50 protein-coding genes and 1 pseudogene (1 of these 51 cut by a window edge) are annotated in these 56,578 nt (G+C 73.5%); 29 read left to right on the top strand and 22 right to left on the bottom strand.

From position 1 onward, the window contains the following. Positions 1-39 precede the first annotated feature (39 nt). Positions 40-477, bottom strand: a complete 438-nt coding sequence (locus ACZDWJ_RS08800) for a VOC family protein (protein WP_463520568.1) — start codon at positions 475-477, stop codon at positions 40-42. Between the two features lie 42 nt (positions 478-519). Between ACZDWJ_RS08800 and ACZDWJ_RS08805 the strand changes: the two genes are divergently transcribed. Beyond that, positions 520-1,305 carry a GNAT family N-acetyltransferase gene (locus tag ACZDWJ_RS08805; RefSeq protein ID WP_463520569.1) on the top strand — a complete coding sequence of 262 codons (786 nt, stop codon included), beginning with the start codon at positions 520-522 and terminating at the stop codon, positions 1,303-1,305. 12 nt (positions 1,306-1,317) lie between these two features. Here ACZDWJ_RS08805 and ACZDWJ_RS08810 read toward each other — a convergent pair whose 3' ends face one another. After that, the gene (locus tag ACZDWJ_RS08810; protein ID WP_463520570.1) at positions 1,318-3,075 is read right to left on the bottom strand and encodes a TIGR03767 family metallophosphoesterase; all 1,758 of its coding nucleotides are present in this window, start codon (positions 3,073-3,075) and stop codon (positions 1,318-1,320) included. Between the two features lie 113 nt (positions 3,076-3,188). On the opposite strand from ACZDWJ_RS08810, the gene ACZDWJ_RS08815 reads away from it, so the two are divergent. Continuing rightward, positions 3,189-4,358 carry a glycosyltransferase family 4 protein gene (locus tag ACZDWJ_RS08815; protein ID WP_463520571.1) on the top strand — a complete coding sequence of 390 codons (1,170 nt, stop codon included), beginning with the start codon at positions 3,189-3,191 and terminating at the stop codon, positions 4,356-4,358. A gap of 133 nt (positions 4,359-4,491) precedes the next feature. Here ACZDWJ_RS08815 and ACZDWJ_RS08820 read toward each other — a convergent pair whose 3' ends face one another. The 5 genes from ACZDWJ_RS08820 to ACZDWJ_RS08840 all read right to left on the bottom strand — a co-directional run bounded on the left by ACZDWJ_RS08820 (position 4,492) and on the right by ACZDWJ_RS08840 (position 9,954). Further along, the gene (locus tag ACZDWJ_RS08820; protein WP_463520572.1) at positions 4,492-5,442 is read right to left on the bottom strand and encodes an LOG family protein; all 951 of its coding nucleotides are present in this window, start codon (positions 5,440-5,442) and stop codon (positions 4,492-4,494) included. A gap of 44 nt (positions 5,443-5,486) precedes the next feature. Next, on the bottom strand, positions 5,487-6,389 hold the full coding sequence (locus tag ACZDWJ_RS08825; RefSeq protein WP_463520573.1) for a serine protein kinase RIO: 903 nt from the start codon (positions 6,387-6,389) through the stop codon (positions 5,487-5,489). Positions 6,390-6,602: 213 nt separating this feature from the next. Then, entirely contained in the window at positions 6,603-8,015 is a 1,413-nt protein-coding gene (locus ACZDWJ_RS08830) for a rhodanese-like domain-containing protein (RefSeq protein ID WP_463520574.1), read from the bottom strand. A gap of 95 nt (positions 8,016-8,110) precedes the next feature. Next, positions 8,111-9,496 carry an NAD(P)/FAD-dependent oxidoreductase gene (locus tag ACZDWJ_RS08835; protein ID WP_463520653.1) on the bottom strand — a complete coding sequence of 462 codons (1,386 nt, stop codon included), beginning with the start codon at positions 9,494-9,496 and terminating at the stop codon, positions 8,111-8,113. After that, positions 9,481-9,954 carry an Lrp/AsnC family transcriptional regulator gene (locus ACZDWJ_RS08840; protein ID WP_463520575.1) on the bottom strand — a complete coding sequence of 158 codons (474 nt, stop codon included), beginning with the start codon at positions 9,952-9,954 and terminating at the stop codon, positions 9,481-9,483. Before ACZDWJ_RS08840 ends, ACZDWJ_RS08835 begins: the two co-directional genes overlap by 16 nt. 151 nt (positions 9,955-10,105) lie before the next feature. On the opposite strand from ACZDWJ_RS08840, the gene ACZDWJ_RS08845 reads away from it, so the two are divergent. From ACZDWJ_RS08845 to ACZDWJ_RS08895, 11 genes and pseudogenes are all read left to right on the top strand, one after another. Continuing rightward, on the top strand, positions 10,106-11,308 hold the full coding sequence (locus tag ACZDWJ_RS08845) for a polyamine ABC transporter substrate-binding protein (RefSeq protein WP_463520576.1): 1,203 nt from the start codon (positions 10,106-10,108) through the stop codon (positions 11,306-11,308). Next, on the top strand, positions 11,292-12,440 hold the full coding sequence (locus ACZDWJ_RS08850) for an ABC transporter ATP-binding protein (protein ID WP_463520577.1): 1,149 nt from the start codon (positions 11,292-11,294) through the stop codon (positions 12,438-12,440). Before ACZDWJ_RS08845 ends, ACZDWJ_RS08850 begins: the two co-directional genes overlap by 17 nt. Positions 12,441-12,451: 11 nt before the next feature. Then, entirely contained in the window at positions 12,452-13,303 is an 852-nt protein-coding gene (locus ACZDWJ_RS08855; RefSeq protein ID WP_463520578.1) for an ABC transporter permease, read from the top strand. Beyond that, positions 13,300-14,100: an ABC transporter permease gene (locus ACZDWJ_RS08860; RefSeq protein WP_463520579.1), complete on the top strand. Its 801-nt coding sequence runs from the start codon at positions 13,300-13,302 to the stop codon at positions 14,098-14,100. The genes ACZDWJ_RS08855 and ACZDWJ_RS08860 overlap by 4 nt, the downstream gene beginning before the upstream one ends. A gap of 163 nt (positions 14,101-14,263) precedes the next feature. After that, positions 14,264-15,646 (top strand): serpin family protein, encoded by a 1,383-nt coding sequence (locus ACZDWJ_RS08865; RefSeq protein WP_463520580.1) that lies wholly within the window; start codon positions 14,264-14,266, stop codon positions 15,644-15,646. A 35-nt stretch (positions 15,647-15,681) separates the two neighbouring features. Beyond that, positions 15,682-16,341, top strand: a complete 660-nt coding sequence (tsaB, locus tag ACZDWJ_RS08870) for a tRNA (adenosine(37)-N6)-threonylcarbamoyltransferase complex dimerization subunit type 1 TsaB (protein WP_463520581.1) — start codon at positions 15,682-15,684, stop codon at positions 16,339-16,341. A gap of 131 nt (positions 16,342-16,472) precedes the next feature. After that, positions 16,473-16,691: pseudogene (locus ACZDWJ_RS08875) on the top strand (GNAT family N-acetyltransferase); the annotation flags it as partial. Between the two features lie 150 nt (positions 16,692-16,841). Beyond that, complete coding sequence (tsaD, locus tag ACZDWJ_RS08880) at positions 16,842-17,894, top strand: tRNA (adenosine(37)-N6)-threonylcarbamoyltransferase complex transferase subunit TsaD (RefSeq protein ID WP_463520654.1); 1,053 nt, start codon at positions 16,842-16,844, stop codon at positions 17,892-17,894. A gap of 120 nt (positions 17,895-18,014) precedes the next feature. Next, complete coding sequence (locus tag ACZDWJ_RS08885; RefSeq protein ID WP_463520582.1) at positions 18,015-19,100, top strand: S-(hydroxymethyl)mycothiol dehydrogenase; 1,086 nt, start codon at positions 18,015-18,017, stop codon at positions 19,098-19,100. Next, positions 19,100-19,741, top strand: a complete 642-nt coding sequence (locus ACZDWJ_RS08890; RefSeq protein WP_463520583.1) for an MBL fold metallo-hydrolase — start codon at positions 19,100-19,102, stop codon at positions 19,739-19,741. Before ACZDWJ_RS08885 ends, ACZDWJ_RS08890 begins: the two co-directional genes overlap by 1 nt. Before the next feature lie 155 nt (positions 19,742-19,896). Further along, positions 19,897-20,403 (top strand): SRPBCC family protein, encoded by a 507-nt coding sequence (locus ACZDWJ_RS08895; protein ID WP_463520584.1) that lies wholly within the window; start codon positions 19,897-19,899, stop codon positions 20,401-20,403. Positions 20,404-20,433: 30 nt separating this feature from the next. On the opposite strand, the gene ACZDWJ_RS08900 is transcribed toward ACZDWJ_RS08895, so the two are convergent. Continuing rightward, complete coding sequence (locus ACZDWJ_RS08900; protein ID WP_463520585.1) at positions 20,434-20,769, bottom strand: hypothetical protein; 336 nt, start codon at positions 20,767-20,769, stop codon at positions 20,434-20,436. A 113-nt stretch (positions 20,770-20,882) separates the two neighbouring features. After that, positions 20,883-22,043, bottom strand: coding sequence for a class I SAM-dependent methyltransferase (locus ACZDWJ_RS08905; RefSeq protein WP_463520586.1), 1,161 nt, complete (start codon positions 22,041-22,043; stop codon positions 20,883-20,885). Between the two features lie 236 nt (positions 22,044-22,279). Here ACZDWJ_RS08905 and groES point away from each other — a divergent pair, with 236 nt between their 5' ends. From groES to guaB, 5 genes are all read left to right on the top strand, one after another. Beyond that, the gene (gene groES, locus ACZDWJ_RS08910) at positions 22,280-22,573 is read left to right on the top strand and encodes a co-chaperone GroES (protein WP_463520587.1); all 294 of its coding nucleotides are present in this window, start codon (positions 22,280-22,282) and stop codon (positions 22,571-22,573) included. 107 nt (positions 22,574-22,680) lie between these two features. Beyond that, positions 22,681-24,300 (top strand): chaperonin GroEL, encoded by a 1,620-nt coding sequence (groL, locus tag ACZDWJ_RS08915; protein ID WP_463520588.1) that lies wholly within the window; start codon positions 22,681-22,683, stop codon positions 24,298-24,300. A 128-nt stretch (positions 24,301-24,428) separates the two neighbouring features. Continuing rightward, on the top strand, positions 24,429-25,850 hold the full coding sequence (locus ACZDWJ_RS08920) for an FAD-dependent oxidoreductase (protein WP_463520589.1): 1,422 nt from the start codon (positions 24,429-24,431) through the stop codon (positions 25,848-25,850). A 138-nt stretch (positions 25,851-25,988) separates the two neighbouring features. Continuing rightward, a complete protein-coding gene (locus ACZDWJ_RS08925; RefSeq protein ID WP_463520590.1) occupies positions 25,989-26,888 on the top strand; it encodes a GNAT family N-acetyltransferase in 900 nt (299 codons plus the stop codon). Positions 26,889-26,961: 73 nt separating this feature from the next. Beyond that, positions 26,962-28,464, top strand: coding sequence for an IMP dehydrogenase (guaB, locus tag ACZDWJ_RS08930; RefSeq protein ID WP_463520591.1), 1,503 nt, complete (start codon positions 26,962-26,964; stop codon positions 28,462-28,464). A 19-nt stretch (positions 28,465-28,483) separates the two neighbouring features. On the opposite strand, the gene ACZDWJ_RS08935 is transcribed toward guaB, so the two are convergent. The 3 genes from ACZDWJ_RS08935 to ACZDWJ_RS08945 form a co-directional block, all read right to left on the bottom strand. Continuing rightward, positions 28,484-29,170 carry a hypothetical protein gene (locus tag ACZDWJ_RS08935; protein ID WP_463520592.1) on the bottom strand — a complete coding sequence of 229 codons (687 nt, stop codon included), beginning with the start codon at positions 29,168-29,170 and terminating at the stop codon, positions 28,484-28,486. 102 nt (positions 29,171-29,272) lie between these two features. Then, on the bottom strand, positions 29,273-30,613 hold the full coding sequence (locus tag ACZDWJ_RS08940; protein ID WP_463520593.1) for a hypothetical protein: 1,341 nt from the start codon (positions 30,611-30,613) through the stop codon (positions 29,273-29,275). Next, positions 30,610-31,200 (bottom strand): SigE family RNA polymerase sigma factor, encoded by a 591-nt coding sequence (locus ACZDWJ_RS08945; RefSeq protein WP_463520594.1) that lies wholly within the window; start codon positions 31,198-31,200, stop codon positions 30,610-30,612. The genes ACZDWJ_RS08940 and ACZDWJ_RS08945 overlap by 4 nt, the downstream gene beginning before the upstream one ends. A 70-nt stretch (positions 31,201-31,270) precedes the next feature. Between ACZDWJ_RS08945 and ACZDWJ_RS08950 the strand changes: the two genes are divergently transcribed. Continuing rightward, the gene (locus tag ACZDWJ_RS08950) at positions 31,271-32,377 is read left to right on the top strand and encodes a GuaB3 family IMP dehydrogenase-related protein (RefSeq protein WP_463520595.1); all 1,107 of its coding nucleotides are present in this window, start codon (positions 31,271-31,273) and stop codon (positions 32,375-32,377) included. Beyond that, the gene (gene rnhA, locus ACZDWJ_RS08955) at positions 32,374-32,835 is read left to right on the top strand and encodes a ribonuclease HI (protein ID WP_463520596.1); all 462 of its coding nucleotides are present in this window, start codon (positions 32,374-32,376) and stop codon (positions 32,833-32,835) included. The genes ACZDWJ_RS08950 and rnhA overlap by 4 nt, the downstream gene beginning before the upstream one ends. 3 nt (positions 32,836-32,838) lie before the next feature. Here the strand turns inward: rnhA and ACZDWJ_RS08960 are convergent, their stop codons facing one another. Further along, a complete protein-coding gene (locus ACZDWJ_RS08960) occupies positions 32,839-34,092 on the bottom strand; it encodes an RNA polymerase sigma factor (RefSeq protein ID WP_463520597.1) in 1,254 nt (417 codons plus the stop codon). A gap of 7 nt (positions 34,093-34,099) precedes the next feature. Further along, positions 34,100-34,447, bottom strand: a complete 348-nt coding sequence (locus ACZDWJ_RS08965) for a YciI family protein (protein WP_463520598.1) — start codon at positions 34,445-34,447, stop codon at positions 34,100-34,102. A 224-nt stretch (positions 34,448-34,671) separates the two neighbouring features. Here ACZDWJ_RS08965 and ACZDWJ_RS08970 point away from each other — a divergent pair, with 224 nt between their 5' ends. From ACZDWJ_RS08970 to ACZDWJ_RS09000, 7 genes are all read left to right on the top strand, one after another. Then, positions 34,672-35,814 carry a phosphotransferase family protein gene (locus ACZDWJ_RS08970; RefSeq protein WP_463520599.1) on the top strand — a complete coding sequence of 381 codons (1,143 nt, stop codon included), beginning with the start codon at positions 34,672-34,674 and terminating at the stop codon, positions 35,812-35,814. Further along, positions 35,814-36,926: an Rv3169 family protein gene (locus tag ACZDWJ_RS08975; RefSeq protein WP_463520655.1), complete on the top strand. Its 1,113-nt coding sequence runs from the start codon at positions 35,814-35,816 to the stop codon at positions 36,924-36,926. The genes ACZDWJ_RS08970 and ACZDWJ_RS08975 overlap by 1 nt, the downstream gene beginning before the upstream one ends. A 20-nt stretch (positions 36,927-36,946) precedes the next feature. Further along, positions 36,947-38,410: an aldehyde dehydrogenase gene (locus ACZDWJ_RS08980; RefSeq protein WP_463520600.1), complete on the top strand. Its 1,464-nt coding sequence runs from the start codon at positions 36,947-36,949 to the stop codon at positions 38,408-38,410. 186 nt (positions 38,411-38,596) lie between these two features. Next, positions 38,597-40,219 carry a succinic semialdehyde dehydrogenase gene (locus ACZDWJ_RS08985; protein ID WP_463520601.1) on the top strand — a complete coding sequence of 541 codons (1,623 nt, stop codon included), beginning with the start codon at positions 38,597-38,599 and terminating at the stop codon, positions 40,217-40,219. Beyond that, entirely contained in the window at positions 40,219-41,934 is a 1,716-nt protein-coding gene (locus ACZDWJ_RS08990) for a GMC oxidoreductase (protein WP_463520602.1), read from the top strand. Before ACZDWJ_RS08985 ends, ACZDWJ_RS08990 begins: the two co-directional genes overlap by 1 nt. Positions 41,935-42,246: 312 nt before the next feature. Continuing rightward, a complete protein-coding gene (guaA, locus tag ACZDWJ_RS08995; protein WP_463520603.1) occupies positions 42,247-43,827 on the top strand; it encodes a glutamine-hydrolyzing GMP synthase in 1,581 nt (526 codons plus the stop codon). Between the two features lie 38 nt (positions 43,828-43,865). Further along, complete coding sequence (locus tag ACZDWJ_RS09000; RefSeq protein ID WP_463520604.1) at positions 43,866-44,402, top strand: 1-acyl-sn-glycerol-3-phosphate acyltransferase; 537 nt, start codon at positions 43,866-43,868, stop codon at positions 44,400-44,402. Between the two features lie 21 nt (positions 44,403-44,423). Here ACZDWJ_RS09000 and ACZDWJ_RS09005 read toward each other — a convergent pair whose 3' ends face one another. Next, entirely contained in the window at positions 44,424-45,467 is a 1,044-nt protein-coding gene (locus ACZDWJ_RS09005) for a zinc-dependent alcohol dehydrogenase family protein (protein WP_463520605.1), read from the bottom strand. A 54-nt stretch (positions 45,468-45,521) separates the two neighbouring features. Here ACZDWJ_RS09005 and ACZDWJ_RS09010 point away from each other — a divergent pair, with 54 nt between their 5' ends. Next, a complete protein-coding gene (locus ACZDWJ_RS09010) occupies positions 45,522-46,055 on the top strand; it encodes a GNAT family N-acetyltransferase (protein WP_463520606.1) in 534 nt (177 codons plus the stop codon). A gap of 253 nt (positions 46,056-46,308) precedes the next feature. Here ACZDWJ_RS09010 and ACZDWJ_RS09015 read toward each other — a convergent pair whose 3' ends face one another. From ACZDWJ_RS09015 to ACZDWJ_RS09045, 7 genes are all read right to left on the bottom strand, one after another. After that, complete coding sequence (locus ACZDWJ_RS09015; RefSeq protein ID WP_463520607.1) at positions 46,309-46,707, bottom strand: LapA family protein; 399 nt, start codon at positions 46,705-46,707, stop codon at positions 46,309-46,311. A 273-nt stretch (positions 46,708-46,980) separates the two neighbouring features. Next, positions 46,981-47,862, bottom strand: coding sequence for a TIGR03619 family F420-dependent LLM class oxidoreductase (locus ACZDWJ_RS09020; RefSeq protein WP_463520608.1), 882 nt, complete (start codon positions 47,860-47,862; stop codon positions 46,981-46,983). Positions 47,863-47,897: 35 nt separating this feature from the next. Beyond that, complete coding sequence (locus tag ACZDWJ_RS09025) at positions 47,898-48,323, bottom strand: DUF5709 domain-containing protein (protein ID WP_463520609.1); 426 nt, start codon at positions 48,321-48,323, stop codon at positions 47,898-47,900. 35 nt (positions 48,324-48,358) lie between these two features. Further along, a complete protein-coding gene (locus tag ACZDWJ_RS09030; protein WP_463520610.1) occupies positions 48,359-50,911 on the bottom strand; it encodes a bifunctional FO biosynthesis protein CofGH in 2,553 nt (850 codons plus the stop codon). After that, positions 50,908-53,040, bottom strand: a complete 2,133-nt coding sequence (locus tag ACZDWJ_RS09035; RefSeq protein ID WP_463520611.1) for an MMPL family transporter — start codon at positions 53,038-53,040, stop codon at positions 50,908-50,910. The genes ACZDWJ_RS09030 and ACZDWJ_RS09035 overlap by 4 nt, the downstream gene beginning before the upstream one ends. 135 nt (positions 53,041-53,175) lie before the next feature. Then, a complete protein-coding gene (locus ACZDWJ_RS09040) occupies positions 53,176-54,780 on the bottom strand; it encodes a succinic semialdehyde dehydrogenase (protein ID WP_463520612.1) in 1,605 nt (534 codons plus the stop codon). 135 nt (positions 54,781-54,915) lie between these two features. Then, positions 54,916-56,064, bottom strand: coding sequence for an acyl-CoA dehydrogenase family protein (locus ACZDWJ_RS09045; RefSeq protein WP_463520613.1), 1,149 nt, complete (start codon positions 56,062-56,064; stop codon positions 54,916-54,918). Between the two features lie 154 nt (positions 56,065-56,218). Here ACZDWJ_RS09045 and ACZDWJ_RS09050 point away from each other — a divergent pair, with 154 nt between their 5' ends. Then, on the top strand, positions 56,219-56,578 hold the 5' portion of the coding sequence (locus ACZDWJ_RS09050; RefSeq protein ID WP_463520614.1) for a MerR family transcriptional regulator. The gene runs 393 nt beyond the window's last position; the window shows 360 of its 753 coding nt (coding positions 1-360); its start codon is at positions 56,219-56,221; the stop codon falls past the right edge of the window.

Below are 56,578 nucleotides of genomic sequence, written 5' to 3' on the forward strand. Positions count from 1 at the left end.
GGTGGCTCGCTCCTGAGTCTCAGGGGAGGGGGACGCCGTTCAGCCGATCCGCTCGGCCAGCGCCACGATGAGCCCCTCGGGGCCGCGCACGTAGGCCATCAGCCAGGCGCCCTCGTGCTCGCCGACCCCGCCGACGAGTCCGTATCCCTGCTCGGCGAGGCGGGCGACGATGCCGCGGAGGTCCTCGACCTCGAGGGCCAGGCTGCGCAGGCCGAGCTCGTGGGCGGGGGCGTCGGGGGAGCCGGGCAGCGGGGCGGGGCGCACGAAGCTGCTCAGCTCGATGCCCGTGCCGCCGCCGGGGGCTCGGAGCATGACGATCTCGGTGGCCGCTCCCTCGGAGCCGATGACGGTGTCGAGGAACGCGCCCTCGATGGGCGTGCGTCCCTCGACCTCCAGGCCGAGGGAGAGGAAGAAGTCGGTGACCGCGTCGAGGTCCCTGACGGTGACGCCGACGTGGTCGAAGCGGATCGCGGTCATGGGGCCAGCCTGCCCCTCGGAGCGCTGGATACGCTCCCTCGCATGGTGTCCTCGACCCTCGATCCCGCGCGCGTGCACGCCGCCAGCGCCGCCTGGGTCTTCGTGCCCGACGACGCCGTCGAGGTCAGCACCCCGGAGTATCGGCTGGTGTCCTACCCCTCCTGGCTCGGCGCCGGGGTCGAGCTGGTCTGGCTGGGTCCGCTGCGCCGCACCGTGCGGGTGGTCCTCGACGAGGTCCGTGAGATCGCGCTGGGCTGGGGCGTCGACGCGATGACCTGGTGGGTGCGCGGCGACCATCCACCGGAGTTCGAGCGGGAGGTGCTCCTGCGCGGCGGCACGCTCGTGAAGGAGGTGCAGGTGCTCGCGGCGCCGATCGCCGACGTGCTCGCGCGCCTCGACGCGCCCTCGGACGTCGAGGTGAGCGACGCGCTCGACCTCGCCGCGCTGCGGGAGGCCACCGACGTCGGCGCCCGCGCGTTCGGCACCCCGCGCCTGGACGAGGAGCAGCTGCGCGGCGTCCTGCAGGCCTCCGTCGACCTCCCCGAGGCCGTGTGGTGCCTGGCGCGGCGCGCGGGCCGGCCGGTGGGGTCGGCGGGCGCGACGATGGCCGGCGACGTCGTCCGGCTGTGGGGCGGCGGGGTCGACCCCGACGCCCGCGGGCTCGGCGTCTACCGCGCGCTGATCGACCACCGGCTGCGCTCCGGAGCGGCCGCCGGCGCCGACCTCGCCCTGGTCAAGGGGCGGGTCGACACCAGCGCGCCGATCCTGCGGCGCTGCGGCTTCGCCTCCTACGGCACCGAGCGCGGTCTGCGCCTTCCGCTGCGCTGAGCCAGCGGGAGGTCAGGCCCGCGCGGGCAGGGCCCGGGTGCGCGCGGACGTCGCGGCCCGGTACCCGGCGGGTGCGCGGACGAGCAGCTCGAGGTTGCGGGCGTCGACCTCACCGCGGAGGTCCTCGTCCTGCTCCTGCCAGTCGTTGGCCGCGAGGTCGCGGGAGAGACCGGCGAGCGCGAGCACGGTGTCGGTGCGGTTCGCCCCGTCGATGACGCCGGCGTGGTCGAGCATCGTGGTGAAGATCGAGAGCGTGCCGTCGGCGTTGTCGGCGACCTCGATGATGCGCGACTGCTGGGGCCAGTCGATGTGGGAGGCGGTGTTGATCTCCCACAGCCCGCCGCCGTCGGCGCGGGTGCGGGCCCACACCTGGTTCTTGTGGGTATGGCCGTTGACCCAGGCGATGACGCAGTCGTGTGCCAGCAGGGTGGCCAGCACCTCGGGCCCGAGCACGCGCGGCCCGAAGGTGCCGCCCGTGCCGATGAGCGGGTTGCCCATGGTGTCGGAGGTGTGGTGGCTGAAGACCATGACGAGGCGGTCGGCGGAGTCGGCGAGCACCTGCGTGAGCCACTGGTGCTGCGCGGGGTCGAGCGATCCGTCGGCGTAGCCGTTGGGGTTGACCGAGTCGAGCACGACGCAGCGGATGCCGTCGCGATCGAAGGTGTAGTAGGCGGTGCCGGTGCGACGGTTCTCGTCGGTGAACCCGTGGCCCACGGGCAGGCCGGCGGTGTGGAAGTGCTGCTCGACGACGGCGCCGCGGGTGAGCAGGCGGCGGTCGCGGTCGGGCGTCACGAGCCGGACGCCGGGCGTGAGCGCGATCAGCCCGAGCAGCGAGGAGATGTCGCCGCGGAGCAGCTGGAGCAGGTCGGCCTGGGAGACCCCGGGCGGCAGCGTCGTCAGCTTCAGCGGGCCGGTGGCCAGGGCGGTGAGGTGCAGCGTCTGGTCGGGGAAGTTGCCCTGCATGAGGCCGTCGTGGTTGCCGAAGGCGGCGTACCAGGGCATCGCGAGGCCCTGGGCCTTGAAGGGGCGACGGCAGGCGTCGAGGAGCCCGCGCACCAGCGGGAAGCCGTAGCGGCTGCGGGCGATGTCGCGCGGGGCCAGCAGGGGAGCGCCCTCGGGGTGCCAGTAGCGGGTGTCGTAGTAGAGCGGGTGGGAGTCCGAGACGCCCTCGTAGCGGGTGCGGCTGCCGGAGTCGGGGGTGACCGTCTGGCCGTCGAGGAGGTCGATGTTCCAGCGGATCTCGTTGTACTGGGAGTTGTCGGAGTTGTCGCCGGTCTGGATGGCGAAGGCCAGCGGCCGGCCGGTGACCGGTCCGACGGCCTGGGCGTTGACGGCCTGCACCATCGCCTCGGCGACGTGGGCGCTGAGCATCTCCTGCGGGCGGTAGCAGGAGGTGAGCAGCCCGGGCACCGGGTCGCCCGGACGCGACTGGTCCTCGAAGCGGTCGAGGAACTCCAGGCGGGCCGGCGACTGGGTGTCGATGATGTGGATGTCGGTGAGCTGGACGAACGCCGAGACGCTGCGGCGCACGTCGGCGCGGCCGGGAGCGGCGCTCGCGCCGAGGCCGGTGCGGACGGCGTGGACCTCGCCCGGCGCCGCGATGACCTTCCGCCAGCCGGTGGTGCCGGCGGGGGCGCGCACCAGCGTGCGGCCCAGCGTCGCGGGGGCGGAGGCGGCGCGTGCGGCGACGGTGCCGAGCCACTGGGGGAGGGCGGTGAGGGCCGTGAGCGCTGCGCCGGAGCCCAGCATCCGGCGACGGGAGAGAGCCATGGGCGGACTCTAGCCGTGACGGGCGTCACGCCACGAGCCATTCACAAGGCAGGCACGCGACGGCCACATCGGTGCCCTCGTCCGTTGACGCGGCGCTCCTAGCGTGACGGCACGTGACGAACCTGCACACGCTGCCCCGCAGCGGCGACCGCCTCCGGGTCCTCGTCGTCGCCGAGTCCTTCCTCCCCCAGGTCAACGGCGTCACCAACTCGGTGCGTCGGGTGCTCGAGCACCTGGCCGCCCAGGGCCACGACGCCGTCCTCGTGGCGCCCACCGGCCCCGACTCCTACGCCGGGTTCCCCGTGGTGCGCGCCCGTGGGGCGAACCTCCCCTTCTACCGCGACTTCCGCATCGGCCTGGAGACGCGTCGACGGCTGCGCACGGTGATGCTCGGCTTCGCCCCCGACGTCGTGCACGTGGCCTCGCCGGCGACCCTCGGCCACCAGGCCGTCCGCGCCGCCGAGGAGCTCGGCATCCCGACGGTGGCGATCTACCAGACCGACCTCGTCGGCTTCGCCGAGCGCTACGGCATCGCCGGCGGCGTCCGCGCGATGGCCGCGCTCACCCGCCGCATCCACGCCCGCGTCGACCGCACCCTCGCCCCCTCCACCGCCTCGCTGACGCAGCTGGAGGACCTCGGCATCGCGAACGTCGCGCTCTGGCCGCGCGGCGTCGACCTGGCCGGCTTCCACCCCGAGCGGCGCGACGACGTCCTGCGCGCCGAGCTCCTCGGCCGCCGGCCCGACCGTCTCCTCGTCGGCTACGTCGGCCGTCTCGCGCCGGAGAAGGAGCTGGAGCTCCTCGAGGTCATCGACCGCGACCCGCGCTACCGCCTGGTCATCGTCGGCGGCGGCCCCGAGGAGGAGCGCCTGCGCCGGATCCTCCCCGACGCCGCGTTCCTCGGCGTGCGCCACGGCGACGAGCTCGGCGCCGCCTACGCCAGCCTGGACGTCTTCGTGCACACCGGCCGCCACGAGACCTACTGCCAGTCGGCCCAGGAGGCGCTCGCCTCCGGCGTCCCGGTGGTCGCGCCGCGCAGCGGCGGGCCGATCGACGTCGTCGCCGAGGGCGCCGCGGGTCTCCTCTACCAGCCCGGTGACGCCGACGCCCTGGCCGCCCACGTCGACCGCCTCGCCCGCGACCCGCTCCTGCGCCGTCGCATGGGCCTGGCCGCCCGTCGCAGCGTCGAGCAGCGCTCCTGGGAGGCCGTCAACCGCGCGCTCGTCGCGCACTACCGCGACGTCGTCGGCACCCCGGCGCGGGCGGTGCGGGCCGCGGGCTGACCATCCACAGGAGTTCCCCGGCTGACCGGGGAACTTCTGGTTGGTCAGGGGAACTTGGGGGCCTCCACGCCCAAGTTCCCCTGACCAATCCCTGTGGACGACGCCGTCATCCCCAGGCGAGGCGGGGCGAACCTCAGGGCTCCAACAGGCGGGCGGCCTCGTCGACGTCGTCGACGAGATGCACCGAGCCGGCCATCGTGCGGTCGGCGGCCAGGGCCTGCAGCAGCGGCCAGACCGGGAGCTCCTCGGTCCAGTGCCGGCGGCCGACGAGCACCATCGGCGCCACGGCGTCGCCGGTGGCGTAGTAGTTCTCGCAGGCGTCCTGGAAGACCTCCTGGACGGTGCCGGCCGCGCCGGGGAGGAAGACGATGCCGCCGTCGCAGACCTCGAGCAGGATCGCCTCGCGGATGGCGTTGCGCAGGTACTTCGCGATCGCGGTGGGGAACGGCGACGGCGGCTCGTGGCCGTAGTGCCAGGTCGGGATCCCGAGGCTCGGGGCGCCGTCGGGCCAGCGCTGCAGGACCTCGCGGGCGCCCGCGAGCCAGGCGTCGATCGAGGGACGGAACGTCGGCACCGGGGCGAGCAGCGCCACGGCGGCGTGCAGGTCGGCGTCATCGTGCTCGGCCAGCCGGGCGCCCAGGCTCGCGGCCTCCATCGCGCCCGGCCCGCCGCCGGTCGCGACGACGTGGTGCCGCCCGAGGAGGTGCCCCAGGCGGGCGGCGTCGAGGTACGCGGGGTCGTCGCGGTCGACGGCGTGCCCGCCCATGACGCCGACGACGCGCCGGCCACCGGTGCGCTCCTCGGCGATCCACGCCTCCAGAGCCTGGTCGATCGCGTGGTCGTGCAGCGCGCCGGCGAGGGCGGCGGCCGGGGTGCGCGGCGCGCGCGCCCAGGCGTAGGCGCGGGCGTCGAGGGTGTCGGCGTAGGCGGGGGCGTCGTAGAGCTCGGCGGCGGTGTAGAGCCGGGTGCGGACGACGTCGAGCGGGGCCTCGGCGAGCGCGCCGTCGAGCAGGGCCGCGGCGTCGGTGCGGCCCAGGCCGCCCGCCGGCTCGACGTGCGCGACGCGTCCACGGGTGCGGGTCATGCCCCCACTGTGCCGCGTGCCGTCGAGCCGACGGTGGCCGGGCGTCACCAGGCCTGCGCGAGCAGCTCCCCGAGCAGCGCCTCCCCGTCGACCTCGAGGCCGCGGGAGGCGAACCAGCGCGCCATGTTCAGGCAGTCGCGCTGCAGCAGCTCGACGCCGTGCGGGTTCGCGAGGAGGTCGACGATCTGCGGCAGGTCGATGATCACCAGCCGCTCGCCGGCGGCGAGGGTGTTGTACGGCGAGAGGTCGCCGTGGACGAGCCCGGCGCGCGCCATCGTCCCCATCGCCTCGACGAGCTGCTCCCACCAGGTGGCCAGCAGGTGCTGGTCGGGGCGGCTCTGGGCCAGCCGGGGCGCGGTGATCGGCTCGCCGGTCGCCGGGTCGGCCACGCTGATCCACTCCATGAGGATCTCGGTGCCGTCGATCTGCACGGGGTAGGGGACGGGCACGCCGAGCGACCACAGCCGTCCCAGCGCCTCCCACTCCGCCCACGCCCACTGGCCGGCCGCCACCGAGCGGCCGTAGGCGCTCTTGCGGTCGAGGGCACGGGCGTCGCGGCTGCGGCGCTGGCGGCGGCCGTCGGTGTAGACCGCGGAGCGGTGGAAGTCGCGGTGCTCGGCGCCGCGGTAGCGCTTGGCGACCAGCATCGTCGACTCGCCCCGGGCCTCGGAGCCGGGGACGCCGCGGTGCACGAGGTGGGCCTCGGCCTCCTTGCCGGTCTTGAGGACGCCGAGCTCGGTGTCGACGGCGGCCTGGGAGGTGACGACCCAGTCGGGGCGGGGCTCAGGGCCGCGGCACAGCGGCTGGACCGCGAGCCAGGTCGACCAGCGCTGGTCGGGCTCGAGGTCGTCGAGGGCGGTGAACTCCAGCGCTGCGAAGGGATCGGCGCTGGAGGTGGGGCCGGAGGTGGGGGTGGGGCTAGAGGTGGAGCGGTGCTCCTGCTGCATGGTGGTGTCGCTCTCCGATGAAGGTGATGGGCAGGCCGAGGCCGAGGACCGTCATGGCTTCCTCCTCTTCACCGGCGCATCCCCTCCGGACGCGCGAACGCCGCCCAGTCTGCGTGAGACCGGACGGCGTGCGCACCTGGTTTTCGTCTCGCCTCGCGCGGGACCGAGACGCCCCGAGCCCAGAGGCCTGCAGCAGGGTTCAGGCAGCAGAGGTCAGGCGGCGACCTCGCTCTCGCGCACCACCGGCAGCGCGAGGTCGTGGACGCTCTCCCACCGGTCGTCGACGTGGACGACGTGGCGTCCGTGCCGCTCCAGCAGGCTGCTGACGAGCCCGGCGCGGTGACCGCTGCGGCAGTGCACCCACAGGACGCCCGGCGGCAGCTCGTGCACCCTCGACTCGACCTCGTGCAGCGCGAGCGGGATGGCGCCGGGCAGGTGGCCGGCCTCCCAGTCCTCGCGGGGGCGGACGTCGATGAGGACGGGCGCGGCGCTGGTGGCGTCGGCGAGGTCGAGCTCGGCGACGAAGGTGGCCCAGTCGGCGCGGCGGTTGCGGGCCGCGAGCAGCGGCTGCTCGGTGCGGGCGTCGGAGGCGGCGTCGACGACGTGGGTGCCGACGGCGTCGATGCCGAGGTCGGCGAGCGTGGCGACGGCCTCGGGCAGGAGGGAGGAGGAGTCGCTGAGCAGGACGATGTCGTCCTCCCAGGGCACCAGCCAGCCGACGTGCTCGGCGAGGCTCCCGGCGGCGCCGAGGCTCAGCGAGCCGGGCACGTGGCCGGCGGCGTGGGCGCGGGGGCCGCGCAGGTCGATGACCCAGGCGCCGCGGACGACGGCGTCGGTGACCTGGGCGGCGGTGGCCAGACGGGCGGTGCGCAGGCTGGCACGGCCGGCGCCGGCGCGGTTGAGCGGGGCGAGGTGCTGCAGGTGCGGGGAGGCGGGCGGCAGGGCCGCGAGGAGCTCGGTCACGAAGGTCTCCCGGTCGAGGAGGAGGGCGGGGTGGGCGCGCAGCTCGTCGGCGAGGGTCCCGGCGTCGCGGGCGGGCTCGCCGACGCCGGTACACAGCAGCGGCCCGGCGCAGCGGCTGCGGGGCGTGTGGGTGGGCAGGAGCCGGGTGGCGGGGTCGAGCTCGGCGAGGGCGCGGGCGGTCGTCCACTGCCGGGCCGCGAGGTCGCGGGTCAGGGCGGGGTCGACGAGGTCGGGACGGCCGACCGTGCCGGCCAGCAGGCTGCCGCCGCTGAGCAGGGCCGGCGCGATGCCGGGCTCGGGGGAGCGGACGAGGAAGGCCTGGTGGTGTCGGGTGTGGCCGGGGGCGGCGAGCACCTCGACCTCGAGACGACCCACGCGCACGACGTCGCCGTGACGCACGCCGACCCGCTCGAAGGAGACGGTCTCGTCGGCGGAGAGCAGGTGGTCCGCGCCGTGCCGCCGGGCGAGGATCAGCGCGCCGGAGAGGTGGTCCTGGTGCACGTGGGTGTCGGCGACGACGGTGATCTCGACGCCGGCCCGTGCGGCGGCGCGCTCGACCGGGCGCGGATCGCGCGGCGGGTCGACGACGAGCGCGTGCCGACCGTCGTGCACCAGGTGACAGCGGTTCCCCAGCTGGGGCAGGTCGATGACGACGATCTCCACTGGCTCTCCTGTAAGTCAACCAAGTTAGTGCAGTTATAGCACGGGTCGACGCCTCCCGCCCAGAGGTCGGCCGGACCGGGTGGGAGCGGGTGGGATCAGCCCAGCAGCGGCGCGACCGCGCGGGCCAGGACGGAGCGGCTGCGGGTCAGGCGCTCCTCCTCGTCGGCCCACGTCATCGCCCGCAGGCTGAGGTTGATGCCCAGCCAGCGCAGCGGCTCGGGCTCCCAGGCCGGGGAGCGGTGGTTCACCCACGGCAGCCGGGTGAGCTCGGTGTCGCGCTGCAGGACAAGGTCGCGCAGCGTGCGACCCGCCAGGTTCGTGGTGCTGACGCCGTCGCCGACGTAGCCGCCGGCCCACGCCAGTCCGGTGGCGCGATCGAGCCCGACGGAGGCCGTCCAGTCGCGCGGGATGCCGAGCGGGCCGCCCCAGGCGTGGGTGACGCGCGCGCCCGCGACGGGCGGGAGCATCTCGACCAGCGCGGCGTAGAGGCCGGCGAAGACGCGCTCGTCGCGGTCGAACTCCGGGCGCACCCGCGAGCGGAGGTGGTAAGGCGCGCCGCGTCCGCCGAAGACCAGCCGGTCGTCGGCGGTGCGCTGGCCGTAGACGATGAGGTGCCGGTGGTCGCTGAAGGTCTCGCGTCGCCGCAGCCCGATGCGCTCCCAGGTCTCGGGTGCCAGCGGCTCGGTGGCGATCATCAGCGAGTAGACCGGCACGAGGGTGCGCGCCTGGCCGCGCAGCGAGGGCGTGAACCCCTCGGTGGCGCGGACGACGACCTCGGCCCGCACGGTGCCGTGCGGGGTGCGGGCCCGGCCGGGCTCGATCGAGCGCACCCGGGTGCGCTCGAGGATGCGCACGCCGCGCCGCTCGACCGCCCGCGCGAGGCCGCGCACCAGGCGTGTGGGATGGATCGCGGCGCAGTCGGGGGTGTAGGTGGCCCCGCGGACGTCGGTGGCGGCCAGCACGCCGCGCGCCTCGGCGGCGTCGAGCAGACGCAGGTCGTCCTCGCCGCGGCCCCAGGCGCGGGCGGCGGCGACCTCGTCGCGGGCCCGGCGCCACTGCGGCCGGGTGCGGGCGAGCACGATCGTGCCGCCCAGTGCGGCGTGGGCGTCGATGCCCTCGGCCTCGGCGACGCGCACGACCTCGCGGACGCTGGCCCGCATCGCCTCGTGCTGGGCCAGGGCGCCGATGCGCCCGGCGGGGGAGAGCCCGGCGAGGGTGTCGAGGGAGGCCGGGAAGAGCGCGGAGCACCAGCCGCCGTTGCGGCCGCTGGCGCCGAAGCCGGCGGTCTCGGCCTCGAGCACGGCGATGCGCAGCGTCGGGTCGGCCTCGGCGAGGTAGTAGGCGGTCCACAGGCCGGTGTAGCCGCCGCCGACGATCGCGACGTCGACGTCGGGGTCGCCGGACAGCGGCGGGCGCGGCGCCGGCGGCAGCGCGGCGTCGTCGGCGGTCTCCTGCCAGAGGCTGGTCAGCGCACGCCCCAGGAGTAGGTCTGCTTGCGCAGCTGGAGGTACATGAAGGTCTCGGTGCCGACGACGCCGGGGATCGCGCGGATGCGGTTGCTCAGCAGCTCGAGGAGGTGGTCGTCGCTCTCGCAGACCACCTCGACGAGGATGTCGAAGGAGCCTGCGGTGACCACGACGTAGTCGACCTCGGGGAGCGCGGCCACGGCGTCGGCCACCGGCTCGAGGGCGCCGCTGACCCGCAGGCCGATCATCGCCTGGCGGTCGAAGCCGAGCTGGAGGGGATCGGTGACGGCCACGACCTGCATGACGCCGGACTCGATGAGGCGCTGGACGCGCTGGCGCACCGCCGCCTCCGAGAGGCCCACGGCCTTGCCGATGGCCGCGTACGAGCGACGCCCGTTCTGCTGGAGCTGGGCGATGATGGCCTTGGCGGTCTCGTCGAGCTCGGCGGGCGGCACGCGCTTGCTGGGCGACATGGGCAGAACCTACTCCGTGGGGCACCGGTGTGGCGGGATGCGGTCGCAACGACGCAATTCGTTGCGTTTTCGTTTCGTCTCGACGGATCCCTTGCTGCGAGGGGGCCTGCGTGACACGATCCGTGAACCCTGACCGGTTGGAAGGAGCCCGATGCCTGCTCTGGATCCCCGCACGGCCTCGGCCGCAGGCGGCCTGACCCGCCGACGCCTGCTCGGCACCGGCGGCGGCCTGGCCGTCGTGGGGGCGAGCGCGGCGGCGCTCAAGCTGCCCTTCTTCGGCGTCGAGGGGATCGTCCAGGACCCCGCGCAGTGCCGGGCCCGCGACGTCTCGGCCACCGACAAGCAGATGATCATCTCCAACTGGCCCGGCTACATCGACTCGCGCAGCAAGCCCAGCGGCACGCTGCAGACCTTCCAGCGCGAGACCGGCATCCGCGTCGGCTACACCGACGACGTCAACGACAACTCCGAGTTCTACGCCAAGGTGCGCAACCAGCTCGGCGGCTGCGAGCCGATCGGCCGCGACATCATCGTGCTCACCGACTGGATGGCCGCGAAGATGATCTCCTTCGGCTGGATCCAGCCCTTCGACGCCGGCTCGGTGCCCAACCTGCGCAAGAACCTCCTCGACGCCCTGCGGAACCGGCCCTGGGACCCCGAGCTGCGGTTCCACGCCCCGTGGCAGACCGGCCTCACCGGCATCGCCTACAACGCCACGAAGGTCAAGGAGGTCCGCAGCTTCTCCGAGCTGCTCACCCGCCCCGACCTCAAGGGCCGCGTCACGCTGCTCACCGAGATGCGCGACACGATGGGCTTCATGCTCAAGGTGCAGGGCGACGACCCCGCCGACTTCACCCGGGCCCAGTGGCAGAGCGCCGTCGAGCGGCTGCGCAAGGTCGTCGCGTCCGGCCAGATCCGCGCCTTCACCGGCAACGACTACACCCAGGACCTCGCCGCCGGGAACGTGCTGGCCTGCGAGGCGTGGTCCGGTGACGTCATCCAGCTGCAGGTCGACAACCCCGACATCAAGTTCGTCACGCCGGAGGAGGGCCTGGCCCTCTGGAGCGACAACATGATCATCCCCAGCGGCGCGCGCCATCAGGCCAACGCCGAGCGGTGGATCGACTACTACTACGACCCCGTCAACGCCGCGAAGCTCGCCGCGTACGTCAACTACATCTGCCCCGTCGAGGGCGCCCAGGAGGAGATGCGACGGATCGACGCCTCCCTGGCCGACAACCCGCTCATCTTCCCCGACGACGACATGCTGGCGGCCACCTTCGCCTTCATGGCGCTGAACGACCAGCAGCAGAACGAGTACGAGGGGGACTGGGCCGATGTCTCAGGCGGGTGACCGGACCGAGGGCCGCTACGACGGCCTGCGGCTGCGGGGGCTGACCAAGGAGTTCGCGGCGTTCACGGCCGTCGACCACCTCGACCTCGAGGTGCCGCGCGGCTCGTTCTTCGCGCTGCTGGGCCCCTCGGGCTGCGGCAAGACCACGACGCTGCGCATGGTGGCGGGACTGGACAGCCCGACGTCGGGCACCATCGAGCTGGCGGGGGAGGACATCACCGCCACGAAGGCCCACCAGCGTCCGGTCAACACCGTCTTCCAGTCCTACGCGCTCTTCCCGCACCTCGACATCTTCGAGAACGTCGCCTTCGGCCTGCACCGCCGGCGGCGCAAGGAGGTCGAGCGCCAGGTCACCGAGATGCTCGACCTCGTCGAGCTCGGCCCGCAGGCCCGCAAGCGTCCCGCCCAGCTCTCCGGCGGTCAGCAGCAGCGCGTCGCCCTGGCCCGGGCGCTGATCAACCAGCCCGAGGTGCTGCTGCTCGACGAGCCCCTCGGCGCCCTCGACCTCAAGCTGCGTCGCTCGATGCAGATCGAGATCAAGCGGATCCAGGTCGACGTCGGACTCACCTTCATCCACGTCACCCACGACCAGGAGGAGGCCATGACGATGGCCGACACGGTCGCGGTGATGAACAAGGGCGTCATCGAGCAGATGGGTGCGCCGGCCGAGCTCTACGAGAACCCGCGCTCGACGTTCGTCGCCAACTTCCTCGGCCAGTCCAACCTCATCGAGGGCGCGGTCGTCTCGCGCTCGGGCGACCTCACGGTCGTCGACATGCAGGGCGTCCAGGTGTCGGTGCCGTCCGGGCGCACCCACACCGACGGCGACAAGGGCTGGGTCGGCATCCGCCCCGAGAAGGTGCTCATCGGCGAGGAGGGCGAGGAGCTCGACGCCCCCGGCAACACCATCCCCGGCGGCGTGGTCTCCGACGTCAGCTTCGTCGGCGTCTCCACCCAGTACCTCGTGCGGATGCCGTGGGGGCAGGAGCTGCAGGTCTTCGCCCAGAACACCGGCCGCAGCCGGATCTTCTCGGTGGGCGACCGCGTCGAGCTGTCGTGGCGTCCGGAGTACGCCTTTCTGCTCGACATCTCCCAGGACGCCGACGCCGGCGCCCAGAAGGTCGACGCCTGAGCATGGCCGAGATGACGCGTCGCAAGGGCCTGACCGGCTACCTGCTGCTGGCGCCGGGCCTGCTGTGGCTCGGGGTCTTCTTCGTCATCCCGCTCTACTCGCTGGTGGCGACCTCGCTGTTCGACCCCTCGGGCTCGGACTCCGCCGGCTACTCCATGACCTACCACGGCTCGAACTACACCGACGCCCTGCGCACCTTCTGGCACCCGCTGCTGCGGGCGCTGCTCTACGGGGCCGGCGCGACCGCCCTGTGCCTGGTGCTCGGCTACCTGCTCGCGTACGCGATCGCCTTCAAGGCCGGCCGCTTCAAGTACCTGCTGCTGGTGCTCGTCGTCGCCCCGTTCTTCACCAGCTTCCTGCTGCGCACCCTCTCCTGGAAGCTGCTGCTGGCCGACGACGGCTTCATCGTGAACACCCTGCAGACGGTGCACCTGCTCGGCCCCGACGGACGGCTGCTCAACACCTGGGTCGCGGTCGTCGCGGGCCTGACCTACAACTTCCTGCCGTTCATGGTGCTGCCGCTGTTCGCCAGCCTCGACAAGATCGACCCGCGGCTCATCGAGGCCTCCAGCGACCTCTACGCCCACCCCGTCGTCGGGTTCTGGAAGGTCACCTGGCCGCTGTCGCTGCCCGGCGTGGTCTCCGGGACGCTGCTGACCTTCATCCCCGCCGTCGGCGACTACGTCAACGCCCGCCTGCTCGGCGGCCCGAACCAGAAGGTGATCGGCCAGGTCATCCAGAGCCAGTTCACCGACGCCGGCGACTACCCGTCCGCGGCGGCGCTCTCGGTGATCCTCATGGCCCTGATCCTCGCGCTGGTCGTCGTCTACGTCCGCCGCGCCGGGACGGAGGAGCTGCTGTGAGCTGGGTGCGTCGCCACGCCGTCATGGCCGGAGGACTGCTCGTCCTCCTCTACATGTTCGTCCCGATCTTCGTGGTCGTGCTGATGAGCTTCAACGACCCCGCGACCCGCAACGTCTACCGCTTCGACGGCTTCACCCTCGACAACTGGACGAACTTCTGCGGCGCCGAGGGCATGTGCGACGCGCTGTGGCGCAGCATCCAGATCGGCCTGCTGGCCACCCTCGTCGCGACGATCCTCGGCACGCTGGTGGCCTTCGCCCTGGTGCGGCACGACTTCGCCGGCCGCACCGCGTCGAACCTGCTGATCTTCATGCCGATGGCCTCGCCCGAGATCGTCATGGGCTCCTCGCTGCTGGCGCTGTTCGTCGCCACCGGCAACGGCGGTCGCCTCGGCTTCTGGACGATCCTCATCGCCCACGTGATGTTCTGCCTGTCCTTCGTCGTCGTCACCGTGCGCTCGCGGCTGGCCGGCATGGACGACACCCTCGAGCAGGCCGCCATGGACCTCTACGCCACCCCGGCGCAGACGTTCCTGCGCGTCACCCTGCCGCTGGTCTTCCCCGGCATCCTCGGCGCGGCCCTGCTGAGCTTCTCGCTCTCCTTCGACGACTTCATCGTCACCAACCTCAACGCCGGCACCACCACCACCTTCCCGATGTACGTCTACGGCGTCGCCCAGCGCGGCGTCCCCATGCAGGTCAACGCCGTCGGCACCGTCATGTTCGTGGTGTCGCTGGCGATCGTGGTGGTCGGCGAGGTCGGCTCGCGCCGTCGGGCGCGGGCGCTGGCGGGGTGACGGGGACGCAGAACTTCCCCGGCTGACCGGGGAACTTCTGGAAGGTCAGGGGAACTTGGGACCACTTTCGCCCAACTTCCCCTGACCAATCTCGCTTCCCTCCACAGCCGGAGAGCCCGACGAGCCGGGGAACCGATCCCCGGGCAGCCGCGTCGGAGCAGGCATGACGACCTCTCGGACGACCCCGCCCGCCGCCGACGCCCCGCTCGGACGTCGTCGCCTGCTCGCCCTCGCCGGGCTGGCCCTGCTGACGCCGTCGCTGGCCGCCTGCGTGAGCGGCGGACACACCGACGGTCCGGACGGCCCGGATCCGCGGGGGGCCGCGGGGGATGCTGGGGACATGTCCCTCGTCTCGGCCGACGCCACCCGCGCGACGCCCACCGATGCAGCGCTCGACGACGGCCGCGCGGCGGTCGCGGGCCTGGTCGCCGCCCTGTGGCCGCATCTGGGGCTCGGGGCGGACGCCAACGGCGCGGTCTCGCCGGTGTCGGTGACGCTCGCGCTGGCGATGGCCGCCGCAGGTGCTCGGGGCCGCACCGCGAGCGAGCTCACCGGCGTCCTGGGCGATCTGCCCGTCGAGCGGCTCACGGCGGGCGCCAACGCCGTCGCGCAGGACCTCGAGGGCCGCGCGGGGAGGATCGAGGGCGACCCCGACGAGCGCAGCATCGCGCTGGTCAGCGCCGACCAGGTCTTCGCCCAGCGTGACGTCGACTGGCAGGAGCCGTTCCTGCAGACCCTCGCCCGCGACTTCGGCACCGGCGTGCGCACGGTCGACTTCGTCGGCGACGCCGAGGGCGCGCGCACCGCGATCAACGGCTGGACCGCGGGGCAGACTCGCGGCCGGATCCCGCAGATCGTCCCCGAGGGCGTCCTGGACGCCGACACGCGGATGGTGCTGGTCGACGCGCTCTACCTCAAGGCGCCCTGGGCGACGCCGTTCGAGCGGGTCCGCACGCAGGACGCGCCGTTCGTCCTCGCCGACGGCACCCGCGTCCAGGTGCCGACGATGCGCGGCGCCGCCGGCCTCACCGGCCGCGGCGACGGCTTCGTCAGCGCGCAGCTGCTCTACGCCGGCAACCGGCTCGCGATGACGCTGGTGCTGCCCGACGAGGGCCGCGAGGACGACCTCGCCCGGCGTCTCGCCGACGGCGACCTCGCCACCCTGCTCGCCGTGAGCCCCGCCCCGGCCGACGTCGCCGTGCCGCGCTGGACGTTCCGTGCCCGGCTGCCGCTCACCGAGCCGCTGCAGGCCGCCGGCGTCCAGCGGGCCTTCACCGGCGAGGCGGACCTCTCCGCGATGACCACCCAGGAGCGGCTCGCGATCTCCTCGGTGCTCCACGAGGTGTTCATCGCCGTCGACGAGCAGGGCACCGAGGCCGCGGCGGCCACCGCGGTCGTCATGAGGGCCACGACGGGGATGGCGGGGGAGCGGCTGCGGCTCGACTTCGACCGGCCGTTCCTCTTCGTCATCCACACCGTCGACCGGCAGGCCCGCCCCGAGGCGACGGTGCCGCTGTTCCTCGGCTGGTGCGCTGACCCGCGGTGAGCCCGGACGCCGCCCGGCGTACTAGCCTCGGGCGCGTGCTGCTGACCTTCGACACCTCCACGCCGCAGGTGAGCGTGGCCCTCCACGACGGGTCCGACGTCGTCGCCGAGCGGGTCTCCGAGCAGCCGATGCGCCACGGCGAGCAGCTGATGCCGCTCGTCGACGCGGTGCTCGCCTCGGTCGACGCGCTGCGCCACGACCTCACCGCGATCGGCGTCGGCGTCGGCCCCGGCCCGTTCACCGGCCTGCGCGTCGGCCTGGTCACCGCCCGCACCCTCGCCCACGTGCTCGAGCTGCCGGTCTACGGCGTCTGCTCCCTCGACGTGCTCGCGCTCGAGGCCGTCGACCTCGGCGTCGTCGGCGGTGCCGCCGGCGGGTTCGCAGCCGCCTCCGACGCGCGCCGTCGCGAGGTCCACCTGGCCACCTACGACGACGCCGGCGCCCGGCTGGAGGGCCCGGTCGTGGGCCGCGCCGCCGACCTCGCGCCCGGCCTCGGCGGCCTGCCGGTCGTCGGGGAGGGCGCCACCCTCTACCCCGACGACCTGCGCGGCGTCGCCGGCTCCCCGCAGCGTCCCAGCGCCGGCTGGCTGGCCCGCGCGGTCGTCGGCGAGCTCGCCGAGCTGCGCGACCCCGAGCCGCTCTACCTGCGCCGCCCCGACGCCGAGGCGCCGGGCGCGCGCAAGCCGGTCTCGTGACGGCGCCCGTCGTCCGCCCGGCCGAGGCCGCCGACCTCGACGCCGTCATCGCCCTCGAGACCGAGAACCTCGGCCCCGACGCGTGGTCGCCGGCCCTGGTGGCCGACGGACTCGCCGGCGGGCTGCCGACGGTGCGCTACCTCGTCGCCGAGCTCGACGGGGTCGTCGTGGGGCACGCCGTGGCCAGCATCGTCGCCGACATCGCCGAGCTGCAGCGGATCTCGACGGCCCTGCACGCCCGGCGCCACGGCGTCGCCTCGGCCCTCCTCGACGCCGTCGCGACGCAGGCCCGCGCCGAGGGCGCCGACCGGCTGCTGCTCGAGGTGCGCACCGACAACGCCGCCGCCCTGGCCTTCTACGCCGCCCGCGACCTCGTCGAGGTCGACCGGCGGCCGCGCTACTACGCCGACGGCGCCACCGCCGTCGTGATGCGCCGCGGCCTGGGCCGCGGCTGGCGGATCCGCCGCGCCCACCAGCGTCCCGACCCCGGAGGAGCACGCATGAGCACCGACGAGCCCCTGGTCCTCGGCATCGAGACCTCCTGCGACGAGACCGGCGTCGGCATCGTCCGCGGCCGCACCCTGCTCGCCGACGCCGTCGCCAGCAGCGTCGAGGAGCACGCCCGCTTCGGCGGCGTCGTGCCCGAGGTGGCCAGCCGCGCGCACCTCGAGGCGATGGTGCCCACCATCGAGCGGGCCTGCGAGACCGCCGGCGTGCGCCTCGCCGACGTCGACGCCATCGCCGTCACCCACGGTCCGGGCCTCGCCGGCACCCTGCTGGTCGGCGTCGCCTCGGCGAAGGCGCTGGCCTGGGGCCTGGGCAAGCCGCTCTACGGCGTCAACCACCTGGCCTCGCACGTGGCCGTCGACCAGCTCGAGCACGGCCCGCTGCCCGAGCCGTGCATCGCGATGCTCGTCAGCGGCGGGCACTCCAGCCTGCTGCGCGTCACCGACGTCACCCTCGGCGTCGACCCGCTCGGCGCCACCATCGACGACGCCGCCGGCGAGGCCTTCGACAAGGTGGCCCGCCTGCTCGGGCTGCCGTTCCCGGGCGGTCCGCACATCGACCGCGCCGCCCGCGAGGGCGACCAGGTGGCCATCGACTTCCCCCGCGGCCTCAGCGCCAGGCGCGACCTCGAGCGGCACCGCTTCGACTTCTCCTTCTCCGGCCTCAAGACCGCCGTCGCCCGCTGGGTCGAGGCCCGCGAGCGCAGCGGCGAGCCGGTGCCGGTGGCCGACGTCGCCGCGTCCTTCCAGGAGGCCGTCTGCGACGTCCTGGTGCGCAAGGCGCTCGACGCCGCGCAGTCGCAGGGCATCGAGGACCTCCTCATCGGCGGCGGCGTGGCGGCCAACTCGCGGCTGCGGGCGCTGGCCGAGGAGCGGGCCCGGCCGCTGGGGATCCGGGTGCGGGTGCCGCGTCCGGGCCTGTGCACCGACAACGGCGCGATGGTCGCCGCGCTCGGCTCGGAGATGGTCGCCCGCGGCCGCACGCCGTCCTCGCTCGACCTCCCGGCCGACTCCTCGCTGCCGGTCACCGAGGTCCTCGCGGGCTGACCCCCGGCCGCGCGCCGGCGCGACGCCCGGGGGTGAGCAGACCGGCTTGGCGCCGCCCCTAGGGTGAGCCGTGAGCGTGGTCACGCCCGTGACCAGCGGAGACGCTTCCCAGGAGGATCCATGCAGCAGGTCCAGGCGATCGTGGCGCGCGCGAAGGGCGAGCCCGTCGAGATGGTCACGATCAACATCCCCGACCCCGGTCCGGCCGAGGCCGTCGTCCGCATCCAGGCGTGCGGGGTCTGCCACACCGACCTGCACTACCGCGAGGGCGGCATCAACGACGACTTCCCGTTCCTGCTCGGCCACGAGGCCGCCGGCATCGTGGAGTCGGTCGGCCCCGACGTCACCACCGTGGCCCCCGGCGACTTCGTCGTCCTCAACTGGCGCGCGGTGTGCGGCGACTGTCGCGCCTGCAACCGCGGCGAGCCGCAGTACTGCTTCGCCACCCACAACGCCACCCAGCGCATGACGCTCGAGGACGGCACCGAGCTGTCCCCGGCGCTCGGCATCGGCGCCTTCGCCGAGAAGACCCTCGTCGCCGCGGGCCAGTGCACCAAGGTCGACCCCGACGCCCGCCCGGCCGCCGTCGGCCTGCTCGGCTGCGGCGTCATGGCCGGCCTCGGCGCGGCCATCAACACCGGCGGCGTCACCCGAGGGAGGTCCGTGGCCGTCATCGGCTGCGGCGGCGTCGGCGTGGCCGCCATCGCCGGCTCCGCGCTGGCCGGCGCCGGCACGATCATCGCCGTCGACATCGACCCCCAGAAGCTCGAGAAGGCGAGGTCGCTGGGCGCCACCCACACCGTCGACTCCTCGAAGACGGACCCGGTCGCCGCCATCCAGGAGCTCACCGGCGGCAACGGCGCCGACGTCGTCATCGACGCCGTGGGTCGCCCCGAGACCTGGAAGCAGGCCTTCTACGCCCGCGACCTCGCCGGCACCGTCGTCCTGGTCGGCGTCCCCACGCCCGACATGACGATCCCCGAGATCCCGCTCATCGACGTCTTCGGCCGCGGCGGATCCCTGAAGTCCAGCTGGTACGGCGACTGCCTGCCCAGCCGGGACTTCCCGATGCTCGTCGACCTCTACCGCCAGGGCCGGCTCGACCTCGACGCGTTCGTCACCGAGGAGATCGCGCTGGGCGACGTCGAGGCCGCCTTCGAGAAGATGCACCACGGCAACGTGCTGCGCTCGGTCGTGGTGCTCTGATGGCCGGAGCCGTCCGAGTCGACCACGGCACCGCGTCGGGTGTCTTCAGCCTCGACGGCGAGACCCACCAGGTGGAGAACAACCTGTGGGTCGTGGGCGACGACGACGAGTGCGTCGTCATCGACGCCCCGCACGACGTCGAGGCGATCATGGCGCTGGTGGGGGAGCGGCGGGTCACCGCGATCCTGCTCACGCACGCCCACGACGACCACTGCCGCGCCGCCCCCGCGCTGCGCGAGCGCGTCACCGCGCCGATCCTGCTGCACCCCGACGAGCGGCCCCTGTGGGAGTACACCCACGGCGACGCCGAGACCTCCCAGCACCTGTGGGACGTCGACCTCGCCGACGGCCTGCAGATCACCGTCGGCTCCGGCGAGGGCGCCACGGTGCTCACCGCGATCCACACCCCGGGCCACGCCCCGGGCGCGATCTGCTTCCACGCGCCGTCCCTGGGCTGCGTCTTCACCGGCGACACCCTCTTCCACGGCGGCCCCGGCGCCACCGGCCGCTCCTTCTCCGACCGCCCGACCCTCGAGGCGTCGATCCGCGCGCGGCTCTGGGAGCTCCCTGACGACACCGTCGTGCACACCGGGCACGGTGAGGACACCACGATCGGGGCGGAGAGGGCGGCGCTGGGCTGAGGGGGGCAGCTTCCCCGGATATCCGGGGAAGCCGGACGTTGTCAGGGGAAGTCACCCCTGACGACGTCCCGTTCTCCCTGACCTGATCAGCCCTGCCGACGACGCAGACGGGCCGGACGCGCACGCGTCCGGCCCGTCTGCGTAGGGTCGAGGGCATGAGCGACGAGCAGCCGTCCGCGTCCGAGCGTCTCGAGGCCGACCGCGTCATCGCGGCGACGCCGGCGGAGGTGTTCGAGGTCCTCACCGACCCGCAGGGCCACGTCGACGTCGACTCCTCGGGGATGCTCCAGTCGGCGACGGGGGAGCGCGTGACGGCGGTGGGCGACACCTTCGTCGTCCACATGGACCGCGAGGCGCTCGGCGACATCCCCGAGATGGGCGAGTACGACGTCACCGTCACGATCACCGAGCTCGAGCCCGAGCGGTCCATCGCCTGGACGATCCTCGGTCGCATCCGGCCCCAGATCGGGCACACCTACGGCTACCGGCTCGAGGCGATCGAGCCCGCCGAGGACGGCTCGCCGCGCACACGCGTCACCAGCGTCTACGACTGGTCGCAGGCGCGCGAGGAGTGGCGGTCGATCTTCCCGGTCCTCAGCGCCCAGCACCTCAAGGCGACGCTCGGCATCCTGGCCCGCGAGGTCGCGCGCCGGAACCGCTGACCAGCCGCTGACCCGCGGGAGGCGGACGCCTCAGCGCGCGGGCAGGAACAGCCGGTGGACGAGCGGCTCCGCGGGCGCGGGCAGGTCGAGGGCCACGACGGCGGGTCCGGCCAGCACCGCACGCGGCAGCCGCACCCGCAGCACGCGGCGTCCGGCGGGGACGCCGTCCCACGCGTGCTCGGCGAGCACCTCGCCGTGGCGCAGCACCACCACCCGGACGACTCCGCCTCGCCCGGGCACGTCGACCTCGACGACCACCGCGCGGTGCCCCAGGCGCCGCCGGACCCGGATGCGCCGCACGGGCGCGTGGACGGGCTCCTGGGCGGGCGACGACGCCGGGGGACGGCGGTGGATCGCGATGGTCATGACGGGCTCTCGGACGTCTCGGGACGGCGGTGCCGTCCGGGGGTGGTGCTGACTGACGAGACGATCCTGCGACCGCGGGCTGTGGCCGGGCTGTGGGACAGCCAGGGGTCTGATCAGAGCGGCCGCACCAGCAGGCAGGTGCCCTCGCCGGCGACCCGCGTGAGCACGATCGTGGCCTCGGCGTCGCCGTGCAGGTCGAGGCTGCGACGCAGCTGCTCGGGCACCACCGCGACGCCGCGCTTCTTGATCGTCAGCCGCCCGACGCCGCGCTCGCGCAGCGCCGCGCGCAGCTGCTTCTCGCGGTAGGGGAGCGTCTCGAGCACCTCGTAGGCGCGCGAGTACGGCGTCGGCTCGGGGGAGTCGGTGGTGACGTAGGCGATGTGCTCGTCGAGCAGCCCGCCGTCCAGGCGCGCGGCCACGGCGGTGACCAGGCCGGCGCGGATGACGGCGCCGTCGGGCTCGTGGAGGTAGCGGCCCAGCGGCAGGACGGGCGCGCCGGGGTCGTCCTCGTCGGTGAGCGTGGCCAGGCCGTGGGCGCCGATGACGGTGGCGCGTCGGGCGGTCGTGGCCAGCCGGCCCGACCACAGGGCGGCCTCCTTGACCTCGCCGGCGTCGCTGACCCACTCGGCCTCGACGCCCTCGGGCACCAGCTCGTGGGGGATGCCGGGGGCCACCTTCGCGCAGGCGTCGCGCTGCAGCAGGCCGAGCACCAGCGACCAGGGCGGCGTCCAGTCGTCGGGGTCGAAGGTGCGGCCGCGGGCGCCGCGCCGGGCGGGGTCGACGAAGACGACGTCGAAGGGCGAGGGGTCGATCTCGGTCGCGTCAGCCACCTGCACGGCGCCGGGCAGGCCGAGGGCGGCGAGGTTCGCGCGGGCCACCTCGACGCGCAGCGGGTCGAGGTCGACGCCGGCCGCGACGACGCCGGCCTCGGCGGTCGCCATGAGGTCGCCGCCGATGCCGCAGCCGAGGTCGAGGACGGTGCGCGCCTCGAAGGCATGCAGGCGGGCGGCACGGTGCGCGGCGACGCGGCGACGCGTGGCCTGCTCGAGGCCGTCGGGGGTGAACCAGAGCCGGGCGGCGCGCTCGCCGAACTTCGCCTCGGCGCGGCCGCGGAGCTCGAGCTGGGTCAGCGCGGCGGCGACGTGCGCGGGGTCGGCGTGACGCCGCAGCTCGGTCTGGACGCGCAGCGGCGGCTGGTCGGCCAGGTCGGCCGCGCGCTCGAGCAGGGCGGCGCCGTCGTCGGTGAGCAGCCAGCGGAAGGCGTCGAGGTCCACGCCGGGGATCCTCCCAGACGCCCCGTCGTCATCTGCGCGGCGCCGGCCGGTCCGACCGATCGGGGGCGCTCTGGCACTCAGTGGGGGTGAGTGCTAGTTTCTGACTGGCACTCTCCCCGTGAGTGTGCCAGCGCCTGCCGATCCGGTGCGACCCCCGCGACGGCGTCCCGGCACTCAGCAGGCACCAGACGTCGTTCCACCACTCACTGACATCGCGAAAGCAGAGGTCGATCTAAGTGTCGGTCAACATCAAGCCGCTCGAGGACCGCATCGTCGTCAAGCCTCTCGAGGCCGAGCAGACCACGGCGTCCGGCCTGGTCATCCCGGACACCGCCAAGGAGAAGCCGCAGGAGGGCGAGGTCGTCGCCCTGGGTCCGGGTCGCATCGACGACAACGGCAACCGCGTGCCGCTCGACGTCGCCCTCGGCGACAAGGTCATCTACTCCAAGTACGGCGGCACCGAGGTCAAGTACGCCGGCCAGGAGTACCTCATCCTGTCCGCCCGCGACGTCCTCGCGGTGGTCTCCTGACCTGACCCCGTGATCGAGCCGGCCCCGCCGGCTCGATCCGCCGGTCTCCGCCCGGGCCGCGACCACGCGGCCCGGGCGCACCCGTTCCCAGCTAGGAGAGAAGCCAGATGCCCAAGATCCTGGAGTTCGACGAGAACGCGCGGCGCGCGCTCGAGCGCGGCGTCGACGCGCTCGCGAACGCCGTCAAGGTCACCCTCGGCCCCAAGGGCCGCTACGTCGTCCTCGACAAGAAGTGGGGCGCGCCGACCATCACCAACGACGGCGTCACCGTCGCCCGTGAGATCGAGCTCGACGACCCCTTCGAGAACCTCGGTGCGCAGCTCACCAAGGAGGTCGCCACCAAGACCAACGACGTCGCCGGCGACGGCACCACCACCGCCACCGTGCTCGCCCAGGCGATGGTCCACGAGGGCCTGCGCGCCGTCGCGGCCGGCGCCAACCCGATGGGTCTCAAGCGAGGCATGGACGCCGCGGCCGCCGCCGTCGGCGAGGCCCTGCGCTCCGCCGCCCGCGAGGTCGACTCGGTCGAGGACATGGCGTCCGTCGCCACGATCTCCAGCCGCGACGCCCACATCGGCTCGCTGCTCTCGCAGGCGTTCGACAAGGTCGGCAAGGACGGCGTCATCACCGTCGAGGAGTCCAACACCATGGGCACCGAGCTCGACTTCACCGAGGGCATGCAGTTCGACAAGGGCTACCTCAGCCAGTACTTCGTGACCGACCCCGAGCGGATGGAGGCCGTCCTCGACGACCCCTACATCCTGCTGCACCAGGGGAAGATCTCGGCCGTCGCCGAGCTGCTCCCGCTGCTGGAGAAGGTCATCCAGTCCGGCAAGCCGCTGTTCATCCTCGCCGAGGACGTCGACGGCGAGGCGCTCTCGACGCTGGTCGTCAACAAGATCCGCGGCACCTTCAACGCCGTCGCGGTGAAGAGCCCCGCCTTCGGCGACCGCCGCAAGGCGATGATGCAGGACATCGCGACCCTCACCGGCGGCACCGTCGTCGCCCCCGAGGTCGGCCTCAAGCTCGACCAGGTCGGCCTCGAGGTGCTGGGCCAGGCCCGCCGCGTCGTGATCACCAAGGACGACACCACCATCGTCGAGGGCGCGGGCGACCCCGCCGCCGTCGAGGGCCGCGTCGCCCAGATCAAGGCCGAGATCGAGTCCACCGACTCCGACTGGGACCGCGAGAAGCTGCAGGAGCGCCTGGCCAAGCTGGCCGGCGGCGTCTGCGTCATCAAGGTCGGCGCCGCCACCGAGGTGGAGCTGAAGGAAAAGAAGCACCGCATCGAGGACGCCGTCTCCGCGACGCGCGCCGCGATCGAGGAGGGCATCGTCCCCGGCGGCGGCTCCGCGCTCATCCACGCGGTCTCCGTGCTCGAGGACGAGCTCGGCCTCACCGGTGACGAGGCTGCCGGCGTGCGCATCGTGCGCAAGTCCGCCGACGAGCCGCTGCGCTGGATCGCCGAGAACGGCGGCGAGAACGGCTACGTCGTCACCTCCAAGGTGCGCGAGCTCGGCGTCGGCCAGGGCTACAACGCCGCCACCGGCGAGTACGGCGACCTCGTCGCCCAGGGCGTCCTCGACCCCGTCAAGGTCACCCGGTCGGCGCTGATCAACGCCACCTCCATCGCGGCGATGCTGCTCACCACCGAGACCCTGGTGGTGGACAAGCCCGAGGAGGAGGAGCCCGCCGCGGCCGGTCACGGCCACGGTCACGGCCACTGATCTCCCGCTGATCGGTCGCTGATCGACCTGCTCCACCTGACGCCCCCGTCCCGGTCCGCCGGGGCGGGGGCGTCGGCCGTCCCCGCCCGGATGGGCTGGTCGCGACGACCGCTGGCTAGCGTGAGGTCATGAGCGCCTCGGGAGACCCTGTCCGCGTCGTCGTGATCGGGGCCGACGCCGCCGGCATGAGCGCCGCCCACCAGCTGCTCCGCACGGCGAGGGCGCGCGAGGTCGGCGTCGAGATCGTCGCCCTCGAGAGCACGCAGCACACCTCCTACTCCGCCTGCGGCCTGCCCTACTGGGTGGCCGGCGACGTCGGGTCCGGCGACGACCTCGTCGCCCGCGACCCCGAGGCCCATCGCGCGGCCGGCATCGACCTGCGCACCGGCGTCACCGGCGTCGGCGTCGACCTCGAGCGCCGGGTGGTGCGTGCCCGCGACGCGGCCGGCGTCGAGAGCGAGCTGCCCTACGACGAGCTGGTGCTGGCCACCGGCGCCGAGCCCCGCGTCCCCGCGTGGGCGCGCGCCGCCGACGGCGCGCTCGTGCCGGGCGTCCTGCCCCTGAAGACCCTCGACGACGGCGCCCGCTGGCGTCATCTCCTCGACGCCGCGCTCGCCGACGGTCGACCGCCGCGTGCGGCCGTGGTCGGCGCCGGGTACATCGGCGTCGAGATGGCCGAGGCGCTGCTGCGTCGCGGCTGCCAGGTCACCGTGCACGCCGCCGAGGAGCTGATGCCGGGCTTCGAGGAGCCGGTGCGCGAGCGCATGCGCACCACCCTCGAGGACGCCGGGGTCGAGGTCGTCGAGGGCAGCCGCGTGGAGTCCCTCGAGGTCGACGGCGCCGGCGCCGTGCGGGCCATCGCCTCCGCGCGCGCCCGCACCGAGGTCGACCTGGTGGTCCTGGCCGCCGGCGTCGTCCCGCGCACCGACCTCGAGGTCGTCGGCGGCACCCTCCCGCGCGGCGCCTCGGACGCGTGGGAGCCCGACGACACCGGCCGTCTCGCGCCCCACGTGTGGACCGCCGGCGACTGCTCCACCGTCGCCCACCGGCTCCTCGGGCGGCGGGTCTTCCTGCCGCTGGGCACCCACGCCAACAAGCAGGGTCGCGTGGTCGGCACGAACGTCGTCCCGGCCGCCGACGGCGGGACCGCCCGCTTCGGCGGCGCGCTCGGCACCGCGATCACCCGCTTCGCCGTCGGCGAGCACCACCTGGAGGTCTCGCGCACCGGGCTGGGCGAGGCCGAGGCCCGCGAGGCCGGGTTCACGCCGGCGTCGCTGCTCACCGAGGGCACCACCATCAGCGGCTACCTCCCCGACGCGCAGCCGGCCGCCGTCTGGGTGCTCGCCGACGCCGTCACCCGCCGCCTCCTCGGCGTCCAGATCGCCGGCGGCGACGGAGCGGCCAAGCGCATCGACGCCGCGGCCGTCGCGCTGTGGATGGGCGCCACCGTCGACGACCTCGCCGGCATGGACCTCTCCTACGCCCCGCCCTTCGCCACCACCTGGGACGTCCTGCAGATCGCGGCCCGCCGCCTCGCCGACCGGCTCTGATCCGGAGCTGACCCGGAGCTGACCCGGAGCTGACCCGGAGATGACCCGGCCCCCGAGCCGGATCTGTTAGCACCGGCGAAACACCGCCGACCACGACGCGCAACACCGCGCGGCGACCGTGAGCCCATGCTCTGGCGCGTGCGGACCACCCTTCCCGACCGGCCCGGCGCGCTCGCGGCCCTGGCCCAGCGCTGCGCCGAGGCCGGCGTCGACATCGCCGGGCTGCAGATCTTCCCCGGCGCGGACGCGGTGACCGACGAGGTCGTCATGGCCACCCCGGACGACTGGGACCAGGAGCGCATCCGCGGGCTCGTCGAGGGCTCCGGCTGGGCCTGCGTCGTCGCCCAGCCCTCCGACGAGGGCGCCCTGCTCGACCAGCCGACGCGCTACGTGCAGGCGGCCCGCGCGATCATCGCGCAGCCGGCCTCCTTCCCCGAGGTCGTCGCGCGGCTCTTCGACGCCGAGTCCGAGCCCTCGCCGGGGGAGGGCGCGCCCCAGGACCTCCTCGAGATGACGGTCGGCGACGTGCAGGTGCAGGTGCGCCGTTCGACGCCGTTCACCGACACCGAGCGCGCCCGCGGCGCCGCGATGGCCGACCTCGTCTCCGACGTCCTGCAGCGCACCGCCGCCGCCGGCGTCAGCGCGGCCACGGTCGTGGCCACTCCGACCGGACGTCGGATGGGCACGGGCGTGGTGCCCGAGCACGTCGTCGACGGACCGTCGGTCTCGGCGGTGTTCGACGGCGTCGTGGTGGCCCTGGCCACCGTCGAGCCGGCCGGGGAGGAGCCCGGCGTGCGCCCGGTGACGCTGCGCGTCGACCCCGCCTGGCAGCGCCGCGGCATCGGCACCCGCCTGCTCATGGACGCCGCCCGTCTGGCCGCCGGGCTCGGCGCGGAGGAGATCCTGCTCACCACCCGCGCCGACAACCAGGCGGTCCTGCCGATGGTGCTGGCCGCGGGCATGCGCGGCCGGATCCGGATGGCCGCCGACCAGCTCACCGTCCGCGTGCCGGTGCGCGAGCTCAAGCCGTTGGTCTAGCGGTCGGTGCCGTGGCCGGTCCCACGCCCGGGCTGGCTGGGGTCCACGGGCCTCGCGCCGATAGGATGCGGTGGTGGAGATCCCCGAGAAGTTCGCTGCGCTGGGCCTCACCTACGACGACGTGCTGCTGCTGCCGGGTCATTCCGACCTCGCGCCGGCCGACATCGACACCTCCTCGCGGCTGACCCGCGAGATCACGCTCAAGGTGCCGCTGGTCAGCGCCGCCATGGACACCGTCACCGAGTCGCGCATGGCCATCGCCATGGCGCGCCAGGGCGGCCTCGGCGTGCTCCACCGCAACCTCTCGATCGAGGACCAGGCCTACCAGGTCGACCTCGTCAAGCGCACCCAGACCGGCATCATCACCAACCCGGTCACCATCGGCCCCGACGCCACCCTCGAGGAGCTCGACCGCATCTGCGGCGAGTACCGCGTCTCCGGACTCCCGGTGGTCGACGTCGAGAACCACCTCATCGGCATCATCACCAACCGCGACCTGCGGTTCACCCCCGTCGCGGAGTGGGCCACCACGAAGGTCGACGAGGTCATGACCTCGATGCCGCTGATCACCGGCCCGTCCGGCATCAGCCGCGAGGAGGCCACCACCCTGCTGCGCGCCCACAAGCGCGAGCGGCTGCCGCTCATCGACGAGCAGGGCCGCCTCACCGGGCTCATCACGGTCAAGGACTTCGTCAAGGGCGAGCAGTTCCCCAAGGCGTCCTACGACTCCCAGGGTCGCCTGCTCGTCGGCGCGGCCATCGGCTACTTCGGCGACGCCTGGCAGCGCGCCACCACGCTGGTCGACGCCGGCGTCGACGTGCTCGTCGCCGACACCGCCCACGGCAACGTGCGGATGCTCCTCGACATGGTGCAGCGGCTGAAGTCCGACCCCGCCACCCGCCACGTGCAGGTCATCGGCGGCAACGTCGCCACCCGCGAGGGCGCCCAGGCGTTCGTCGACGCCGGCGCGGACGCGGTCAAGGTCGGCGTCGGCCCCGGCTCGATCTGCACCACCCGCGTCGTCACCGGCGTCGGCGTCCCGCAGATCACCGCGGTCTACGAGGCCTCGCTGGCCACCAGGCCGGCCGGCGTCCCGCTCATCGCCGACGGCGGCATGAAGCACTCCGGCGAGATCGGCAAGGCCATCGTGGCCGGCGCCGACGCCGTCATGCTCGGCTCGCTGCTGGCCGGCTGCGAGGAGTCGCCCGGCGAGCTCGTCTTCGTCAACGGCAAGCAGTACAAGTCCTACCGGGGCATGGGCTCGTTGGGCGCCATGAGCAGCCGTGGCAAGAAGTCCTACTCCAAGGACCGCTACTTCCAGGCCGAGGTCACCAGCGACGACATGATCGTGCCCGAGGGCGTCGAGGGCCAGGTGGCCTACCGCGGCGCGCTGTCCGCGGTGGCCCACCAGCTCATCGGCGGCCTCTCCCAGACGATGTTCTACGTCGGCGCCCGCACCGTGGGCGAGCTGCAGGAGAAGGGCCGCTTCGTGCGGATCACCTCGGCCTCGCTCAAGGAGAGCCACCCGCACGGCGTCCAGATGACCGTCGAGGCCCCGAACTACACCGGCTTCTGAGCCGGCAGCCGGCGCAGGCTCACGACTCCCGGGCGTAGCCGACCAGCACCGCGCTGCCCACCGAGTGGCGGCTGATCGTCGAGCGGCCGTCCCAGGTCTGCACCCGCCACACCGGCGTGGAGCGGTCGATGCCGCCGGCGAGGTCGCCGGGGCCGTAGATCGAGCCGTCCTTGCTGCAGCTGGCGTAGCCGACCCAGTCGGGGTGCTGACGCGGAGCGCCCCACGCGCCGCCGACCCGCTGCAGGCACACGGCGCCGTCGCCGAGGGTCAGGCGCAGCGGCTGCGGCTGCGCCGGGCGGGTGACGTCGGGGTACTCGCCGGCGTAGCGGATCCGGGCCAGCCGGTGGCCGGCGAGGTCGCGCACGCACAGCACCGTGTGGTGGTCGGAGAGGAAGCAGGCGCGGACGCCGACCGCCGTCGGGTAGCACGAGGAGATGCCGTCGGCGGTGGCCGAGGGGGCGGCGCCGTCGCAGGTGACGCTGCCGGACTCCCGCACCACCGTCCATCCGGGGGCGGCCTCGCCGGCGTGGGTGACCGGACGCATCACCGAGACGTGGGTCGTGGCCGGAGCGGTGCGCGCGGCGCGGTCGGCGAGCGAGGGCGCGTCGCCCAGGAGCGTGGCGAGGGCGACCGCGAGTGCGGTGACGACCGCCGCGAGCAGGACGTGGCGGGAGAGGTTCCGGGCGAGGCGGACGCGCAGGTGCATGACGTGCTCCGAGAGTGGGGGAGACGGAGGACCGGGCGCCCTCCACGAGAGAGGACGCCCGGTCGCGGCGATTCGTTGCGCGAGGTCTCGGGTCGGCGCCGGTCAGTCGGCGGGCACGTAGATCGCCACGCCCGCCTGCGGAGCCCGCGACCTGACGTAGGAGGAGTCGCCCTCGACGCCCTCGATGGTGCGGACCTGGTAGGTCTCGCCGCCGAGCAGCACGCCGGCGGTGGCACGTCCCGGCCCGGCCGTGTTCGAGCCCATCGTGCTCGAGGTCCCGTAGGTGCGCGGTCCACGCCACTCGGTGCGGTACTCGCCACGCCCGCTGATCTGGACGAGCAGGCGGTCCCCGGTCACCGGCGCCCCGGTGCGCACCGTGAACTCCGTCGAGGAGTCCTCGCGGACCGAGGACAGCCGCCAGGTGCGCCCGGCGTCCTCGAGCACGCGTGGCAGGTCGGAGCCCAGAGGCCCGGGCGTCGTCGGACCGGCGGCGTAGACGGCCAGTCCGATCATGGCGCCGCTCTGGTCGGTGACGCGCGGGCCCTTCTCTCCCCGGGTCACGTAGGCCTCGAGGCGCACGGCGCGGCCCGGAGCGGCCTGGCCGTAGGAGAAGGACGGCTCGACGCCGGAGTCGTCGCACGCTCTGCTGAGGAACTCGCCGCCCTCGCCGTCACGCACGTGCAGGTGCAGGTCCGAGCCCTCCGCTCGGCAGTAGACCCGCACGAGCATCCCGCCCCCGGCGTCGACCTGCTCCGGGGCGACGGAGACGCTCGGCGAGAGACCCCGGGAGTCGTCCCAGGCGCCGCTCACCAGGCGTGCGTCCCCGACGGTGTCGCGCAGCACGGCCGAGCCGTCAGGCGCGGCGAGGCCGGGGGCCAGCCCGCCGGTGGCCGCGTAGACCGCGATCCCGGCGCGGGCGCCCGTCGGGGTCCCCTGCAGCCGCACGTGCAGGCGGTCGGCCTCCGAGCCGACCCAGAACGGCATCGCCCGAGGGTGCGCGGCGTCGACCCGCGCGACGGCCTCGCCGCCGGTGCCGTCGTCCGCGGCGTCGACGACCAGGGTCGCGACCCCGGTGCCGAGGTCATCGCCGACCAGCATCACGGCTCGATCTCCGCGCTGTCGCGGCAGCGCGGCGGCTCCGTCGACGAAGGCGGCCGTGTCCTCCAGGGAGTAGGGGAATCCGTAGAGGTCCACCCGGCTCGGCACGTCGAGACCGACGACGGTCTTGGCGGGCTGCACGGCGTCGGGCGGGTCCACGAGGGCCCGCACGCCCAGCCCGGCGCCGACGACGAGGGCGAGGGCGGCGACGGCGCCGGCGCGGCGCTGGCGGCGCACGCGACGCACCCGGCCGTGCACCGCGGCGGCGCGCAGGGGCAGGGCGTCGTCGGTGACGGCGTCGGCCTGGTCGGTCAGGGTGCGGCGCAGGTCGTCGAGGCTGCTCATCGTGCGTCCTCCTCGGGTCGGGCGGCGGGTCGGGCGGCGGGTCGGGCGGGGTCGGCGCCGGCCACGAGGGCCGGGTCGATGCGGAGACGGGCCAGCGCCTTGGAGGTCTGGCTCTTGACGGTGCCGGGGGAGATGCCCAGGAGCTCGGCGGTGTCGCGCTCGCTGAGGTCCTCGACGAACCGCAGCACGATCACCGCCCGCTGGCGGCGCGGGAGGCGTCCCATCGCGGCCCAGAGGTCGTGACGCTCGTCGGAGCCGGCGTAGGCGTCCGCGCCGGGCGCCGGCTCGGGCAGCTCGTCGTGGGACACCTCCCCGTTCCACCTGCGTCGCCACCACGAGGAGTAGGTGTTGACGAGCACCTTGCGCACGTAGGGCTCGGGCTCGCCGTCGATGCGTCCCCAGGCGAACCAGCTCTTGGTGAGCGCGGTCTGGAGGAGGTCCTCGGCGAGGGCGTGGTCCCGGGTGAGGAGGTAGGCCAGGCGGAGCAGGGCGCTCGAGCGGCTGGCGACGAAGCCGTCGAAGTCCACGCGGTCGCGTGGTCGCGCACCCGAGAGCGCGATCGACTCCTCGTCGGTCATGGTGTCCATGCTCCCTTCGACCGTCCAGCCCCTCGCCGGGGTTGCCTGCCTCGGCGCATTCTCTCGATAGAGTTCCCCGGTGACCGAGATCGAGATCGGCCGGGCCAAGCGCGCACGGCGTGCCTACTCCTTCGACGACATCGCGATCGTGCCCTCCCGGCGCACGCGCGACCCCGAGGAGGTCAGCACCCACTGGCAGATCGACGCCTACCGCTTCGACCTGCCCGTCATGGCCGCGCCGATGGACTCCGTGATGTCGCCGGAGTCCGCGATCACCCTCGGCCGCCTCGGCGGTCTGGGCGTGCTGAACCTCGAGGGCCTGTGGACCCGCTACGAGGACCCCGCCAGCCTCCTCGAGGAGGTCTCCCGCCTCGAGGGCGCGCAGGCCACCGCCCGCATGCAGGAGATCTACGCCGAGCCGGTCAAGGCCGGGCTGATCGCCGAGCGGCTGCGCGAGATCCGCGACGCCGGCGTCACCGTCGCCGGGTCGCTCTCCCCGCAGCGCACCAAGGAGTTCGCCAAGACCGTCGTCGACGCCGGCGTCGACATGTTCGTCATCCGCGGCACCACCGTCTCCGCCGAGCACGTCTCGGGGCAGGCCGAGCCGCTCAACCTCAAGGAGTTCATCTACGAGCTCGACGTGCCGGTCATCGTCGGCGGCTGCGCCACCCACCAGGCGGCGCTGCACCTGATGCGCACCGGCGCGGCCGGCGTGCTCGTCGGATTCGGCGGCGGTGCGGCCCACACCACCCGCACCGTGCTCGGCATCGCCGTCCCGATGGCCAGCGCGGTGGCCGACGTCGCCGCCGCGCGCCGCGACTACCTCGACGAGTCCGGCGGCCGCTACGTCCACGTCATCGCCGACGGCTCGATCGGTCGCTCCGGCGACATCGCCAAGGCCATCGCCTGCGGCGCCGACGCCGTCATGGTCGGCTCGCCGTTCGCGCGCGCCACCGACGCTCCGGGCCGCGGCTTCCACTGGGGCACCGAGGCCCACCACCCCGAGCTGCCCCGCGGCACCCGGGTGGAGTTCGGCACGGTCGGCTCGATGGAGGAGATCCTCTTCGGCCCCTCCCGCGTCGCCGACGGCACGATGAACCTCATCGGCGCGCTCAAGCGCTCCATGGCCACCACCGGCTACACCGACGTCAAGGAGTTCCAGCGCGTGGAGGTCGTCGTCGAGTGACCGACGACGTCGTCGAGATCTGGACCGACGGCGCCTGCGTGCCCAACCCGGGTCCGGGCGGCTGGGGCGCCCTGCTGCGTCAGGGCCCGCACGAGCTGGAGCTGTGCGGCGGCGACGCCGAGACCACCACGAACAACCGCATGGAGCTCACCGCGCCGATCATGGCGCTGCAGGCCCTCAAGCGGTCGGTCACGGTGCGCGTCCACACCGACAGCACCTACGTGCGCAACGGCGTCACGTCGTGGGTCACCACCTGGCAGCGCAACGGCTGGCGCACCTCGGCCAAGCAGCCGGTGAAGAACGAGGACCTCTGGCGTGCGCTGGTGGCCGAGGCCGCCCGCCACGAGGTCGAGTGGCTGTGGGTCAAGGGCCATGCCGGCGACGAGGGCAACGAGCGCGCCGACCGGCTCGCGGCGAAGGGCCTCGAGGAGGCCGTCGCGGCCGCCCGCGGCGCTTGAGCCCTATCCGTCCAGCACCAGCCGGCGCGTCGCCTCGTTGAGCGGGAGCGCCGCGGCGCGCTGCTCGGCGAGCACCGCCTCCTCCTCGCGGCCCACCCGGCGCAGCAGCACCGCGCGGGCGGCATGCCAGTAGGCGTAGCCCTCCAGGCCGTCGACGGCCTCGACGGCGGCCAGCCCGGCCGCCGGCCCGTCGCGTTCGCCGAGCGCGACCGCGCGGTTGAGGGCGACCACCGGTCCGGGGTCGACGGCCAGCAGCACGTCGTACCAGGAGACCACCGCGCCCCAGTCGGTCTCGGCGAGGCTCGGGGCCAGGGCGTGGCAGGCGGCGATGGCGGCCTGCACCAGATAGGGGTGGGGACGCTCGCCGGCGCGACGCAGGCCCTCGCCGATCAGCGGGACGGCCTCGCCGATGGCGGCGGCGTCCCAGCGGGAGCGGTCCTGCTCGCCCAGCAGCACGGGACGGCCGGCCTCGTCGACGCGCGCGGCCCCGCGGGAGTGCTGCAGCAGCATGAGGGCCAGCAGGCCGATCGCCCCGACGTCGCCGGGCTCGAGCTCGTGCAGGAGCCGGCCCAGGCGCAGGGCCTGACGGCACAGCTCGCCGCGCGCGAGCTCCTCCCCGCCGGACGCCGCGTAGCCCTCGTTGAAGAGCAGGTAGGTCGTGGCCAGCACGGCGCTCCAGCGCTCGGGCAGCTCGTGGTCGGCCGGCACCCGGTAGGGGATCCGCGCCTGCTTGATCTTCTGGCGGGCGCGCACGAGCCGACGGGCGACGGCGTCGGGCTGGGCCAGCAGGGCCCGCGCGATCTCCTCCTCGCTCAGCCCGCACAGCGTGCGCAGGCTCAGGGCCACGCGGCTGGCGGGGGAGAGGGAGGGGTGGCAGCAGGTGAAGAGCAGCCGCAGGAGGTCGTCGTGGAGCACGCCGGCGTCCGGCTCCGCCTCGGGCTCCTCCCAGCCCTCGCGGGCGTCGGGGTCCTGCTGCACGGCACGCTCCTCGCGACGGGCCCGGCTCTGCTCGGCGCGGAGCCGGTCCAGCGCGCGACGCCGGGCGACGACGCGCAGCCACGCGACGGGGCTCTCCGGCACGCCGTCGCGGGGCCAGGTGAGCAGGGCGCGCTCGACGGCGTCCTGCACGGCGTCCTCGGCCAGGGCCAGGTCGCCGATCTGGCGGGTGAGGGTCGCGAGCACGTCGCGACCCGCCTCCCGCACCACGGACGCCAGGGCGTCCGCCGGTGCGGGAGGGCCGGTCACGGCGTCGGTCACGGGTCGCTCATCCCATGGGGATGACCGGGCGGACCTCGACCGCGCCGTTCCAGGCGGCCGGGATCTGCGCGGCGGCGGCGATGGCCTCGTCGAGGTCGGCGCACTCGAGCAGGAAGAAGCCGGTGAGCACCTCCTTGGTCTCGGCGTAGGGGCCGTCGGTGGTGAGGACGTCGCCGCCCTTGCCGCCGCTGACGCGCACGGTGGTGGCGGTCGCGGTCGGGAAGAGGGCGGCCCCGCCGCGGATGATCGAGGCGGCGGCCTGGCTGAAGGCGCCGTACTCGACCATCTCCTCGGCGTTCTCCGGGGCGGTCCAGTCGAGGTCGGAGGTGTAGATGACGGCGGCGTACAGGGGCATGGTGGCTCCTCGGTTCCCGGGACGACGAGGCGTCGTCCTCACCAGGGTGACGGAGCCGGGACGTCAGGGAGGACATCTTCGCCGCAGATTCCTGCGCGCTGGTCTGGACCGCCGCCCGACCCTTGACGACTAGAACACGTTCCACCGATGCTGACGCGTGTCAGCTCGAGACGTGGGTCACACCCGTGGCCACGCTCGACCTGTCTCGATCGTGAGGTGAGCTCGTGACCCAGGCGCCCCCGCCCGCCGACCTGCAGATGCAGCGCTCCAGCCGCGACGCCACCACCGTCCCGGACGTGCTCGCCGCCTGGCTGGCCACCCGGCTGCCCGCCGGCGCCGATCCGCACGTGGTGCTGCACTCCGGCATCGCGGCCAACGGCATGAGCTCGGAGACGCTCGTGCTCGACGTCGAGCTCACCGAGGACGGGCGGCGCGTCACGCGTCCCTACGTGGCCCGGGTCGCCCCGGCGGCCGGCGACTTCCCGGTCTTCCCCCGCTACGACCTCGGGGAGCAGTACGAGGCCATGCGCCTGGTCGGCGAGCTCACCGACGTGCCCGTGCCGGCGGTCTCGCTGCTGGAGCCCACCGGCACGGTGCTCGGGACGCCCTTCTTCCTCATGGACCGCGTCGACGGCGTCGTGCCGCCCGACGTGCTGCCCTACAACTTCGACGACAGCTGGGTCTTCGAGGCCGTGCCCGAGCACCAGCGGCTGCTGCAGGAGTCCTCGGTCGAGGTGCTCGCCCGGCTGCACGCCGTGCCCGACGCCGTCACCACCTTCGGCTTCCTCGACCCCGCCCGCCACGGTCACGAGGGCCCGACCCTCCTGGCGCGCAACCTCGCGCGGACCCGCGCCTGGTACGAGTACGCCGTGCTCGACCTCGGGCGCTCCCCGATGGTCGAGCGGGCGCTGTCCTGGCTCGAGGCCCACCTGCCCGACGTCGGCGACGACGAGGCGGTGCTGTGCTGGGGCGACGCTCGCATCGGCAACATGATGTACCGCGACCATCGGCCGGTCGCGGTGCTCGACTGGGAGATGGCCGCGGTCGGCCCGCGGGAGCTCGACGTGTCGTGGATGATCTTCGCCCACCAGGTCTTCGAGTCGATCGCGGGCGTGCTCGGCCTGCCGGGCATGCCCCACCTCCTCGCCGAGGCCGACGTCGTCGCGCACTCCGAGCGCCTCACCGGCGTCACGCTCGACGACCTCGCCTGGTACCACGTCTACAACGGCCTGCAGTGGTGCATCGTCTTCATGCGCACCGGCGCCCGGCAGATCCACTTCGGCGAGATCGAGCGGCCCGAGGACCTCGAGTCGCTGTTCCACTGCAAGCCGCTGGTGGAGCGCCTCCTCGACGAGGCGGGCGCGTGATGGTCGGGCCCCTCGACGAGTACCCGATCCACCAGGCCCCGCTGCCGATCGGCTGGCCCGACAGCAGCGACCGCAACTTCTACGACCGCTGCTACCTCAACGCACACGACCGCACCGGCGACCTCTTCGTCATCACCGGCCTGGGCTACTACCCCAACCTCGGCACCAAGGACGCCTTCCTGCTGCTGGCCCGCGGCGGCCGGCACGTCGCGCTCCACCTCTCCGACCGCTGCGACGACGACCGCCTCGACCAGCGCGTCGGCGGCTACCGCGTGGAGGTGCTCGAGCCGCTGCAGCGCCTGCGCATCACGCTCGAGGAGACCGAGGGCATCTCCGCCGACCTCACCTGGGAGGGCTCCTTCCCGGTGCTCCAGGAGCAGCGCCACGTGCTGCGCTCGGGCGCCCGGGTGACCCTCGATGCCCAGCGCTTCGCGCAGGTCGGCACCTGGAGCGGCCACGTCACGATCGACGGCGAGCGGATCGAGGTGACGCCCGACCGATGGGTCGGCACCCGCGACCGCTCCTGGGGCATCCGTCCGGTGGGCGAGGCCGAGCCCGCGGGCGCGCCGTCCGACCCGCCCTTCGACGGCATGTGGTGGCTCTACGTGCCGATGCGCTTCGAGGACTTCGCCGTCGTGGTGATCCTGCAGGAGGACCCGTCCGGCTACCGCACGCTCAACGACTGCCATCGGGTGTGGCCCGACGGTCGGGTCGAGCAGCTCGGCTGGCCGCACGTGAGCGTCCACTACGCGCCCGGCACCCGCACGCCCACCGGCGCGACGCTGCGCTGCACCACCCCCGACGGCTCCCCGCTGGAGATCGAGGTGTCCTCGCTGCTGGCCACGCCGCTGCACGTCGGCGCCGGCTACGGCGGCGACCCCGACTGGACCCACGGCCAGTGGAAGGGCGAGGGGTTCGCCGAGCGCGTCCACTACGACCTCGACGACGACGCCGTGCGCGGCCGGATGATGTTCGGCTGCGTCGACCACGTCGGACGGGCGGTGCTCACCGAGGGCGACGCCAGCATCGAGGGCTGGGGCCTGTTCGAGCACTTCTGCATCGGCCGCCACGACCCCACCGGCTTCGCCGACTGGTTCGCCGTCGCCCCCTGAGCATCCGAAGGAGCACCGCCATGACGAGTCCGACCCTGGACCGCGACGCCCTCTACATCGACGGCGACTGGCGCGCCCCGGCCACCTCGGCGGTGCTCGAGGTCGTCGACCCCGCCACCGAGCAGGTCGTGGCGCGGGTGCCCGAGGGCTCGAGGGCCGACGTCGACGCCGCCGTGGCCGCCGCCCGGCAGGCCTTCGACCACGGGCCCTGGCCGCGGATGACGCCGGCCGAGCGGATCGCGGTGATCGAGCGGTTCTCCGGCCTCTACGCCGCCCGGCTCGGCGACATGGCCGCGCTCATCACCCTCGAGATGGGCGCGCCGACGTCGTTCTCCAACCTCGCGCAGAGCCCGGCGCCGTGGATGCAGATCGAGGCGTTCCTCGCGATCGCCCGGGAGTTCGCGTGGGAGGCCGAGCGGCCCGGCGCACTGGGGGCCCCGGTGGTGGTGCGCCACGAGCCGGTGGGCGTGGTGGCGGCGATCCCGCCGTGGAACGTCCCGCAGTTCACCACGATCTCCAAGGTCGTCCCGGCGCTCCTGGCCGGCTGCACGGTGGTGGTGAAGCCGGCGCCGGAGACCCCGCTGGACGCCTACCTCATGGCCGAGCTGCTCCACGAGGCCGGCGTGCCGGCCGGCGTGGTCAACGTCGTCGCCGCCGGCCGCGAGGTGGGGGAGCACCTCGTCGCGCACCCCGGCGTCGACAAGGTGGCCTTCACCGGCTCCACCGCGGCCGGACGCCGCATCGGCGCCGTGTGCGGCGAGCGGCTCAAGCGCTGCTCGCTGGAGCTGGGCGGCAAGTCGGCGGCGATCGTGCTCGACGACGCCGACCTGGTCAGCACCGTCGAGGGCCTGAGGTTCATCGGCCTGATGAACTCCGGCCAGGCCTGTGTGGCCCAGACCCGCGTGCTGGTCTCGCGGCGCAGCCACGACCTCGTCGTCGACGCGCTCGCCGAGGCCGTCGGCGCGATGCAGGTGGGCGACCCGCAGGACCCGGCGACCGAGATCGGCCCGATGGTCGCGCGGCGTCAGCAGGAGCGCGTCGAGGGCTACATCGCGCTGGGGGAGCAGGAGGGCGCGCGCCTCGTCGTCGGCGGCACCGGACGTCCCGCCGGGCTCGAGCGGGGCTGGTTCGTGCGGCCCACCGTCTTCGCCGAGGTCGACAACCGCATGCGCATCGCGCAGGAGGAGATCTTCGGCCCGGTGCTCTCGGTGATCGCCTACGACGACGTCGACGACGCCGTGCGCATCGCCAACGACTCCGACTACGGCCTGGCCGGCACGGTGTGGACCTCCGACGCCGACGCCGGGCTCGAGGTCGCCCGCCGGGTGCGCGCGGGCACCTACGGCGTGAACACCTACACGATGGACTTCGCCGCCCCGTTCGGCGGCTACAAGGCCTCGGGCATCGGTCGGGAGTTCGGCCCGGAGGGCCTCGCGCAGTACTGCGAGCTGAAGTCGGTCTACACCCAGGCGCCGTCGGCGTGACCGGTGCGGGGGCCCGATGGACGCCCGGAGGAGGCCCGTGGACGCCCATGTGAGGGCGGCTGTCATCACATAGTGAGACGCGGTCTGGACCAGTTCTGAGCGGTTGACATGCGGATACGTGGTGTCAAGCCAGGAGATCGCTACCGAAGGGTAGTGACGGCCGTCGCTCTCACCTACCCTCCGGGTATGAGCGCGAGCACTCCCAACCCGGCCGGAGGCCCCCTGGTCGGCGGCCCGGCCGACCCCGAGCACGACCCGACGGCGTCCTACGCCCTCGAGCCCGACTACGTCGCGAGCCTCACCGGTCGCATCCTGGCCACCTCGGGGGAGGCCAAGCAGAGCCACTCGCCGATCAACGGCGCGCCCGTGGCTCACATCCCGCAGTCCACCGAGGACGACGTCGTCGAGGCCTTCGCCCGCGCCCGTCGCGCGCAGCTGGCCTGGGCGCGCACCAGCCTCGACCACCGCGCCGCGATCATGCTGCGCCTGCACGACCTCCTCCTCGAGCGGCAGGAGGAGATCCTCGACCTCATCGTGTGGGAGTCCGGCAAGGCCCGCACCCACGCCTTCGACGAGGTCCTCCACGTCGCGCTCACCGCCCGCTACTACGCCCGCACCGCCCACGAGCACCTCGACACCCGCCGCAAGCTCGGCGTCGCGCCCGTGCTCACGCGCGTCGAGGTCAACCGGGTGCCCAAGGGCGTCGTCGGCATCATCAGCCCCTGGAACTACCCCTTCACCATGGCGCTGTGCGACGGCCTGCCCGCCCTCATGGCCGGCAACGCCGTCGTCACCAAGCCCGACGCCCAGACCATGCTCACCGCCCTGCTCGGCGCCGGGCTGCTCGAGGAGGCCGGCTTCCCGCGCGACCTGTGGCAGGTCGTCGCCGGCCCCGGCAGCCGCGTCGGCATGTCGATCATCGCCAAGGCCGACTACGTCTGCTTCACCGGCTCCACGGCCACCGGCAAGCGCGTCGCGGCGGCCTGCGCCGACCGGCTCATCGGCTGCTCGCTCGAGCTCGGCGGCAAGAACCCGATGCTCGTGCTCCGCGACGCCGACGCCGACCGCGCCGCCGAGGGCGCCGTGCGCGCCGCGTTCTCCAACGCCGGCCAGCTGTGCGTCTCCATCGAGCGGCTCTTCGTCGCCGATCAGGTCTACGACCGCTTCGTCGAGCGCTTCGTGGCCCGCACCCAGGCGATGACCCTCGGCGCCACGCTCGAGTGGGGCACCGACATGGGCTCGCTGATCTCTCAGGAGCAGCTCGACACCGTCGTGGCCCACGTCGACGACGCCGTCGCCAAGGGCGCCCGGGTGCTCGCCGGCGGCCGGGCGCGTCCCGACCTCGGCCCCTACTTCTACGAGCCGACGATCCTCGAGAACGTCAGCCCCGACATGACCTGCTTCGGCCAGGAGACCTTCGGCCCGGTCGTCTCGATCTACCGCTTCCACGACGAGGCGGACGCCATCGCACGCGCCAACGACGGCGAGTACGGCCTCAACGCCTCCGTCTACACCCAGGACGGCGCCCGCGGCCGCGCGATCGCCGCGCAGGTCAAGTGCGGCACCGTCAACGTCAACGAGGCCTTCGGTGCGACGTTCGCCAGCGTCGACTCGCCCATGGGCGGCATGCGCGAGTCCGGCATGGGACGCCGCCAGGGCGCCGAGGGCATCCACCGCTACACCGAGTCGCAGTCGGTGGCCACCCAGCGACTCATCCGTCTCGCGCCGATGCTCGGCATGTCCGACCAGGCGTACGCCAAGGTGATGTCCGCGAACCTGCGGCTGATGAAGAAGCTGGGGAGGGCCTGATGGCTGACACCTACGACTACGACGTCCTCGTCATCGGATCGGGCTTCGGCGGCTCGGTCACCGCGCTGCGCCTGACCGAGAAGGGCTACAAGGTCGGCGTCATCGAGGCCGGCGCCCGCTTCGAGGACTCCGACTTCTCCTCGGGCACCCTCGACATCACCAAGTACCTCTGGGCCCCGTGGCTGGGCTGCTACGGCATCCAGCGCATCGACGCCGTCCGCGACACCATGATCGTGGCCGGCGCGGGCGTCGGCGGCGGCTCGCTGGTCTACGCCAACACCCTCTACGAGCCCCTCCCGGCGTTCTACGAGGACCCCCAGTGGCGCCACATCGCCGACTGGAAGGGCGAGCTGGCCCCCTACTACGACCAGGCCAAGCGGATGCTCGGCGTCGTCGAGAACCCCGTGCGCACGCCCGCGGACGACGTCATGGAGAAGGTCGCCACCGACATGGGCGTGGGCGACACCTTCCACCCGACGCCGGTGGGCGTCTTCTTCGGCGGTCCCGGCCAGGCGGCCGGCGAGCGCGTCGAGGACCCCTTCTTCGGCGGCGAGGGCCCGGCCCGCAACACCTGCACCAACTGCGGCGAGTGCATGTCGGGCTGTCGCCACAACGCCAAGAACACCCTGGTGAAGAACTACCTCTACCTCGCCGAGAAGAACGGCGCGAAGGTCATGCCGCTCACCACGGTCACCCGCGTTCGTCCGCTCGCCGGGGGCGGCTACGAGCTGAGCGTGAAGTACACCAAGGCCAAGCGCGCCACCGCGAGGACCACCCGCACCCTCACCGCGGAGCACGTCGTGTTCGCGGCCGCGTCGCTGGGCACCCAGAAGCTGCTGCACCGGATGAAGGACGAGGGCCACCTGCCCGGACTCTCCGACCGCCTCGGCTACCTCTCGCGCACCAACTCCGAGTCGATCCTCGGCGCCATCGCGCCCAAGAGCGACCCCACCGACTACACCCAGGGCGTCGCGATCACCTCCTCGTGGCACCCCGACGCCAACACCCACATCGAGCCGTGTCGCTACGGCAAGGGCTTCAACACCATGGCCCTCATGCAGACGGTGCTCACCGAGGGCGACACCGGCGAGCCGCGCTGGCGCGCGTGGCTGAAGGAGATGTGGAAGGAGCGCAGCAACATCGGCGCCCTCTACGACCTCAAGCACTGGTCGGAGCGCACCGTCATCGCCCTGGTCATGCAGAGCCTCGACAACTCCATCACCACCTACGGCAAGAAGGGCCTCCTGGGCTGGCGGATGACCTCCCGCCAGGGCCACGGCGCCCCCAACCCGACGTGGATCCCAGTGGCCAACGAGGCCGTCACCCGCATCGCCGGCCACCTCGGCGGCACCGCGGGCGGCAACATCGGCGAGCCGTTCAACATGCCGCTCACCGCGCACTTCATCGGCGGCTGCGCCATCGGCGACTCCCCGGAGACCGGCGTCATCGACGCCTACCAGCGCGTCTACGGCCACCCGGGCCTCCACATCGCCGACGGCTCGGCGATCTCGGCGAACCTCGGCGTGAACCCGTCGCTGACGATCACCGCCCAGGCCGAGCGGGCGATGGCCTTCTGGCCCAACAAGGGAGAGGCCGACCCGCGTCCCGCCCTCGGCGCCTCCTACCAGGCCCTCGAGCCGGTGGCCCCGGCCCGGCCGGCCGTCCCGGCGTCCGCTCCGGCGGCGCTGCGGCTGCCCATCGTCGGGGTCTCCTGACGCCTGCCGCGCACCCTCTCTCGGCCCGGATCGCCTCGGCGGTCCGGGCCGTGGTGCGTCGGCCGGTCTAGACAGATCGAGGATTCAACGACCTCGTGATGATCGCGCGTAACCCGCCATGGAGCGGGTCGTTGAGCCGTGTGGACCCGGCTTCATGCTCCCTCCCAACTATGGGCCGGGTCAGCGGTCCAGGCGCAGTCCAACAGGTGCGTGGACGCTCAGGGCCCGGCCACCCCTCCCTCCCCGGCCGGGCCCTGCGGCATTTCCTGGCCGGTGCGCGGGGCCACGCCACGGCGCCGATAGGGTGAGCCCATGACCCAGGCCGCCCCGGACGCCGCGCCGGACCACGACCTCGTCCTCGTCGTCGACTTCGGCGCCCAGTACGCCCAGCTCATCGCCCGCCGCGTCCGCGAGGCGAAGGTCTACTCCGAGATCGTGCCCCACACGATGCCGGTGGAGCAGATGCTGGCCAAGGGCCCGAAGGCGATCATCCTCTCCGGCGGACCGTCCTCGGTCTACGCCGACGGGGCTCCGTCGCTGGACTCCGCCCTGCTCACCTCCGGCACCGCCGTGTTCGGCATGTGCTACGGCTTCCAGCTCATGGCCCAGGGCCTGGGCGGCGAGGTCGCCGCCACCGGCGCCCGCGAGTACGGCCGCACCCCGGTCGTCGTCAGCGACCCCGGCACGCTGCTGGCCGGCATCCCCGCCGAGCACCGGGTCTGGATGTCGCACGGCGACTCCGTCACCGCGGCGCCCGAGGGCTTCCGGGTGCTGGCCTCCACCCCCGACACCCCCGTCGCCGCGTTCGAGAACGTCGAGGCCGGGCTCGCCGGCGTCCAGTGGCACCCCGAGGTGCTGCACTCCGAGCACGGCCAGCAGGTGCTCGAGCACTTCCTCCTCGACATCGCCGGCTGCCGCCAGACCTGGACGATGGTCAACATCGTCGAGGAGCAGGTCGAGCGCATCCGTGCCGAGGTCGGCGACGCCCGCGTCATCTCCGCGCTCTCCGGCGGCGTCGACTCCGCGGTGTCCACCGCGCTGGTGCAGCGCGCCGTCGGCGAGCAGCTCACCGCGGTCTTCGTCGACCACGGCCTGCTGCGCGAGGGCGAGGCCGAGCAGGTCGAGCGCGACTACGTCGCCGCCACCGGCGTCAACCTCAAGGTCGTCGACGCCGCCGACCAGTTCCTGGGCTTCCTCGAGGGCGTCACCGACCCCGAGGAGAAGCGCAAGATCATCGGCCGCGAGTTCATCCGCACCTTCGAGGCCGCCGAGCGCGAGGTGCTGGCCACCCCCGGCCCGCCGGTCCGCTTCCTGGTGCAGGGCACGCTCTACCCCGACGTCGTCGAGTCCGGCGGCGGCGAGGGCGCGGCCAACATCAAGAGCCACCACAACGTCGGCGGCCTGCCCGACGACCTCGAGTTCAGCCTCATCGAGCCGTTGCGCACCCTGTTCAAGGACGAGGTCCGCGAGGTCGGCCGCCAGCTCGGCATCCCCGAGGCCATCGTCTCCCGGCACCCGTTCCCCGGTCCCGGCCTGGCGATCCGCATCGTCGGCGCCGTCGACCGCGACCGCCTCGCGATCCTGCGTGCCGCCGACGCGATCGTCCGCGAGGAGACCACCGCCGCGGGCCTGGACGCCACCATCTGGCAGTTCCCGGTCGTGCTGCTCGCCGACGTCCGCTCGGTGGGCGTGCAGGGCGACGGCCGCACCTATGGCCACCCGATCGTCCTGCGGCCGGTCACCAGCGAGGACGCCATGACCGCCGACTGGGGCCGGCTGCCCTACGAGGTGCTCGAGCGCATCTCCACCCGCATCACCAACGAGGTGCGCGAGGTCAACCGGGTCGTCCTCGACATCACCTCCAAGCCGCCGGGCACGATCGAGTGGGAGTGAGGCTGCGGCGCGCCCTGGCGCGCGTGATCCTGCGCCTCATGCGGTGGCGCACGAAGGGGGAGCTCCCGGAGTCCGCGATCCTCGTCGGCGCGCCCCACACGTCCAACTGGGACTGGGTGCTGACGCTGCTGCTCGCGTGGGACTACGGCGTCACGATCCGGCTGCTGGTCAAGGACTCGCTGTTCAAGGGACCCCTGGCGCCGATCCTGCGCACCACCGGCGCGGTCTCGCTGGACCGCGAGAGCCCGAAGGCCACGATCGACGCGCTGCTGGCCGAGCAGGCGTCGTCCTCGACCTTCCTGCTGGGCATCGCCGCGGAGGGCACGCGCTCGCGCGGGGAGTACTGGAAGTCGGGGTTCTACCGGCTCTCCCGGCAGACCGGCCTCCCGATCACGCTGGCCTTCCTCGACGCGCCCAGCCGCACCGTGGGCTGGGGGCCGACCTTCCACCCGACGGGCGACGTCAGCGCCGACATGGACCGCATCCGCGAGTTCTACGCCCCGATCACCGGCATCCGGCCCGAGGGCTTCACGCCGCCGCGGCTGCGCGAGGAGGACCGCGGCGCCACCTCCTGAGCGACCCTCAGGACGGGGTCGTCACGGAAGGCGCGGGTCGATCATCGTCATGCCGGCCACGTCGGCGTGCTCGACGCCCGGCAGCAGCGTGGCGCCCTCGGCGAGGCCGACGGTGCGCTCGATGAGCCGCTGCGGCTCCAGGACGCCGGACTCCACGAGCCCGAGCAGCGCGGGGTAGTCGACGGCGGCCATGCCGTGGCTGCCGAGCAGGTCGAGCTCCCAGCCGATGACGCGCGCCATCGGCATCCGCGGGTCGCCGTCGAGGGGCGGCAGCAGGCCGACCTGGACGTGCCGTCCGCGACGCCGCAGACCGAGGATGGAGTCGGCGGCCGCGCTCGGGTGCCCGACCGCCTCGACGCTCACGTGCGCCCCGCCGCCGGTGAGCTCGGCGATGGCGGCCGGCACGTCGACGCCGGGCCGCGCCAGCACGCCGTGCTCGGCGCCGAGGGCGCGGGCGGCGTCGAGCGCCCCCTCGTGGCGGTCGACGACCACCACGCGAGCGCCGAGCGCGCGTCCGATCATGACGGCGCTGAGCCCGACGCCTCCCGCGCCGACGACGGCCAGCCACTCGCCGCTCTGCAGGCGTCCGCGGGCGACGACCGCGCGGTAGGCGGTGGCGAAGCGACAGCCCAGGGCCGCGGCGACGCCGACCTCGACGGCGTCGGGCACGGCCACGAGGTTGGTGTCGGCGGCGTGCAGCGCCACCTGCTCGGCGTAGGAGCCCCAGTGCGTGAAGCCGGGCTGCTGCTGGTCGGGACACACCTGGGCATCGCCCTGGGCGCACCAGGCGCAGCGTCCGCACCCGCACACGAACGGCACGGTGACGCGATCGCCGACGCGCCAGCGCAGCACCCCGGAGCCGACCTGCACGACCTCGCCGGCCAGCTCGTGCCCGGGCACGTGCGGGAAGACGACGTCGTCGTGCCCGGCCCAGGCGTGCCAGTCCGAGCGGCACAGGCCGGTGGCGTGCACCGCCACCACGACCCCGCCGTCAGGCGCGCTCGGCGTCGGGACCTCGCGCACCTCGGGACGGCCACGGACCTCGTCGATCACCACTGCGCGCACCCGGGCATCGTGGCACGCGGTCCCGCTCGGCCCGGCCCGGGGTAGCGTCCGGGCATGGATGCGGTCACCTGGTCGACGCTGGCCAGCGCCGAGGTCGATCCCGCGCTGCGGGCCCGCCTGCGAGCGCTCTGGGACGACGCCTTCGGCGATCAGTTCACCGACGACGACGCCGACCACGCGTACGGGGGCGTGCACGTCGTCGGCGAGGCGGCCTCCGGCCCGGTGGCGCATGCCAGCGTGGTGCCGCGCCGCCTGCGGGTGGGGGAGACCTGGCACGACGCCGGCTACGTCGAGGCCGTGGCCGTCGCCTCCGCCCTGCAGGGCCGGGGCCTTGGCAGCGTCGTGATGCGGCGGCTGCAGGAGGAGATCCTCCAGCGTCACCCGTTCTCGATGCTCTCCACCGGCAGCCACGGCTTCTATCAGCGGCTCGGCTGGCAGCGCTGGCGGGGCCGCTCGCTCACCCTGGGCGCCGACGGCGTCGCCCGTCCCGACGACGAGCACGGCGGGATCATGGTGCTCGACCCGGCGGGCCTGCTCGACCTCACGGCCGACGTGGTGTGCCAGGACCGCTCTGGAGACGCGTGGTGAGCCGATCCCGGCGGCGTGGCCCGGGTGCGCTCGTCCGCCCGGGTCCCGATCCGCTGCGGGCTGGGTAGGCGCTGGGACGAGATGTTCTGTCGTCGGCGCGCGATTCGTGCGCGCGGTCGGAGCGCGCCGGCTCTGGCGGCTCCCCGAGGACACGCCCGTTGTGATCGTCCCCTGACGGTGGGGTCGTCGCGAGGCGGCGCGCCAGGACGCGCGGCGGGGGCTGAGCTCGCGCCCGTGGGAGGTGGGAGGGCGGTCAGCGGGCCTTGCGGACGGCCCTCTGCGCCTTCTTGGTGCGACGCCGCAGCTGGAGGATGCGCAGGCTGCCGGCGGTGGCGGTGAGCAGGATGCCCGCGGCGGTGGCGATGAGGAGCGCGACGGCGACCGAGACCTGGCCCTCCCAGACGAGGAAGCGCACGGTGGTCTTGTCGGTGTTCTGCGCGATGAAGATGACGAGCAGGATCAGCACGACGCCGAGGCCGACCGTGGCGGCGTAGAAGCCGCTGGTGCGCGAGCCGCGCAGAGGATCGGCGATCGGAGCCGGCGGCGGGGTGGGCTCGACCGGGTCCGGGGTGGTGCCGGTGGGCTCGACGACCGGCGCGTCGGTGGGGTCGACGGGGGAGCCGGTGGGGTGCTGGTCGGCAGGCGTGCTCATGGGCCTGACCGTAGCGCCGCGCCTGCGGGCGAGCCGTCACCCGGCGGGGTGTCGGGTCTCCGGCGCCCCCACCGGGGAGCGGGTCGAGGACGCCGCGGGATCGAAGATGAACAGCTGTGGTCCAGACCACCAACGGAAAGTGCGCGACGGGCTTGGCTTCTCGGTGCCAATGTCCTAAAGTTCATATCGAACCGCTGGTGACCCGAGACGCCAGCGGTTCTCTACTTTCCGAGGTCGCTCCCCGGCCTGAGATCTCCGCCCGTCATGTGCGGCTCAGGCCGGGTCGAGCGCCCGGGCCACCGGCTCGAGGACGTCGGCTGCGAAGCGCTCCAGGCCGTCGAGCTTGCGCTCGAGATCGACGTCGAGGCCGTGGTAGTACGCCCAGGGCATCGTCATCACCTCGGTGACGCCGCGGGCATGTGCCTCGAGGAACTGATCGGGGGTGAAGGCGTCGGTGAGCGCGGTGATCACCGAGAAGTCGCGCTCGTTGCCGGCCTCCTCGCGCAGCTCGGCCAGGCGTCGCGCATGGCCGGCGGCCTCCTCGATCGTGTAGAGGTCGCCGATCCAGCCGTCGTGGCGCGCGGCCCGGGCGAAGGCGATCTCGGAGAGTCCGCCGACGTAGATCGGGATCGGCGCGGGTGGCACCGGGTTCATCGTCAGGCGCGGCGCGCGGTAGTGCTCGCCCTCGAACGCGCTCCATCCCGGCGTCCACAGCTCGGCGAGCAGGTCGAGCGCCTCGTCGGTGCGGCGCCCGCGGGTGCGGAAGTCGGCGTCGAGCAGCTCGAACTCCTCGCGGCACCAGCCGATGCCGACGCCGAGGGCCACGCGGCCGCCGGAGAGCACCGCCGCGGTGCCCACCGACTTCGCCACCTGGAAGGGGCTGCGCAGGGGCAGCACGTAGACGGAGCTGAAGAAGCGCAGCCGCTCGGTGATCGCCGCCAGCGACGACGCCAGCACCCACGGGTCGGGCCACGGCGCGTCGGTGTCCCAGCGCCGCGATCCGTCGCGGGTGTAGGGATAGGGCGTCGCGATCTCCTCGAGATCGACGACGTGGTCCGGCACGGCCATCGCGTGGTAGCCGAGCCGGTCGGCGGCGCGCGCCAGCGCGGGCAGCTCGTCGACGGGCTGGTAGGCGATGCTCAGGGAGAAGCGCACGGGGCGCAGCCTAGCCCCGTACGCGAGAACAGGTTCTAGTTCGGCAGGTCCTCGACGACGTGGACCGCCGCCTCCTCCGCCGACGCCGCGCCGCCGTCGATGCCGACGTCGTCGCCGACGAGCGCCTGCTCGGTGTCCTCGCCGAAGCCGGCGTCGGGGTCGACCAGACGCCCGGCCCGGGCGTCGCCCACCTCGCCGTCGTCGAGGTCGTCGTCGGTGCGGGCCGCTTCGACGTACGGGTCCGGCTCGGGGACCTCCTGGGCGACCCGCTGCTCGAGGGTCTCGCCGGTGGCCTCCTCGTAGGGCGTGTTGCCGAAGCGCTGGCCCGCCGACGGCCTCTCCGGCGGGGAGTAGCCGCGGTCGAGCTCGTCCTCGACGTCGCCGCCGTCGAGGGTGTCCTCGGCGATCGGCTGGTCCTCGGCGTCCTCGGGCAGGTCGGGCGTCTCCGCGTCGGTGGTCATGGCGCGAACCTAGGCAGCGGCGGCGCGCCGCGACGTCATCCGGCGGGGTGGTGCTCGCGGCGGCCGTAGAGCGTGGTGCGCTCGCGCACCGGCCGGTCGATGCCGCCGGCGATCTCGCGCAGCTCCTCGACGGTCTTCGCCGAGCCGTGCTCGGAGCCGGCCATCCGGGAGATGGTCTCCTCCATCAGCGTGCCGCCGAGATCGTTCGCGCCGGAGCGCAGCATCAGGCGGGTGCCCTCGACGCCGAGCTTCACCCACGAGGTCTGGATGTGGTCGATGCGGCCGTGGAGCATGATCCGCGCCATCGCGTGCACCGCCAGGTTGTCGCGCAGCGTCGGACCGGGACGGGCGACGCCGGCGAGGTAGATCGGCGCGCTGGTGTGCACGAACGGCAGCGGCACGAACTCGGTGAGGCCGGCGTTGCCGTGCTCGCGGGCGGCGTCCTGCACCCCGGCGAGGACGCGCAGGTGCCCGACCCAGTGCCGCGGGTGGTCGACGTGGCCGTACATCATCGTGGAGGTCGTCGGGATGCCGACGCGGTGCGCGGTGGTGACGATCTCCAGCCAGGTGCGGGTGGGCAGCTTGCCCTTGGTGAGCACCCAGCGCACCTCGTCGTCGAGGATCTCCGCGGCCGTGCCGGGCAGCGAGCCGAGCCCGGCCTCGCGGAGCTTGATGAGGAGGTCCTCGATCGAGAGCCCGGTGCGGGCCGTGCCGTTGACGATCTCCATGGGGGAGAAGGCGTGCACGTGCATCTCGGGCACGCGGGTGCGCACGGCCTGCACGAGGTCGGTGTAGGCGCTGGCGGGCAGCTCGGGGTCGATGCCGCCCTGCATGCAGACCTCGGTGGCGCCGAGGTCCCACGCCTCCGCGGCGCGGTCGGCCACCTGCTCCAGCGACAGGGAGTAGGCGTCGGCGTCGGTGCGGCGCTGGGCGAAGGCGCAGAAGCGGCAGCCGACGTAGCAGACGTTGGTGAAGTTGATGTTCCGGTTGACGACGTAGGTGACGTCGTCGCCGACGGTCTCGCGACGCAGGTCGTCGGCCAGGCGTCGGACCTGCTCCAGCAGCGCGCCGTCGGCGGTGATGAGGGTCAGTGCGTGCTCGTCGCTGAGCTCGCCGGGGTTCGCCTCGGCCGCGGCGAGGGCCTCGCGACCCTCGGCGTGCAGCACCGCGGGGGCGCCGCCCGTGGCGGCGGCGGCCTCGCGGACGGCGTCCCAGTCGCCGTAGACGTCGGCGAAGTCGGAGCGACGGTCCTCGGAGCGGCCCTCGGTGTCGACGGCCTCGTGGAGGTCGGTGCGGCCGGCGGCGGCGAACCCGCCGTCGGGCTCCTGCCACGGCAGGCCGGTGGGGCGGACGCCGGGGATCGCGAGGCCGTCTGCGTCGGCGAGCGTGGCGACGTGCGCGGAGACGCGGGGGTCGAGCCACGGCTCGCCGGCCCGCACGTACTCCGGGTGGATCGTCAGGCGCGGGGCGAGGGTGAGCCCGCAGGCCTCGGTGAGCGAGCGGAGCCGCTCGAGCGAGGGCCAGGGACGCTCGGGGTTGACGTGGTCGGGCGTGAGCGGGGAGACGCCGCCCCAGTCGTCGACGCCCGCCCCGAGCAGCTGGCGGCACTCCTCGAGGTCGACGAGGTTCGGCGGTGCCTGGACGCGGGCCTTCGGGCCCAGCACCAGCCGGGTGACGGCGATCGCGGCGCGGTACTCCTCCAGACCGAGGTCGTCGACGTGGCGCATCGCCGTCTGCGGCTTGGCGCGGAAGTTCTGGACGATCACCTCCTGCACCGAGCCGTAGGCGCGCAACACGCGGCGCAGCGCGAAGATCGTGTCAGCGCGCTCGGCGCGGGTCTCGCCGATGCCGACGAGCAGGCCGGTGGTGAAGGGCACCGAGAGGCGGCCGGCGTCCTCGAGCACCCGCAGCCGCACGGCGGGGTCCTTGTCGGGGGAGCCGTGGTGCGCCAGGCCCTTGGTCTCGAAGAGCCGCCGCGAGGTGGTCTCGAGCATCATCCCCATCGACGGGGAGACCGGCTTGAGGCGGTTCATCTCCTCCCACGACAGGACGCCGGGGTTGAGGTGGGGCAGCAGGCCGGTCTCCTCCAGCACCCGCACCGCCATCGCCCGCACGTAGGCCAGCGTGGAGTCGTAGCCCTGCTCGTCGAGCCAGGCCTGCGCCTCGGGCCAGCGGTCCTCGGGGCGGTCGCCGAGGGTGAACAGCGCCTCGAGGCAGCCCAGCGTGGCGCCCTCGCGGGCGATGTCGAGGATCTCGTCGGGGGAGAGGTACGGCGCCCTGCCCTCGCGCTCGGCCTGGGCGGGGGTCTCGACGAAGGTGCAGTAGTGGCACCGGTCGCGGCACAGCCGCGTGACCGGGATGAAGACCTTGGGGGAGTAGGTGACGACGCCGGGACGCCCCGCGGCCACCAGGCCGGCGTCGCGCACCGCCGCGGCCGCTGCGCACAGCCGGTCGAGCTCCTGGCCGGTGGCGGCGAGGAGGACGGTGGCCTCGTCGGGATCCAGGCTCGCGCCACGCTCCGCCCGCGCCAGCGCGCGGCGGACCTGCTGGGGGGTGGGGACCGACTCGTCGGGCGACAGAGCGCTCACTCGGTCAGGCTAGCCTTCCCCGCCGCGACCGCCTCGGCCGGTCCGTCCTGGGCGCCGCGGGCCAGCCGGGAGGGCCACCAGATGCGGTCGCCGGCGTCGAGGTTGATCGCGGTGACCAGCACCGAGCGCACGATCATCGTGTCGAGCACGACGCCCAGCGCCACTGCGGTGCCGAGCTCGGCGAGGAACACCAGGGGCAGGGTGCCGAGCACGAGGAAGGTCGCCGCGAGCACCAGGCCGGCGGAGGTGATGACGCCGCCGGTCGACGACAGCGCGATGAGCGAGCCCTCGCGGGTGCCCTTCGTGACCGTCTCCTCGCGCACGCGGGTCATCAGGAAGATGTTGTAGTCGATGCCCAGGGCCACCAGGAACACGAACGTGAACAGCGGGAACCCGGGATCGGAGCCGGCGAAGCCGAAGACGTACTCGAAGAGCAGGGCCGAGAGGCCCAGGGCCGCCCCGAAGGACAGCACGACCGTGCCGAGCAGGATCAGCGGCGAGGCCACCGCCCGCAGGAGCCCCATGAGGATCAGCAGGACGACGACGAGCACCAGCGGGATGATCACCCTGTTGTCGCGCTCGGAGGCGGTCTTGGTGTCGACGTAGAACGCCGATCCGCCGCCGACGAGGGCGTCGGCCCCGGGCACCGCGTGGACGGCGTCGCGGGCGGCGTCGACGAGGTCGAAGGCCTGCGGCGAGGAGATGTCGGCGCCGATCGTGGACTCCAGGTACACCCGGCCCTCGGAGACCGGACGGGCCTGGCTGGGCGTGCCGAGGCCGTCGATGCGCTCGAGCGCCTGGGCGACCTGCGGTGCCCGCGCGGCGTTCGCGACGACCTGGACGGTGTTGGAGCTGTCGAGCAGGCCGTGCTCGGCGAGCACCTTCTGGCCCTTGATGGAGTCGAACTCCTTGGTGTAGCTCTCCTCGGTCGAGAGACCGGCGGTGTCGAGGCGGAACAGGCCCAGGCAGGCGACGCCCAGCACGAGCGCGGTACCGACCCACACCCGGCGCGGCCGCGGGGCGATCCAGGCGCCGACCCGCGCCCACAGGCCCGACGCGGTGGGCTCGTGCGAGCCGAAGGTCGGCCGCTTGGGCCAGAAGACCCAGCGTCCGCAGATGACCAGCAGGGCCGGGAGCAGGGTGACCATCACGATGACCGTGACGCCCACGCCGATGGCGTTGACCGGCCCCAGGCCCTTGGTGGAGTTGAGGTCGGCGGCCAGCAGGCACAGCATGCCGACGGCGACCGTGGCGGCACTGGCCAGGATCGCCGGCGCCGCGCGGTGCAGCGCGAACGCCATGGCCTCGTGCCGGCTCTCGTGGGTGCGCAGCTCCTCGCGGTAGCGCGCGATCAGCAGCAGGGCGTAGTCGGTGCCGGCGCCGATCACCAGGATCGAGAGGATCGCCTGGCTCTGGCCGTTGACGGTGAGTCCCGCGTGCTTGGCCAGGAGGTAGATCAGGCCCTCGGAGATCATCAGCGCCATGCCGGCCGAGAGGATCGGCAGGATCCAGAGCACCGGGCTGCGGTAGGTGAGCAGCAGGATCACGATGACGATGAGGAAGGTGGCCAGCAGCAGGGTGGTGTCGAGCCCGCCGAAGGCCTCCGAGGCGTCGGCCGCCTGACCGCCGAATCCGGCCAGGTGCACCGTGACGCCGTCGATGCGGGTGATGTCGCGGATGCGGTCGGCGGCGTCGGGGATGTCGTTCCAGCCGTTGGCGCCGAAGTTGAACGTTAGCGCGGTGACGGCGACCTCGCCGTCCTCGGAGTAGCCGCCGAAGCCGGCCTTCTTCGCCTGGGCGGGGGTGAGCACCGTGCCGGTGACGCCCTTGATCGCGCCCAGCTCGGTGGCCTGCTGCTCGATCGCGGCGCGGTCGGGGGCGGTGAGCCCGCCGTCGCGCAGGTAGACCACCAGCGTCGGGATGTCGTTGGGGTCGACGGTCTTCGACAGCTCGTCGGCGACGCGGGTGGACTCCGCCGAGCCCGGCAGCCACGAGGAGGCCTCGTTGTTCTGCACCTCGGTGAGCCTGCCGGCCAGCGGGGAGAGCAGCGTGACCACGATCAGGGTGAGGACGAGGACCGCCCACGAGGAGCGGGGGCCGGTGAGGCGGCCGGCGATCTGACGGTGCATGGGGACACTCCAGCAGAGAGAGGGGACATCTGGCATCGGGTTCGACCCCGAGATCACCCTGAGACCGCCGGAGCCCACCCGAGCAGACCCCGGGACCGGCCCGGACTCATCGGTCCGGCCGGTCCCGATGCGGACTCAGCGCACCCGCAGTCGGCGCAGCAGCCGCAGCTGGGTGTTGCCCTGCTGGACGAACTTCTCGATCTGGTCGCCGGGCACGGCCAGGCTCATCCCGCGGATGGACGCGACGGTCTGGCAGTCGGTGTACTTGCGGATGCCCTCGCCGCCGTGCCGGCGTCCGAGGCCGGACTGGCCCATGCCGCCCATGCCCGCCTCGATCGACGCCGCCGCGAGGCCCGCGCCGTCGTTGACGTTGACCGAGCCGGCCCGCACGAGCGTCGCCATCGACTCCGCCGCGGCGACGTCGCGGCTCCAGATGCTCGCCGAGAGGCCGTAGCTGCCCTCGTTGGCCTTCGCGATCGCCTCGTTGTCCGAGGCCACGGGGTAGAGGGAGATGACGGGCCCGAAGGTCTCGTGGTGGCACACCGTCATGCTCGGCTCGACGCCCTCGAGCACGGTGGGCTCGAACATCAGCGGCCCGAGGTCGGGCCGGGGACGGCCGCCGGCGAGCACCGTGGCTCCCTGGGCGACGGCGTCCTCGACGTGGGCGGTGACGGTGGCCAGCTGCGCCGGGGAGGCCAGCGAGCCGATCTCGACGGAGTAGTCGAAGGTCTGGCCGAGCGTCAGTCGGCGCACCGCGCGCACGAGGCGGGTGCGGAAGTCGTCGTAGACGTCGCGGTGGACGATGACGCGCTCGGTGTGGATGCACATCTGGCCGGTGTTGGCGAAGGCGGCGGCCAGGCAGCCGGCGACGGCCTTGTCGAGGTCGGCGTCCGCGCGCACGATCAGCGGGTTCTTGCCGCCGAGCTCGAGGCTCGCGCCGATCAGCCGCTCCCCGGCCTGCGCCGCGACGACGCGTCCGGTGCGGGTGGAGCCGGTGAAGCAGACGTAGTCGACGTGGTCGATGAGGGCGCCGCCGACGGTCGGGCCGTCGCCGACGACGACGCGCCACAGGTCGGTGGGCAGGCCGGCCTCGGCCATCAGCTCGCGCGCCCACAGCAGCGTCAGGGCGGTCTGGTCGTCGCCCTTGCTGACCACCGCGTTGCCGGCCATGAGCGCGGGGAGCGCGTCGCCGACGCCGAGGTAGAGCGGGTAGTTCCACGGCGAGATGATCCCGACGACGCCCTTGGGCACCCGCACCTCGCGCACCCGGGAGAGCCCCGGGACGGCGCCGCGCACGCGATGCTCCTTGAGGTACGCGCCGGCGTGGCGGGCGTAGTGCCGCGCGAGGTTGCCGACCTGGAGGATCTCCTGCCAGGCCGAGAACCGCGACTTGCCCATCTCCCACTGGATCAGGTCGAGCACCTGCTCCTGCCGCTCGACGAGGAGGTCGTGGAAGCGCAGGACGATCTCGCCGCGCTCGGCCAGCGGCAGCGCCGCCCAGGCGCGCTGGGCCGCCCGCGCCCCGGCGACGGCGTCGGCCACGGCGGCGGGGGAGGAGGTCGGCACCTCCGCGGTGACGCGGCGGTCGTAGGGGGCCAGCGGCGCGACGACGGCGGTGGAGCCGTCCTCGCGGGCGACCCACCGCGTCCAGCGCTCGAGGAGGGCGTCGGTGACCCAGGCTGGGCGCACGCTCGGCAGGTCGTCGTGGGCGAGGTCGGGACGGGACTCGGTGACGGTCACGGGTGCTCCTCGGAGGCGGGACGGGGCTGGGGTCTGGCTGAGAACGCACTCGGGGCCGCCCGGTGGGACGGCCCCGAGAGGGGTGCTGCTGGGTGCTGCGGGTGGTGCTGGGGCGCTGCGGGGTGGAGTCGAGCGTCAGATGCCCAGACCGCGGCCGATGATCTCCTTCTGGATCTCGGTCGTGCCGCCGTAGATGGTCTGGATGCGGCTGTCGATGAACGCCTTGGCGATGGGGTACTCGAGCATGTAGCCGTAGCCGCCGTGCAGCTGGACGCCGCGGTCGACGAGCTTGGTCTGCAGCTCGGTGGTCCACCACTTGGCCATCGAGGCCAGCGAGGTGTCGGCCTCGCCGGCGTTGAGCTTGAGGATGCAGTCGTTGATGAAGGTGCGGGCGATGTAGACCTCGGTGGCCATCTCCGCGAGCAGGAACCGGTTGTGCTGGAACTTGCCGATCGGCTTGCCGAACGCCTCGCGCTGCTTGGCGTAGTCCAGGCACAGGTTGAGGATGTGCTCGCAGGCCGCGACCGCGATGACGCCGATGGAGATGCGCTCCTGGGGCAGGTTCTGCATCAGGTAGATGAAGCCCGAGCCCTCGTCGCCGAGGAGGTTCTCCTTGGGCACGATGACGTTGTCGAAGAACAGCTCGCCGGTGTCCTGGGCCTTCATGCCGACCTTGTCGAGGTTGCGGCCGCGCTCGAAGCCCTCCATGCCGCGCTCGACCACGAGGAGGCTGAAGCCCATGTGGCCGGCGTCGGGGTCGGTGCGGGCGACGACGACCACGAGGTCGCTGAGGATGCCGTTGCTGATGAAGGTCTTCGAGCCGTTGAGGACGTAGTGGTCGCCCTTGTCGACGGCGCTGGTGCGGATGCCCTGGAGGTCCGAGCCGGCGCCCGGCTCGGTCATCGCGATCGCGGAGATGAGGTCGCCGGAGACCAGACCGGGCAGCCAACGCTGCTTCTGCTCCTCCGTGCCCAGCTCGCTGATGTAGGGGACGATGATGTCGGTGTGCAGCGGGAAGCCCAGGCCGCTCGCGCCCACCTTGGAGATCTCCTCGGTGACGACCGCGTTGTAGCGGAAGTCCTTGAGCCCGAGGCCGCCGTACTGCTCCTCGACGTCGAAGGCCAGCAGGCCGGTGGCGCCGGCCTTGCGCCAGACCTCGCGGTCGACGTGGCCGTCCTTCTCCCACTGGTCGTGGAAGGGGGCCACCTCCTTCTCCAGGAAGGTCCGCACCATCTGGCGGAAGTCCTCGTGCTCCTGCTCGTAGATGGACGTGGGGGTGGCCATGGTTACCTCCGGCTCGCTGCTGGCGGGGCCCCTCAGCCCTGCCGTGACACTGACAATGTAACTGTGACAGCGATGCTGTCATCGTTCAAGAGCGTCTCACGACCTCGCGCGAGCCGCGCCGTCCGGCCCCGACCACGGCGGTAGGTTGCCGCCCATGTCCGAGTCCGGCGAGGCGTCGCCGCAGCCCGTCCCCGCCGACGAGCTGCTCACCGTCGACGAGCTCTCCGCCGCCGTCGGCCTCACCGTGCGCACCACGCGCTACTACGCCTCGCTCGGCCTGCTCCCGCCGCCCGAGCGCCGCGGCCGGCTCGCCTACTACGGCCCGCTGCACCGCGCCCGCCTCGAGCTGGTCCGGGCGCTGCAGGACCACGGGTTCACGCTGCAGGCCATCGAGCGGTTCCTCGCCTCGGTGCCCGAGGACGCCGGCGTCGAGGACCTCGCCCTGCAGCGGGCCATGCTCACCTCCTGGGTCGGCGGCCCCGTCGAGCGCCTCGACCGCGCCGCCCTCGACGCC

The sequence above is a fragment of the Nocardioides sp. B129/18 genome (genome assembly GCF_055282735.1).

What these genes read in the sequence shown, in the direction of transcription:
- ACZDWJ_RS08800 (WP_463520568.1), bottom strand. Translation starts at nt 477, where the DNA reads ATGACCGCGATCCGCTTCGACCACGTCGGCGTCACCGTCAGGGACCTC.
- ACZDWJ_RS08805 (WP_463520569.1), top strand. Translation starts at nt 520, where the DNA reads ATGGTGTCCTCGACCCTCGATCCCGCGCGCGTGCACGCCGCCAGCGCC.
- ACZDWJ_RS08810 (WP_463520570.1), bottom strand. Translation starts at nt 3,075, where the DNA reads ATGGCTCTCTCCCGTCGCCGGATGCTGGGCTCCGGCGCAGCGCTCACG.
- ACZDWJ_RS08820 (WP_463520572.1), bottom strand. Translation starts at nt 5,442, where the DNA reads ATGACCCGCACCCGTGGACGCGTCGCGCACGTCGAGCCGGCGGGCGGC.
- ACZDWJ_RS08825 (WP_463520573.1), bottom strand. Translation starts at nt 6,389, where the DNA reads ATGCAGCAGGAGCACCGCTCCACCTCTAGCCCCACCCCCACCTCCGGC.
- ACZDWJ_RS08840 (WP_463520575.1), bottom strand. Translation starts at nt 9,954, where the DNA reads ATGTCGCCCAGCAAGCGCGTGCCGCCCGCCGAGCTCGACGAGACCGCC.
- ACZDWJ_RS08845 (WP_463520576.1), top strand. Translation starts at nt 10,106, where the DNA reads ATGCCTGCTCTGGATCCCCGCACGGCCTCGGCCGCAGGCGGCCTGACC.
- ACZDWJ_RS08850 (WP_463520577.1), top strand. Translation starts at nt 11,292, where the DNA reads ATGTCTCAGGCGGGTGACCGGACCGAGGGCCGCTACGACGGCCTGCGG.
- ACZDWJ_RS08855 (WP_463520578.1), top strand. Translation starts at nt 12,452, where the DNA reads ATGACGCGTCGCAAGGGCCTGACCGGCTACCTGCTGCTGGCGCCGGGC.
- ACZDWJ_RS08865 (WP_463520580.1), top strand. Translation starts at nt 14,264, where the DNA reads ATGACGACCTCTCGGACGACCCCGCCCGCCGCCGACGCCCCGCTCGGA.
- tsaD (WP_463520654.1), top strand. Translation starts at nt 16,842, where the DNA reads ATGAGCACCGACGAGCCCCTGGTCCTCGGCATCGAGACCTCCTGCGAC.
- ACZDWJ_RS08885 (WP_463520582.1), top strand. Translation starts at nt 18,015, where the DNA reads ATGCAGCAGGTCCAGGCGATCGTGGCGCGCGCGAAGGGCGAGCCCGTC.
- ACZDWJ_RS08890 (WP_463520583.1), top strand. Translation starts at nt 19,100, where the DNA reads ATGGCCGGAGCCGTCCGAGTCGACCACGGCACCGCGTCGGGTGTCTTC.
- ACZDWJ_RS08895 (WP_463520584.1), top strand. Translation starts at nt 19,897, where the DNA reads ATGAGCGACGAGCAGCCGTCCGCGTCCGAGCGTCTCGAGGCCGACCGC.
- ACZDWJ_RS08900 (WP_463520585.1), bottom strand. Translation starts at nt 20,769, where the DNA reads ATGACCATCGCGATCCACCGCCGTCCCCCGGCGTCGTCGCCCGCCCAG.
- groL (WP_463520588.1), top strand. Translation starts at nt 22,681, where the DNA reads ATGCCCAAGATCCTGGAGTTCGACGAGAACGCGCGGCGCGCGCTCGAG.
- ACZDWJ_RS08920 (WP_463520589.1), top strand. Translation starts at nt 24,429, where the DNA reads ATGAGCGCCTCGGGAGACCCTGTCCGCGTCGTCGTGATCGGGGCCGAC.
- ACZDWJ_RS08935 (WP_463520592.1), bottom strand. Translation starts at nt 29,170, where the DNA reads ATGCACCTGCGCGTCCGCCTCGCCCGGAACCTCTCCCGCCACGTCCTG.
- ACZDWJ_RS08940 (WP_463520593.1), bottom strand. Translation starts at nt 30,613, where the DNA reads ATGAGCAGCCTCGACGACCTGCGCCGCACCCTGACCGACCAGGCCGAC.
- ACZDWJ_RS08945 (WP_463520594.1), bottom strand. Translation starts at nt 31,200, where the DNA reads ATGGACACCATGACCGACGAGGAGTCGATCGCGCTCTCGGGTGCGCGA.
- ACZDWJ_RS08965 (WP_463520598.1), bottom strand. Translation starts at nt 34,447, where the DNA reads ATGCCCCTGTACGCCGCCGTCATCTACACCTCCGACCTCGACTGGACC.
- ACZDWJ_RS08975 (WP_463520655.1), top strand. Translation starts at nt 35,814, where the DNA reads ATGGTCGGGCCCCTCGACGAGTACCCGATCCACCAGGCCCCGCTGCCG.
- ACZDWJ_RS08980 (WP_463520600.1), top strand. Translation starts at nt 36,947, where the DNA reads ATGACGAGTCCGACCCTGGACCGCGACGCCCTCTACATCGACGGCGAC.
- ACZDWJ_RS08985 (WP_463520601.1), top strand. Translation starts at nt 38,597, where the DNA reads ATGAGCGCGAGCACTCCCAACCCGGCCGGAGGCCCCCTGGTCGGCGGC.
- ACZDWJ_RS08990 (WP_463520602.1), top strand. Translation starts at nt 40,219, where the DNA reads ATGGCTGACACCTACGACTACGACGTCCTCGTCATCGGATCGGGCTTC.
- guaA (WP_463520603.1), top strand. Translation starts at nt 42,247, where the DNA reads ATGACCCAGGCCGCCCCGGACGCCGCGCCGGACCACGACCTCGTCCTC.
- ACZDWJ_RS09000 (WP_463520604.1), top strand. Translation starts at nt 43,866, where the DNA reads ATGCGGTGGCGCACGAAGGGGGAGCTCCCGGAGTCCGCGATCCTCGTC.
- ACZDWJ_RS09010 (WP_463520606.1), top strand. Translation starts at nt 45,522, where the DNA reads ATGGATGCGGTCACCTGGTCGACGCTGGCCAGCGCCGAGGTCGATCCC.
- ACZDWJ_RS09015 (WP_463520607.1), bottom strand. Translation starts at nt 46,707, where the DNA reads ATGAGCACGCCTGCCGACCAGCACCCCACCGGCTCCCCCGTCGACCCC.
- ACZDWJ_RS09025 (WP_463520609.1), bottom strand. Translation starts at nt 48,323, where the DNA reads ATGACCACCGACGCGGAGACGCCCGACCTGCCCGAGGACGCCGAGGAC.
- ACZDWJ_RS09035 (WP_463520611.1), bottom strand. Translation starts at nt 53,040, where the DNA reads ATGCACCGTCAGATCGCCGGCCGCCTCACCGGCCCCCGCTCCTCGTGG.
- ACZDWJ_RS09045 (WP_463520613.1), bottom strand. Translation starts at nt 56,064, where the DNA reads ATGGCCACCCCCACGTCCATCTACGAGCAGGAGCACGAGGACTTCCGC.